Annotated in this window: 49 protein-coding genes, 1 tRNA gene, 1 pseudogene and 1 riboswitch (2 of these 52 cut by a window edge); of the genes and pseudogenes, 9 read left to right on the top strand and 42 right to left on the bottom strand. The window is 44.7% G+C overall.

Annotated elements, in window-relative coordinates:
* The 6 genes from bglX to DW769_RS07400 all read right to left on the bottom strand — a co-directional run.
* Window positions 1–788: the start of a beta-glucosidase BglX gene (bglX, locus tag DW769_RS07425; RefSeq protein WP_022461253.1), read on the bottom strand. The gene continues 1,429 nt to the left of window position 1, outside the view; the window shows 788 of its 2,217 coding nt (coding positions 1–788); the start codon lies at window positions 786–788; the stop codon falls past the left edge of the window.
* Window positions 789–790: 2 nt separating this feature from the next.
* Entirely contained in the window at window positions 791–2,356 is a 1,566-nt protein-coding gene (locus DW769_RS07420; protein ID WP_022461254.1) for a DUF5597 domain-containing protein, read from the bottom strand.
* 10 nt (window positions 2,357–2,366) lie between these two features.
* The gene (locus DW769_RS07415; protein WP_238061562.1) at window positions 2,367–3,245 is read right to left on the bottom strand and encodes a carbohydrate ABC transporter permease; all 879 of its coding nucleotides are present in this window, start codon (window positions 3,243–3,245) and stop codon (window positions 2,367–2,369) included.
* Entirely contained in the window at window positions 3,235–4,143 is a 909-nt protein-coding gene (locus DW769_RS07410; RefSeq protein WP_022461256.1) for a carbohydrate ABC transporter permease, read from the bottom strand. Before DW769_RS07410 ends, DW769_RS07415 begins: the two co-directional genes overlap by 11 nt.
* Before the next feature lie 92 nt (window positions 4,144–4,235).
* Window positions 4,236–5,537 carry an ABC transporter substrate-binding protein gene (locus tag DW769_RS07405; RefSeq protein ID WP_022461257.1) on the bottom strand — a complete coding sequence of 434 codons (1,302 nt, stop codon included), beginning with the start codon at window positions 5,535–5,537 and terminating at the stop codon, window positions 4,236–4,238.
* A 67-nt stretch (window positions 5,538–5,604) separates the two neighbouring features.
* Window positions 5,605–6,705 carry a LacI family DNA-binding transcriptional regulator gene (locus tag DW769_RS07400; protein ID WP_118601474.1) on the bottom strand — a complete coding sequence of 367 codons (1,101 nt, stop codon included), beginning with the start codon at window positions 6,703–6,705 and terminating at the stop codon, window positions 5,605–5,607.
* 613 nt (window positions 6,706–7,318) lie between these two features.
* On the opposite strand from DW769_RS07400, the gene tnpC reads away from it, so the two are divergent.
* Entirely contained in the window at window positions 7,319–8,776 is a 1,458-nt protein-coding gene (gene tnpC, locus DW769_RS16405) for an IS66 family transposase (RefSeq protein WP_238061561.1), read from the top strand.
* A gap of 31 nt (window positions 8,777–8,807) precedes the next feature.
* Here tnpC and DW769_RS07390 read toward each other — a convergent pair whose 3' ends face one another.
* Window positions 8,808–10,121: an ATP-binding protein gene (locus tag DW769_RS07390; RefSeq protein WP_022461260.1), complete on the bottom strand. Its 1,314-nt coding sequence runs from the start codon at window positions 10,119–10,121 to the stop codon at window positions 8,808–8,810.
* A 151-nt stretch (window positions 10,122–10,272) separates the two neighbouring features.
* Here DW769_RS07390 and DW769_RS07385 point away from each other — a divergent pair, with 151 nt between their 5' ends.
* The 3 genes from DW769_RS07385 (at window position 10,273) to DW769_RS07375 (ending at window position 12,944) form a co-directional block, all read left to right on the top strand.
* Entirely contained in the window at window positions 10,273–10,707 is a 435-nt protein-coding gene (locus DW769_RS07385) for a hypothetical protein (protein WP_022461261.1), read from the top strand.
* 261 nt (window positions 10,708–10,968) lie between these two features.
* A complete protein-coding gene (locus DW769_RS07380; protein ID WP_022461262.1) occupies window positions 10,969–11,685 on the top strand; it encodes a histidine phosphatase family protein in 717 nt (238 codons plus the stop codon).
* Between the two features lie 26 nt (window positions 11,686–11,711).
* Complete coding sequence (locus DW769_RS07375; RefSeq protein ID WP_022461263.1) at window positions 11,712–12,944, top strand: aminopeptidase; 1,233 nt, start codon at window positions 11,712–11,714, stop codon at window positions 12,942–12,944.
* On the opposite strand, the gene DW769_RS07370 is transcribed toward DW769_RS07375, so the two are convergent.
* From DW769_RS07370 to DW769_RS07360, 3 genes are all read right to left on the bottom strand, one after another.
* Window positions 12,945–13,553 carry a nucleoside recognition protein gene (locus DW769_RS07370; RefSeq protein WP_117762080.1) on the bottom strand — a complete coding sequence of 203 codons (609 nt, stop codon included), beginning with the start codon at window positions 13,551–13,553 and terminating at the stop codon, window positions 12,945–12,947.
* 148 nt (window positions 13,554–13,701) lie between these two features.
* Window positions 13,702–15,069 carry an MATE family efflux transporter gene (locus DW769_RS07365; RefSeq protein ID WP_022461265.1) on the bottom strand — a complete coding sequence of 456 codons (1,368 nt, stop codon included), beginning with the start codon at window positions 15,067–15,069 and terminating at the stop codon, window positions 13,702–13,704.
* Window positions 15,070–15,182: 113 nt separating this feature from the next.
* Window positions 15,183–15,806 carry a helix-turn-helix domain-containing protein gene (locus DW769_RS07360; RefSeq protein WP_118750182.1) on the bottom strand — a complete coding sequence of 208 codons (624 nt, stop codon included), beginning with the start codon at window positions 15,804–15,806 and terminating at the stop codon, window positions 15,183–15,185.
* Between the two features lie 147 nt (window positions 15,807–15,953).
* On the opposite strand from DW769_RS07360, the gene DW769_RS07355 reads away from it, so the two are divergent.
* Together DW769_RS07355 and DW769_RS17270 are read left to right on the top strand one after the other, a co-directional pair.
* Entirely contained in the window at window positions 15,954–16,196 is a 243-nt protein-coding gene (locus DW769_RS07355) for a type II toxin-antitoxin system Phd/YefM family antitoxin (RefSeq protein WP_118750181.1), read from the top strand.
* Window positions 16,193–16,336, top strand: a pseudogene (locus tag DW769_RS17270) (type II toxin-antitoxin system death-on-curing family toxin); the annotation flags it as partial. The gene DW769_RS07355 and the pseudogene DW769_RS17270, both read left to right, overlap by 4 nt.
* Before the next feature lie 46 nt (window positions 16,337–16,382).
* On the opposite strand, the gene rsmI reads toward DW769_RS17270, so the two are convergent.
* The 22 genes from rsmI to DW769_RS07240 form a co-directional block, all read right to left on the bottom strand.
* On the bottom strand, window positions 16,383–17,243 hold the full coding sequence (rsmI, locus tag DW769_RS07345; protein ID WP_022461267.1) for a 16S rRNA (cytidine(1402)-2'-O)-methyltransferase: 861 nt from the start codon (window positions 17,241–17,243) through the stop codon (window positions 16,383–16,385).
* Window positions 17,244–17,247: 4 nt separating this feature from the next.
* Complete coding sequence (locus tag DW769_RS07340) at window positions 17,248–17,931, bottom strand: tRNA1(Val) (adenine(37)-N6)-methyltransferase (RefSeq protein WP_055226320.1); 684 nt, start codon at window positions 17,929–17,931, stop codon at window positions 17,248–17,250.
* 169 nt (window positions 17,932–18,100) lie between these two features.
* The gene (locus DW769_RS07335) at window positions 18,101–19,003 is read right to left on the bottom strand and encodes a PSP1 domain-containing protein (protein ID WP_118750180.1); all 903 of its coding nucleotides are present in this window, start codon (window positions 19,001–19,003) and stop codon (window positions 18,101–18,103) included.
* 4 nt (window positions 19,004–19,007) lie between these two features.
* Window positions 19,008–19,997, bottom strand: coding sequence for a DNA polymerase III subunit delta' (gene holB / locus DW769_RS07330; protein WP_022461270.1), 990 nt, complete (start codon window positions 19,995–19,997; stop codon window positions 19,008–19,010).
* A gap of 54 nt (window positions 19,998–20,051) precedes the next feature.
* The gene (locus tag DW769_RS07325) at window positions 20,052–20,648 is read right to left on the bottom strand and encodes a guanylate kinase (RefSeq protein WP_055226007.1); all 597 of its coding nucleotides are present in this window, start codon (window positions 20,646–20,648) and stop codon (window positions 20,052–20,054) included.
* A gap of 27 nt (window positions 20,649–20,675) precedes the next feature.
* Window positions 20,676–21,365: a response regulator transcription factor gene (locus tag DW769_RS07320; RefSeq protein ID WP_022461272.1), complete on the bottom strand. Its 690-nt coding sequence runs from the start codon at window positions 21,363–21,365 to the stop codon at window positions 20,676–20,678.
* Window positions 21,362–22,855 (bottom strand): sensor histidine kinase, encoded by a 1,494-nt coding sequence (locus DW769_RS07315; protein ID WP_118750216.1) that lies wholly within the window; start codon window positions 22,853–22,855, stop codon window positions 21,362–21,364. Before DW769_RS07315 ends, DW769_RS07320 begins: the two co-directional genes overlap by 4 nt.
* 187 nt (window positions 22,856–23,042) lie before the next feature.
* Window positions 23,043–24,230 carry a methionine adenosyltransferase gene (gene metK, locus DW769_RS07310; protein ID WP_055267252.1) on the bottom strand — a complete coding sequence of 396 codons (1,188 nt, stop codon included), beginning with the start codon at window positions 24,228–24,230 and terminating at the stop codon, window positions 23,043–23,045.
* Window positions 24,231–24,357: 127 nt separating this feature from the next.
* Window positions 24,358–24,469, bottom strand: a riboswitch (SAM riboswitch).
* Window positions 24,470–24,691: 222 nt separating this feature from the next.
* Window positions 24,692–26,320: a phosphoenolpyruvate--protein phosphotransferase gene (ptsP, locus tag DW769_RS07305; RefSeq protein WP_117510698.1), complete on the bottom strand. Its 1,629-nt coding sequence runs from the start codon at window positions 26,318–26,320 to the stop codon at window positions 24,692–24,694.
* 23 nt (window positions 26,321–26,343) lie between these two features.
* On the bottom strand, window positions 26,344–26,601 hold the full coding sequence (locus DW769_RS07300) for an HPr family phosphocarrier protein (protein ID WP_055267256.1): 258 nt from the start codon (window positions 26,599–26,601) through the stop codon (window positions 26,344–26,346).
* Between the two features lie 4 nt (window positions 26,602–26,605).
* Window positions 26,606–27,442, bottom strand: a complete 837-nt coding sequence (locus tag DW769_RS07295; protein WP_055267258.1) for a PRD domain-containing protein — start codon at window positions 27,440–27,442, stop codon at window positions 26,606–26,608.
* Window positions 27,443–27,469: 27 nt separating this feature from the next.
* Complete coding sequence (locus DW769_RS07290; RefSeq protein ID WP_118750179.1) at window positions 27,470–29,632, bottom strand: PTS transporter subunit IIABC; 2,163 nt, start codon at window positions 29,630–29,632, stop codon at window positions 27,470–27,472.
* Window positions 29,633–29,924: 292 nt separating this feature from the next.
* The gene (locus DW769_RS07285; protein WP_055267262.1) at window positions 29,925–32,117 is read right to left on the bottom strand and encodes a glycoside hydrolase family 31 protein; all 2,193 of its coding nucleotides are present in this window, start codon (window positions 32,115–32,117) and stop codon (window positions 29,925–29,927) included.
* A gap of 240 nt (window positions 32,118–32,357) precedes the next feature.
* Window positions 32,358–33,647: a UDP-N-acetylglucosamine 1-carboxyvinyltransferase gene (locus DW769_RS07280; RefSeq protein WP_055226306.1), complete on the bottom strand. Its 1,290-nt coding sequence runs from the start codon at window positions 33,645–33,647 to the stop codon at window positions 32,358–32,360.
* 336 nt (window positions 33,648–33,983) lie between these two features.
* Window positions 33,984–34,457 carry a shikimate kinase gene (locus DW769_RS07275; protein WP_118750215.1) on the bottom strand — a complete coding sequence of 158 codons (474 nt, stop codon included), beginning with the start codon at window positions 34,455–34,457 and terminating at the stop codon, window positions 33,984–33,986.
* 69 nt (window positions 34,458–34,526) lie between these two features.
* Window positions 34,527–35,546, bottom strand: a complete 1,020-nt coding sequence (locus DW769_RS07270) for a sugar kinase (protein ID WP_117813155.1) — start codon at window positions 35,544–35,546, stop codon at window positions 34,527–34,529.
* A 176-nt stretch (window positions 35,547–35,722) separates the two neighbouring features.
* Window positions 35,723–36,415, bottom strand: a complete 693-nt coding sequence (locus DW769_RS07265) for a carbohydrate ABC transporter permease (RefSeq protein ID WP_118750178.1) — start codon at window positions 36,413–36,415, stop codon at window positions 35,723–35,725.
* Window positions 36,416–36,617: 202 nt separating this feature from the next.
* Window positions 36,618–38,063, bottom strand: coding sequence for a uracil-xanthine permease family protein (locus DW769_RS07260; RefSeq protein ID WP_117510677.1), 1,446 nt, complete (start codon window positions 38,061–38,063; stop codon window positions 36,618–36,620).
* 287 nt (window positions 38,064–38,350) lie between these two features.
* The gene (locus DW769_RS07255; RefSeq protein WP_055220310.1) at window positions 38,351–38,704 is read right to left on the bottom strand and encodes an Hpt domain-containing protein; all 354 of its coding nucleotides are present in this window, start codon (window positions 38,702–38,704) and stop codon (window positions 38,351–38,353) included.
* Between the two features lie 430 nt (window positions 38,705–39,134).
* The gene (gene gdhA, locus DW769_RS07250; RefSeq protein ID WP_118595204.1) at window positions 39,135–40,469 is read right to left on the bottom strand and encodes an NADP-specific glutamate dehydrogenase; all 1,335 of its coding nucleotides are present in this window, start codon (window positions 40,467–40,469) and stop codon (window positions 39,135–39,137) included.
* A 349-nt stretch (window positions 40,470–40,818) separates the two neighbouring features.
* A complete protein-coding gene (locus tag DW769_RS07245) occupies window positions 40,819–41,418 on the bottom strand; it encodes a flavin reductase family protein (RefSeq protein WP_118750177.1) in 600 nt (199 codons plus the stop codon).
* A gap of 104 nt (window positions 41,419–41,522) precedes the next feature.
* Complete coding sequence (locus tag DW769_RS07240; protein WP_117762172.1) at window positions 41,523–43,178, bottom strand: putative manganese-dependent inorganic diphosphatase; 1,656 nt, start codon at window positions 43,176–43,178, stop codon at window positions 41,523–41,525.
* 380 nt (window positions 43,179–43,558) lie between these two features.
* On the opposite strand from DW769_RS07240, the gene DW769_RS07235 reads away from it, so the two are divergent.
* Window positions 43,559–44,470, top strand: coding sequence for a 30S ribosomal protein S1 (locus DW769_RS07235; RefSeq protein ID WP_055220303.1), 912 nt, complete (start codon window positions 43,559–43,561; stop codon window positions 44,468–44,470).
* Between the two features lie 69 nt (window positions 44,471–44,539).
* Here the strand turns inward: DW769_RS07235 and DW769_RS07230 are convergent, their stop codons facing one another.
* From DW769_RS07230 to DW769_RS07220, 3 genes are read right to left on the bottom strand one after another with little or no spacing between them, the layout of a single operon-like run.
* Complete coding sequence (locus DW769_RS07230; protein WP_117801780.1) at window positions 44,540–45,424, bottom strand: carbohydrate ABC transporter permease; 885 nt, start codon at window positions 45,422–45,424, stop codon at window positions 44,540–44,542.
* Window positions 45,425–45,444: 20 nt separating this feature from the next.
* Entirely contained in the window at window positions 45,445–46,362 is a 918-nt protein-coding gene (locus DW769_RS07225; protein ID WP_117801895.1) for an ABC transporter permease, read from the bottom strand.
* A gap of 14 nt (window positions 46,363–46,376) precedes the next feature.
* Window positions 46,377–47,879, bottom strand: coding sequence for an ABC transporter substrate-binding protein (locus tag DW769_RS07220; RefSeq protein ID WP_118595203.1), 1,503 nt, complete (start codon window positions 47,877–47,879; stop codon window positions 46,377–46,379).
* A 254-nt stretch (window positions 47,880–48,133) separates the two neighbouring features.
* Between DW769_RS07220 and DW769_RS07215 the strand changes: the two genes are divergently transcribed.
* Together DW769_RS07215 and DW769_RS07210 are read left to right on the top strand one after the other, a co-directional pair.
* Window positions 48,134–49,906 carry a sensor histidine kinase gene (locus tag DW769_RS07215; RefSeq protein ID WP_199688477.1) on the top strand — a complete coding sequence of 591 codons (1,773 nt, stop codon included), beginning with the start codon at window positions 48,134–48,136 and terminating at the stop codon, window positions 49,904–49,906.
* An 18-nt stretch (window positions 49,907–49,924) separates the two neighbouring features.
* Complete coding sequence (locus DW769_RS07210) at window positions 49,925–51,502, top strand: response regulator (RefSeq protein ID WP_118750175.1); 1,578 nt, start codon at window positions 49,925–49,927, stop codon at window positions 51,500–51,502.
* A 120-nt stretch (window positions 51,503–51,622) separates the two neighbouring features.
* On the opposite strand, the gene trhA is transcribed toward DW769_RS07210, so the two are convergent.
* The 7 genes from trhA to DW769_RS16580 all read right to left on the bottom strand — a co-directional run.
* Window positions 51,623–52,297 carry a PAQR family membrane homeostasis protein TrhA gene (gene trhA, locus DW769_RS07205; protein ID WP_118750174.1) on the bottom strand — a complete coding sequence of 225 codons (675 nt, stop codon included), beginning with the start codon at window positions 52,295–52,297 and terminating at the stop codon, window positions 51,623–51,625.
* 226 nt (window positions 52,298–52,523) lie between these two features.
* Window positions 52,524–52,781, bottom strand: a complete 258-nt coding sequence (locus tag DW769_RS07200; RefSeq protein WP_055220299.1) for a GIY-YIG nuclease family protein — start codon at window positions 52,779–52,781, stop codon at window positions 52,524–52,526.
* Window positions 52,782–52,953: 172 nt separating this feature from the next.
* Window positions 52,954–53,829, bottom strand: a complete 876-nt coding sequence (locus DW769_RS07195; protein WP_022461220.1) for an ROK family protein — start codon at window positions 53,827–53,829, stop codon at window positions 52,954–52,956.
* A 17-nt stretch (window positions 53,830–53,846) separates the two neighbouring features.
* Entirely contained in the window at window positions 53,847–54,782 is a 936-nt protein-coding gene (manA, locus tag DW769_RS07190; RefSeq protein WP_118595199.1) for a mannose-6-phosphate isomerase, class I, read from the bottom strand.
* A 342-nt stretch (window positions 54,783–55,124) separates the two neighbouring features.
* The gene (locus DW769_RS07185) at window positions 55,125–56,078 is read right to left on the bottom strand and encodes a M23 family metallopeptidase (protein ID WP_118595198.1); all 954 of its coding nucleotides are present in this window, start codon (window positions 56,076–56,078) and stop codon (window positions 55,125–55,127) included.
* A 320-nt stretch (window positions 56,079–56,398) separates the two neighbouring features.
* Window positions 56,399–57,454 (bottom strand): D-alanyl-D-alanine carboxypeptidase family protein, encoded by a 1,056-nt coding sequence (locus DW769_RS07180; RefSeq protein ID WP_118595197.1) that lies wholly within the window; start codon window positions 57,452–57,454, stop codon window positions 56,399–56,401.
* A 167-nt stretch (window positions 57,455–57,621) separates the two neighbouring features.
* A tRNA-OTHER gene (locus DW769_RS16580) sits at window positions 57,622–57,671 on the bottom strand; it runs 71 nt beyond the window's last position.

Below are 57,671 nucleotides of genomic sequence, written 5' to 3'. Positions count from 1 at the left end.
TCAGAAATCAATACACCATCAAACCCCATCTCTTCTCTGAGGATATCCCTCATAAGCCACTTATTTACACTTGCAGGAATTCCATTAATCGTATTAAAAGACGTCATCACTAACGCACTTCCCGCCTCCACAGCCTCTTTATATGCTGGAAGATAAAAATCACGAAAAGTCCTTTCTGATACTTCCACTGTATTATAGTCTCTTCCTGCTTCTGCACCGCCATACCCAGCAAAATGCTTTACGCAAGCCCCCAGTTTCTCCCCGCCACTGATGTCTGCACCTTGATATCCTTCCACCATTGCCCTTGCATATAATCCGTTCAAATATACATCTTCTCCAGTGGATTCCATTACCCTGCCCCATCTAGCATCCCTTACCAAGTCTACCATAGGTGAAAATGTTATATGAAGTCCATCTGCAGCGCCCTCTTTTGCCGCCATAGCCGCACATTCTTTCACAAGATCCGGCTGAAAAGTTGCTCCCTGAGCTAATGGAATTGGATATACTGTTTTATACCCATTAATAATATCCAACATAAATACAAGTGGAATATGGTGTGGATGAGCTTCCATATATTTTTTTTGAATCCTCTTTATCTTTTCCGCCCCCATAGTACCTAACACAGTTCCAGCAAGCTGAATATCTTTCTCTGTAATTCCCATTTCCTGCATAGGACCTGATATTACGGCCTCATCATCATACATAGCACCAACCGTCTGAAACAATTGACCAGCTTTTTCTTCTATTGTCATATCGTCAAATAGTTTTTTTAATTCTCCGATTTCCACTACTAACCCTCCTTCTCATCTGTAGTTTCTTTACAATAAATATAATGGCGTACTTCTGCATATTGTCCAAATCCAGACATACTTCTTTCATCCCCGTTCAGCACACGTCCAGAACTCCATTTTCCATTATCAAAAAAACCTTCCTCGAGACATATAATGGTAATACAGTCATGACTACTTTTTTTCGGCAAAAGTCTAATGTCAGTATTATATCCTACAGCCCAAAATTCACTTTCATTTTCTTCTATAATCATCCCTGCACACCCTGGCCTTTCATTTCCTTTTGGTCTGTAAGTCAGTTCCAAATCGCAGCCAGACAAAGAAACAATCGTACCTCTTTCATGCTCATTTCTACACATAAATGCATGTATATTTTCTGTTCCTTTAAATCGAAAATATAATTTTTGCATATTTTTCAAAATTTTATATGTTTCTTTGAGGTATTTTCCTGTTTCTATGCTTGTGAAGGCCAGTACATCTATTTGAAGTTGTTCAAGAAGCTCTTTATCCTGTTTTTGGCGTGTATCTTCCATAAGTCCTTCTATCCCAAAAGGCGAAAAACCAATTGCCCCATATTTCCCAAAAGCATAAAAAGCATTGCTAGCTGTTACCGGATCTCGCCTTGCCTCAGGTATAAACAATGGATTCCCTTCCGTTGCATATTCTTTACATACCCCTTCAAAATCAGAAAGGTATATATCCGGAGCAAAAACATCTATGCTTTTTGCAATATTTCTCCATATTTTTTTATTTCTCGCTATAGGTCCTCCTGATGGGTAATTTCCAGGTCTATCCGGAAACTGATTCAGCCAGGCATTCACATACATCGGAAGTTCATATGCCCTTTTTCCTGCTGCTGCTATGTATTCTACTGCCTGTGCATAATTCCATGCCATAAACATCTCTGCTGCATCCGACTGAAACACTTCACTCCATGTCCCTGATATACCATATATTTTTTCCAGTTCTTCTGGGATATTACTCCTAAATTGCTTCTCTGCTTCTTTTGAATAATCTCTATCTGATTTCAAAAAACCAATTTCATTTTCCACTTGTACCATGAGAACTGTCTGTGATTCTGCATCAATATCTTTCAATTTTTTCATAAAAACCGTAAATGCTCTTGCATCCGCTTTTACTGCATTTTTACAAAGAGGTGATATCGTCTGAGACAATTCTCCCCCTTTATATCTTGCTCTGAAAAATCTCCCGCTATCTCTTTTTACCCAACCTGGAACATAAGTACTTTCTCCATTTTTCCAAAGGCCAAACCACAGTAGTATCAACTTCATTTTTTCTCGTCTCGCCTGGAAAATCAGTTCTTCTAACAAAGAAAAATCATAAACTCCCTCTTCTTTTTCTATATTTTCCCATGCTACAGGAAGAAGAACTGTGTTTAGATTTAGTTCTTTTAATCTGGGCCATACTTGCTTTTCCATATACTGTAGATTACTGGAACTCGAGTTATGAAGCTCACCTCCAAGAATTAAAAAAGGTTCATCATTTACATAAAGTGTTCCAAAACCCTTTTCATCTTTTTTAATCTCTATAGTCTTTTTCATTGGCATTTCTGTAACATCATCCTTTCAAGCCTGACATTTTAATACCCTGTATAAAGTATTTCTGACAGGTTGCAAATACAAACAGTACCGGTGTCAAAGATACCAGTGCCATTGCCATCATCTGTCCAATCTGTACATTTCCCTGTGATCCCTTAAAGAACTGCAGACCCACTGCTATCGTGAATTTCTCAGATGAATTCAGATAGATCAATGGATTAAAGAAATCATTCCAGTTATATACCAGTGCCATTACCAGTACAGCCAGCATGACCGGTTTTACCGCTGGCAGCAATATCTTCGTAAATACCTGCCAGGAATTCGCCCCATCAATCTTAGCCGCTTCATCCAATTCCTTCGGAAGCGTTCTAAAGAACTGAATAAAAAGGAAAATGTTAAAAGCTCCCCCTCCCAGCCAACTTGGAATAATCAACGGCCAGAATGTATCAACCATTCCCAGTTTATAATACAGCAGATACTGTGGAATCAGAGTCACCTGGGAAGGCAACATCATGGTTCCAAGAAGAATCATGAATAAGACCGGTGATAATCTGGATTTAAATCTCGCAAAACCATACGCTACTACTGAGGAAGAAAATACAGTCCCTATCGTAGCCAAAAATGTTACGACTGCTGAGTTCTGGAAGAACATACCAAAATCTGCACCCTTCCATCCCTCGATGAAATTCTCCAGCGTCGGATTCGCTGGCAGCAATGACGGCGGCATTTTATAGATATCGGATGTTTCTTTAAAAGAAGTGGATATCATCCATATAAAAGGAAACAAACAAACAATAGCTGCCGCAATCAGAATCGTGTATGTGATAATTCTTCCTATAAGTTTTGCTTGTTTTTGTGATCTTGTTCGCATATATTTCTTCCTTTCATCAATCATCATAGAACACCCAGTACTTGGATGTTGAAATCACTACCAGTGTAATCACCATAATTACAACAAATAAGCTCCATGCCATCATGGATGCATATCCCATTTTTCCATAAAGGAATCCGTTGTTATACATATGTATCGCTGCTGTATAAGTACTGTTAAGCGGTCCTCCATTAGTCAAAATCAATGGCTGCTGGAATACCTGGAAAGCTGCAATGATCGTTACGATCAGATTGAAATAGATCGTCGGGGTACATAACGGCAGGGTAATGGAAAAGATCTGGCGTATCGCACCTGCGCCGTCGATCTGTGCACTTTCATAATAAGACTGTGGAATATCCTGAATTCCCGCCAGCATGATGATGATATTATTTCCTATCGTCCACAGGGACAGGATCACGATTGATATCATTGCAATATTTTTATCTCCCAGCCAGTTCACACCTTTTATTCCAAACAGTGATAACACGTAGTTGATAATTCCATAATCCTTCTGATATATCCATCCCCACAAGATTGTTACTGCCACACCAGAGGTGATGTATGGAATGTAAAATGCTGTCCGGAAAAATCCCAGTCCTTTTACTTTCTTGCTAAGCAGCAGTGCCACAAAAAAAGCAAGTATAATACTACTTGGTACAAACATCACCACGTATTTCAGGGTATTTATAAATGCTTTTATAAACAGTGGATCATCCGTAAATGCATACTTCAGGTTCTCTAATCCAATAAACTTCCCTACCCCGGTTAAATTCATATCTGTAAACATCAGATAAAAAGAATATACAATCGGGTATAATGTCAGCACAAAAAATCCAATCAGCCATGGTGCTGTATATAAGTAAAAATTTCTGGCCTCCCGCCGTTTCATGGCTGAATATACTTTTTTTCCTTTTGGTTTTTTCACTCTTCTTCGCCTCCGTAAATAGAATCTGCCAGTAGCTGAATGAACAAGAAGGTGCTGCATATCGTTCGCAACACCTTCTTGTGATTTAACATTTAGTTTCCATTTGCTTCATTAAATGCTTTTTCCAGTGCCGGATAGTATTCATTGATCGCCTCATCAGCACTCTTACCATCAATGGTTACTGCCTGCCAGATCTGGGTCCATACATCTCCAGGTGCTGCATATGCACCGCCCCAGATATTCAGTTTTGCATCAGAAAGCCCTTCTAGGTATGCGCTGTTATCAATCGGACCATATGTCAGTTCTTTATAGTAACCCTCTGCAACGCTCTTACAAGCTGTCATTCCTGCACGGCATGTTTCCTTTGCCATGTCTTCATTTTCATAAGATGCCTCTTTCAAGAATGTCCATGCAGCATCTTTATTTTCAGAATCCTTCAGCATGGCATATCCTGTTGCGTATAAAAGATTGTTTTTTCCACCGTCCGGAACTTTCGGCATGGATACAACATCCCAGTTAAAGTTTTCACCGATCTCTTCTGCAATCAGCTTTGTCTCAAATCCGCCTAATGTATACATTGCCGCATGGCCGGATACAAAAAGCTGTTCTTTCGGAAGACTCTTGGCTGCTGTATCATCAGGCATTGCACCGCTCTGGATCATATCTCCGAATAAATCCAGACCATCTCTGACTTCCTGTGAATCGATCTCACATGTTGATAAATCATCTGAGTATGCATTTCCGCCTTTACAGATGATAGACAGCGGCGGATCTATCCAGTGGTTAACAATACCGAATGTAGCATCTGCGCCTTCGCCTCCGGCAAATTTCTTCGCTGCTTCCGCCACATCATCCCATGTCCATTCTGCTGTCGGATACTCTACGCCAAACTCATCGAACATGTCTTTGTTATATGCCAGTACAAAACAGTTCTGGAGCAGAGGCATACCTTCCAGTTTTCCATCCGGGCGGTAATAAGGATCCATCATGCCCTCTGTAACTACAGAATCTAAATCCACCCCTTCTTTTTCCACATATGGATTTAAATCTTCATAATAATCGGTGTATAATCCGTAATAATCCGGTGACATCTGGATGACATCCGGACCTGTTCCTGCTGACAGGGCTGCAGTCATCTTCTGATCCCATACATGATCGGCTGTAGGAATGACAGAATGTTCCACTTCGATCTCAGGATGTGCTTTCTGAAATGCTTCAACAGCTGCTTCCCTTGATTTCTTCTCCTCATCTGCTCCCCATGACCAGATAACAAGTTTCTGTTTTTCTTTTCCTGCTTCTGTTTTTTCACTAGATTCTTTGGTTCCTCCACATGCTGCCAGACCTACGGTCATGATCCCTGCAAGTGTCAATGCGAGTACTTTTTTTAACTTCATTTTCCTTCCTCCTAGTGTTTATTTTCTCTATATCAGCCGAAACTGCGCGCTTTTTCCGGCAAATATTCTACTTTAAGTCCTTTACTGTCTCCCCCTCTAAAATACCGTAGGGAGAATAATTCATATATTTATATTTTTTCCCTTCCAGCATATCGATTAATACTTCTACACATTTTGCTCCTTGTCTTTCAGGATAAATGGACATTGTGGTCAACTTAGGTTTAAAATGATTTCTTGTAAAAATACCATCAATTCCCATAACCGATATATCTTCGGGCACTCTCAAGCCTATTGCTTGTAAGCCAGCAATAAATCCCTGAGCTAAATCATCATTAAAACATATAAGTGCCGTTGCTTTATACTTTGAACTTTTATACAAATTTGCTGCTTCATATCCAACTTTGAAAAGATCATAATATACAAATCCTTCTGATTCCGATTGATAAGGACCTAAATATCTGTAATCTTTTTTCTTGTTTTCCTCTTCTGGTTTTCCACAGTTTATAATATAGTGTTCATAGTTAGTCTCTACCCCTCCCCCTAAAAAAATTGATTCCATCTTCATACGTTCCTTCCAGGCTTTATATCTGGAATTTGCATATCCGTAATCAAACGGAAGGAGCATTCCTATCTTTTTATGTCCTTTCTGTATAAGATAATCAATACTGGCATTAATTATTTTTTGATTCTCAATAACTACCGAAGGCATTGGTTTAGCAAATATCGCCGACGGGTCAAAAGATATTGTTACCGTAGGCAGACGATAATTTTTTCCTACTGTTTCAGCATAATCCTGTGCTACATTTTCTGTCGGAAATATAATTCCATCTGCCAAGATTTTTTTTACTGATTCAAAATCATAATCTTTTTGAAGTAAAAGATGATATCCCCTTTCTTTCGCTGTCTTCGCCATTCCATGATACATTTGATTATAATAGGCACCTGTCAGATCATTGCAAAAAAATATTATCTGATATGTTCTTCTTGTTTGAAGAGCCATAGCTATCGGATTTGGAATATATCCCAGTTGCTCTGCTATCTTAATAATTTTTTTCTTTTTTTCTTTGTCGACATATCCACTGTTATTAAGTACTCTTGAAACAACAGACACCGATACGCCTGCTTTTTCTGCCACATCTTTTCTAGTAATATTTTTTTCTGCAGACATATTCTATTCATCTTTCTTTCTCGTTATATTGTTCTTGTCTTGTTACAAGCATCATTTTATCTGTATATGTTATTTTGTTCAATAAGCAAAAATGTGGTCACGTATCCATATAGTATTTCGCTATTAATAATTATATTTTCGACAATTACCCTCTCCATTTTTACCATGCAAAACTACTTATTCTTTGTTTTTATACAATATTTTACATATACTCTTAAAAAACTTATAAAAGCGTTGATTCCAAAATGAACCAACGCTTTTATAAGTTTTTTGTAACTATTCAGAACCCCTGATAGAGTCCATGTGATTTTTTGTGAAAAACAGAGAAAATAAAAAATCTGTTTTCACTTCATTTGCTTCCTGTCGGTGGATAACTAACCGATGGTGAAGCAGCTATTTCCATCTTTGTGGATTACTGATTTTAATTCATCATTTTTGTATTTCAAAATCCTATTTTTATCGGATTTTGATTAAATTTAGCAACACTTGCACCTTAAAAAAATAGCTTTATCCACAGTCATTTTGCCCAATGAGCATTTCCACACAATTCGCTTTTTTTCTGATTTTACGCTAAAATAGAACTATCATATTTTAGTGAAAGAAGGTGGTCTCTTTGACAGTAGAGGAAATGAATACGCAGCTGCAAATGCAAGTCAATGCATTAAATGCATCTTTGAATTCCCTGCAACAATCATTTGATGCGCAGACTGCGCTTATCACCCAGCTCAATCAGACCATTCAGGAACTGAGAGAACAGCTTAACAAGAATTCTAAAAACAGTTCCAAGCCGCCTTCAAGTGATGGCTTTAAAAAACCTGCGCCAAAAAGTCTGCGTAAACCTTCTGGTAAAAAGGTTGGCGGACAGGAAGGTCATCAGGGAACATACCTGTCTGTCATTTCAGACCCTGATGAGATTGTGAAACATATGCCATCTGCCTGCGAAGGATGTCCTCATTACAAAATGTGTAAAGGAACTGCCTGTGTTGCAGAAAAACGACATGTCATTGATGCGGTCGTCACTGTTAATGTCGTGGAACATCAGCTTCTCGAGATTCCAATCTGTATGCTTCATGGAGATACCAGAAAAGGGAGCTTTCCTAATGATGTTAAAGCAACCGTGCAGTATGGTGAGAACTTGCAGGCACTATCTGTTGCTTTAAATACAGTCGGAGCAGTCAGTGTGAAAAGAACACATGAGATTCTCTCTGGCGTATTTAACATCCCACTTGCCACCGGAATCATAAGTAACATGGTAAAACGTTGTGCTGACGCAGTATCCGAGACAGTAAACCGGATAAAGCAAAAAGTTGCCGATTCAAGTCTTGGTCATTTCGATGAGACCGGAACCCGTGTTGATAAAAAACTATGGTGGGTTCATGATGCATCAAACTGTGAATTCACGTACCTTGATATCAGTCCAAAGCGTGGATATCTTGGCATGGAGCAGTGCGGTGTGCTGCCATTGTTTCACGGTATTTCCATGCATGACTGCTGGGCTTCTTACTGGAGTTACGAAGATTGCCAACATGCAGTCTGCTGTGCCCACTTATTACGGGAATTGACAGGCATTGCCGAGAACCATCCCGAGCAGAAATGGGCGTCTGCATTTATAGGCCTTCTGATAAAAATGAAGAAGGTCAAAGATAAAGCTGTAGAGGCCGGTAAAGAAACTCTCAGCTATTATCACTATCATAAGTTTGATAAGCGATACGATGAACTTATCAAACAAGCCAGGGAAAAAAATCCGCTTCCGGTTACCGCAGAGAAAAAACGTGGGAGAAAGAAAAAAGGAAAGATTCTTGCTCTGGTGGAGCGCTTTGATAATTACAAGGCATCAGTCTGCCTTTTTATCCATAACTTCATGGTTCCGTTTGATAACAATCAGGCGGAACGAGATTTAAGGATGATAAAAGTTAAGACGAAAGTATCAGGCTGCTTCCGAAGTGAAGAAGGAGCCAGGGATTATCTGAAAATCATGTCCTATGTTGGCACAGCCCATAAGCAAGGGCACAACGCATACGATGCAATCAGAAAGGCAATCTCAGGATGCCCAGATTTCATTTTCGAATAGGGGGTTCTGAATAGTTACATGAGAATAACATTTAACTTAGCTCATCTATTGTTTTATCAATCTTCTCAATTGCATAGAGCGGCAAATTTATAAGCCAATCTTCCTTTTTGAAATCTGCCATCGAAGTACGAACAGATATATCAGGTGAAAACTTCTCCTGATATGTTTTCAAGCTCTTTGCTCTAAGGTTAACTTCTGCCTTCACTTCAACCGGAATAATTTGCTCACCTGTATCAATAACAAAGTCAACCTCACAAGAACCCCTATCGTTGGTATAATAATAAATACCTAAATCTTCGATGGTTTTTAATTGCTGACAAACATACTGTTCAGTAAGTGCGCCTTTGAATTCGACAAAAAGATCGTTCCCATCAAGCAAAGTACGTTGACGAAGCCCCGTCATGCATCCGAGCAATCCCACATCTACCAAAAATAACTTAAATGCTTTTAAGTCCTCATACGCCCGTAGCGGGATGCCCGTTGCATTTACACGGCTGACCTTATGAACGAGACCGCAATCACTGAGCCACATAATTGCGGTTTCATAGTCTTTCGCACGGGCACCTTCACGGACGAGCCCGTAAATGAATTTTTTGTTTTCTTTGGCTAACTGAGAAGGAATACTGTTCCACAACATACGAAGTCTTGGTACAATCTCATTTGGAGCATGTTTAGAGAAGTCTTGTTCGTAGGCTGCAAGGATTCGCTTTTGAATTTCACGGACCTCATTAAAGTCTTTGTTCTCTGCGAAGCTTTGCACAGCTTCAGGCATACCACCGACAAAGTAGTATTGCTTTAAGGAATCGATATATGTTTGCTTAAAGCATGTAATCATCCCAAAGTCTTGCTTATCAAGAAGTTCGGCAAAACGTTCCTTATCGGTTGCCATCAAAAACTCTTTGAACGAAAGAGGATAAAGCTTTAAGAAATCTACCTTGCCAACGGGAAAAGATGTGCCTTGATGCAAAGCGATACCAAGCAAAGAACCGGCACATACAATGTGGTACTGCGGGGCGTTTTCATAAAAATACTTAAGAGATGCCAGCGCTCTCGGAACTTCCTGTACTTCATCAAAAATCAATAAAGAATTGTCTGGATCAATTTTGCGACCAGCATACAACTCTAATCCCATAATTAAGCGGTCAGTATCCAAGTCAGAAGCAAATAACTCTGCCATTCTGGAATTAGAGTCAAAATTGATATATATGGCATCTGTATACGCCTGCTTGCCGAATTCTTTCATTAGCCAAGTCTTGCCAACCTGACGTGCCCCTTCAATAATTAAGGGTTTGCGGCGTTTGCTTTGTTTCCATTTTAATAGTTTTTCAATAGCAATTCGGTACATAGACGCACCTCCATCATCATAATGTAAGTATAGTATATTACGCAATTACAAAAAATACAATGAGTTTTAGTCTGATAATTACATTTTTTACAGTGATGAAAGTCGATGAGTTTCATAATATTCTGGCAGCGAAAGCGGCGTATTTATTCCTGTGAAGCAGGCCTCCGATCTTGCTGAAGCAATGAAAACTGCTGCAACTTCCTATTCCACAAGAGATCTGCTTTCTGTCCGCTATATGAACCATTTTAATACGCTTTTTGGTTTTCTCAGAGTCATTTTCTTGAGTCTCATTGGTTTACTCATCGGCGGACTGCTTTCTCTCCCCTACATGGATCATGCCAGCATTCCACTCATTGTTTCCAGCAGTGCGGCCGATTCCCTTCTTGGCAGTGTTCTTCTGGAATCCGGTGTCCAGAGTGGTGTTTATCAGAGTATTTTATGGTTTCTCCTGTGGATTCTGTTTTCCGCTACGCTGGGATTTCTGCATCCCAAAAAACAAATTTGGGGTCCAGGAAACATAACCGTTCCATGGATGCTGAAAAATAAACAGATGAGTGAAATGAAAAACGGAAATATCCGCGTATAATTTTTATCCATTATGCCAAACTGGCTTAAACGATTGATTTATTGAGCAAACTTGTTTTTCTACCAGTCCCATCTTTCCAAAACACTCTTCCAATTTGTCGCATCTTTTTCCGTAGAAACTCACACAAATTTGACAATTTGTGATACACTAACCTATAGCAATTCCGAATATTTTATGCTTCATCACTAATTTTTCGGAACTGAAATTGACTTTTCGATGCATAAACCAAACGATTTGTGGTATACGAAGAAAGGAATTCTTATGAAACTTATTTTTATCCGCCACGGCGAACCGAATTATGAGATTGATTCTCTGACTGAAAAAGGCTGGCGTGAGGCTGAGCTACTTTCGAAGCGGACGGTGAAATGGAACGTCACCGATTTTTACTGCTCGCCGCTCGGACGTGCGAAGGATACGGCTTCTTTTACGTTGAAAAATGCGGGCCGCGAGGCCGAAATTCTTCCGTGGCTGCGGGAGTTTGATGCGCCTGTCCTTGATCCGGAGACCGGAAAGCGCCGGATTCCGTGGGATTTTCTTCCGGATGTGCTCGATGCAAACCGGGATCTCTATGACAATAATCTCTGGACGAAAAATCCGATCATGCAGACCGGAAACATGGACGAGAATTATCATTTTGTGACCGACGGACTCGATGCACTGCTTGCGCGCTACGGTTATGTACGCGACGGTTACCGCTATCACGCTTCGGATGAAACGAACCGCGAAGCTGTCATTGTCTGCTTCTGCCATCTCGGCGTTACGTGTGTGGCGCTGTCCCACCTGCTGAACATGACACCGGTGCAGCTCTGGCAGGGCATGTTCCTGGCGCCGACTTCCGTCACGATCGTCGGAACCGAGGAGCGCAAACCGGGCGAGGTGTACTTCCGCTGCCAGACCGTAGGCGATGTCCATCACCTGCTTTCGGCGGGCGAGCCGGTTTCCTATTATGGAGCGTTTAACGATCCATTTCAATTTTAAACTTTACAAAAAGGAAGATTTTTATCATGAATGAAGCAAAATTAAGAGAATACGCAGAGCTGATCGTAAAAATCGGCGCAAATGTACAGAAAGGACAGCGTGTCCGCCTGCAGACCGGCGTTGACCAGGTTCAGCTTGCTACCATGGTTACCGAAGAGTGCTACAAGGCCGGTGCCAGCTATGTTGAAGTGATCTGGGAGTGCGGTCCGATCAACAAACTGAATTATCAGTATGCATCCGCAGAAACTCTCGGCACCGTTCAGACCTGGGAAGAAGAGCGCCTCAAACAGATGACCGTGGATCTGCCGGTCCGCATTTTCATCGACTCCTCCGATCCGGACGAGCTTGCCGGCATCTCCGCTGACCTGCTCTCCACCGTTCGCCAGATGCGCGCAAAAGTAACGAAAAAATACCGCGACCAGATCGACGGAAAACATCAGTGGCTGATCGTTGCCGCTCCATCACCGGCATGGGCTGCAAAAGTATTCCCGGGCGAGCCGGAGGATGTTGCAGTTGAGAAACTGTGGAATGCCATTTTCGACTGCCTGTACTTAAAAGAAGGCGAAGATATCGAAAAGATCTGGCAGGCACACAGCAACCGTATGATCAGCAAGGCAAAATGGATGACCGAGCAGGCGTTCCATAAACTGCATTACACCAGCAAAAATGGAACTGATTTCACCGTTGAGCTGATCCCGGGCGCAAAATGGAGCGGCGCCGGCGATATCAATCATCTGAACAAGGTCTTCTTCGTTCCGAATATGCCGACCGAGGAAGTTTTCACCAGCCCGATGCGCGGCAAATGCGAAGGCCGCCTTGTTTCCACCAAACCGCTCAGCTGGTCCGGACAGGTTATCAACAACTTTACTGTTGATTTTAAAGACGGAAGAGTCGTTGACTGCCACGCAGAGCAGGGCGAGGAAGTTCTGAAAAAAATGTTCGCCATGGATGACGGCGCTTCGATGCTCGGCGAGGTTGCACTCGTTCCGAAGGAGTCCCCGATCAACCAGTCCGGTCTGATGTTCTTCAACACACTGTTCGATGAGAACGCATGCTGTCATGTTGCCGCCGGTGCCGGATTCTCTGAGGTTCTGGACGGATTTATGGATATGAGTGATGAAGAAATCCTCGCAAAAGGTGTCAATGATTCCCTGATCCACGTTGACTTTATGGTTGGATCGGATGACCTGCACATCGTGGGTATCCACGAAGACGGAAGCGAGACCGATGTCTTTGTAAACGGCACCTGGGCTGAATAATCATCGCCCCATCCTTTCCATCACTTTGCAGAACACCACCGCCGCAATCGTACTCGCCGCTGTCGCCGCAAGCGCCGGTCCGACAATTGCCGTCGGATGGACACTGCCGTACTGACTGCGGTACGCGATGATGTTGACGGGGATGAGCTGCAGGGATGAAATATTCAAAATCAAAAACGTACACATTTCCCGGTTCGCGGTTCCTTCTGGAACTGCGGCCGGGTTTTTCGTTTTCCGCCGCTCCTCCTCCAGCTCCTCAAACCGCTCCATCGCCGCAAGCCCCGGCGGCGTCGCAGCCGCGCCAAGCCCAAACACATTACAGATCATATTCATCCCCGCCGCCCGCATTGCAGGATGCTCTTCCGGCACTCTCGGAAACAAAAACCGCAGCACCGGCCCCATCCTTTTCACCAGCCCGTCAATCACTCCCGCCTTCTTCGCAATCTCCATCAGCCCCGCCCAGAACCCTGTCACCCCAACCAGCGAAACCGCCAGCACCACCGCCTCCCGCGAAGCCCGAATCACCCCATCCGTCACCTCCGGCATCCGCCCCTGTATCGCGCCGTATACGATGCCGAGAAGCAGCATGGAACTCCATAGAACGTTCATTGCATCACCTGACTAAAAAAGATCTTTATAAAAATATGCTGACTTTATATTTTCCATGATTCGAACAGGATCCTGTTATACCCTATCCAGTGAACAAAATAGACTATATATTTCTTCGTGTATTGCCCGGCACTTTTTCATTTAAAAATCAATTTCCCGCTTTCCCTTTTCTCATATAAGGATTTCGATACAGTGAAATCACAAGCTCCGCAGCCATGAAGCACCAGATAATCGGTTCGCACCAGATTACGGCGCTGTAATGGTAACGCGGGATGAATACCATTGCGAAGATAATCTTTCCAAAAAGCTCAATAAAGCTCGACAGCAGCGGCAGAATTTTTTCTCCCAATGCCTGAAGCGCCAAGCGGCTGCAGTTGACGAGGCCGAGTGCGAAGAAGAACGGGATGGCTACGCGGAGGTAGCGGGCGCCGTTTCCGAGGACGGTCGGGTCGGAGGAGCCGGAGATCAGGTGTACCAGGGTTGGCGCAAACGGTGTGACACAGATAATCAAAGCGATGGTAACGCTGAAGCAGAATAAGTAGGCATAGCGGATGCCTTTGTGTACGCGCTCCCGGTTATCCGCACCGCGATTCTGTGCAACGTAGGTGTTGACGGCCTGCGCCATCGAAGAAAGCGGCATCATGGAGAACGAAAACAGCTTTCTCGCAGCGGTATGTCCCGCAATTGTTTCATATCCAAGACTGTTGATGCCCGGCTGCAGAACGATCGAACCAACGTAAATGATGCTGCTCATGAATCCCATTGAAAATCCCTGTGCCAGCAGATCCGCGTACAGTCCGCGGTCCGGCTCAAAGTGGCGTTTTTCCGGCAACAGAATTTTCGCTTTCGTAACAATATAAATCAGGCAGAGCACCACGGAAATCCCCTGTGCAATGACGGTTGCAATCGCGGCACCGCGGACGCCCATGCCAAAGGTGCGGATAAACAGCAGATCGAGCACGATGTTTACCAGCGATGAAAAGATCAGGAACACGAGCGGCATGAAGCTGTTTCCGATCGCCCGCAGCAGACCGGAGCACAGGTTGTAGGCGAACATGACGAACAGGAAAATCGAGAGAATCGAAATGTAACTGTAGGATTCCTCAAGAATCTTCGCCGGTGTTTTCAGCAGGCGCAGCAGCGGATGCATGAAGATCGTTGCCAGAATCGTGACAACCAGCGTAACGGCAACGCCGATGACGATACAGGATGCAACCGATTTTTTCATCCGGTCTGTCTCCTGCCGTCCAAAGCAGCGCGCCGTGACGATTGCAAGACCGTTTCCGACGCCGAAGGTAAATCCGGTCATCATCTCATAAATCGACGAGCAGGCACCCATCGCCGCAATCGACGAGTCGCCGAGTGTATAGCCGACGATCAGCGTATCCATCGTGTTGTAAATCTGCTGAAACACGCGGGACGCCATAATCGGCAGGGCAAAAAGCAGCAGAGATTTCAGGATCGAGCCATGAAGCAGATCAACCTGAGAACTCCGCCGGGTTTGTGTCTGTGACATAAAGAAAATTCCTCCCTCTGATATAATGCATTGTTACCATTATATCAGAAGAGAGGAATTACCGGGCAGATAAAATACCCAAAACCATAAAAAAATACAATAATACAAAACTTTTACAGATTTTCGTCAATGATCGTGCATGTTCCGCCTTTTTCTTCGAAGTAATCCTGCATCTGCGCCGACAGCACATTCACATCCTCGTACTGCTCCGGCTGCACATGATTCGAAATCCAGGCATCGCCGCCCTCGTACAAGATCTGATACTGACTGTTATAGGAAGCTTCATATACATATGATTCCCCGTCGAGCGTGCATTCATAACGAACCGTGCAAAGCGACGCTTCATCCCGCAGCTGTGATTCCGTGTACACCCGAAGTCCGATCGCCGCTCCAATCAGAACAAAGATCGCCGCAAACACACCAACAAACGCATACCGGATCACTTTCCGTCTCCGCACTGCCTGCTGCACCAGCTGATCATTTAAGACCGCAAGCTGCTGTGCAATCTCATTCAGTTCCGAAGGCTGCTCCTCCTCTACTTCCAGCCCGCCGCCCAGCAGCACACTCACCGGCACCTCAAACAGCTCCGCCATCCGATCCAGCATCACCGCATCCGGAACCGAAATCCCTTTCTCCCATTTCGAAATCGTCTGCCGCACCACATGCAGCTGCTCCGCCAGCGTTTCCTGGGAATATCCTTTTTTCTTTCGCAGTATTTTGATGTTATCACTCAGCATAACTGTGTCCTCCTCGTATTTGATGGGCCTATCATACGATAAAAACTGGCGTTGCGGCAAGCAACAAAAAATAACACGGCAAATTAGGTTGTATTTATCCTAAGATTTATATATACTATAGAAAAAAGTCTTAAGGAGGTACCCAAAATGGCTATCGACACAAAAACCTTAATTTCCATTTCCGAAGCAAACCAGAATTTTTCCAAAGTCGCCCGCCTGGTAGACGAATACGGTTCTGCTGTGATTCTGAAAAATAACATTCCAAGATATCTTGTCATCGACTTCAGCAAAGCCGAGCAGGAAACCACTGCATCCGAAGAGGATGTGTTAAGCATCTCAAAACGCCTGATGGAACAAAACAAAGAAGCATACGAGGTACTTGCTAAATGAAAAGACTGAGTAAAAAGCAGATTCTCATGCTGCATACTCAGTTGATTCAGCAAACTGGCGGAAGCGACGGAGTCAGAGATTACAATCTGCTGGACTCCGCTCTCGAAACGCCTTTCCAGTCCTTCGGCGGAGAAGACTTGTACCCCACCCTGCAGGCAAAAGCCGCAAGACTGGGCTATGGCCTGATCAAAAATCATTGTATGATTCTTTTCCCAGCAGATACTGATAAATATCCCTCTTCGTCACCCCGCGATCCTTCGCCACGAGTTTCATCGCTTCTTTTCTTGCAATCCCCTGATCTTCATACCGTTTCATATGTTCTTCGATCGAAATCTCCTCAAACGCCGCCTTCGCCTCGTCCTCGATTTCTTTCTGGCTTCTGCCCTCGATGACAAGAACGCATTCGCCTTTCGGATCTTCCTGTTCGTAGCGAGTGATGGCATCTTCAATCGTGGTCTGCCATGCCGTCTCGTGTTTCTTGGTCAGTTCCCGGCAGAGTGTCAGCCGCCGGTTGCCAAGCGTCTCCAGCAGTTCCCGCAGTGTCTTCAGCAGATGATGCGGCGCCTCGTACACGATCATCGTCCGCGTCTCGTTTTTCAGCCGTTCCAGCGCCAGTTTATGTTCTTTTTTATCCGGCGGAAGAAATGCTTCGAAGACAAATCTTCTCGTTGAAAGTCCCGACAGTGTCAGTGCCGTCACACACGCGCATGCGCCCGGCAGGCTTGTCACTTCGATGCCTGCCTCGTACGCCATCTTCACCAGCTCCTCACCCGGATCAGAAATTCCCGGTGTTCCGGCATCCGTGATCAGCGCGATATTTGTTCCCGCCAGCAGCTTCTGCACCAGCTCGCGGCCCTTGTCGTATTTGTTGTATTCGTGATAACTCGTCATCGGCGTATGAATCTCAAAATGGTTCAGCAGCTTAATGCTGTTTCTCGTATCCTCCGCCGCGATCAAATCGACCTCCTGCAGAATGCGGATTGCACGGAAGGTCATGTCCTCCAGATTTCCAATTGGTGTTGCACACAAATATAATTTTCCTGCCATGTTCTTATCTCCCGTCTCCATATAATTCCCGGATGTCCTTTGTATACACGCCCGGCGTCTCATACACAATCAGCGGTTTCTCCACGGTAATTCTCGGATTCCCGCCTTTCATCGCCTCGATCAGCACCATGTTCGGCTCCTTGTCCACAAACGGATAAACGAGCTGCATCCTTTTTGGTTCCAGATGATATTTTTTCAGCGTCGAAAAAATCTCCGCCAGCCGGAACGGCCGGTGCACCAGATAGAACCGTCCTTTCGTCTTTAAAACCGCCGATGCCTCTTTCGCAATATCATCAAACGAGCACAGCACCTCATGCCGCGCAATCGTCTTCGCCTCAAGCGCATTCGTCAGCCCGTGCTGCCCCGTCATGTACGGCGGATTGCACGTTACCACATCAAACACTTCTTTTCCAAACTGCTGCGATGCCGTCTTCACATCTCCCTGGAAAATCTCAACATCATTTTCCAGATGATTGTACCGCACACTCCGCTGTGCCATCTCGGCACTGTACTCCTGAATTTCCAGCCCGGAAAAATGCTCTCCGTTTGTCTTCGCCTTCAGCAGAATCGGCACAATTCCCGATCCCGTGCAGAAATCCATCGCCCGCTCCCCGCGCTTCACCTTCGCGTAGGATGCCAGCAGCACCGCGTCAATGCCATAGCAGAAAAGGGATGGATTCTGTATCATCCAGTAACCGTTCTGCAGATCATCGAGCCGCTCACCCGGCTTCAAAAATTCTTCTTTTCTATCCAATGAAAATCCCTCCTCCTGCTGACCGCCCAGCGCCGCATCACACAAAAAGAAGCGTCAGTTTTACCCGGCGCTTACTTTTTTCAAAATGCATTCCAAATCAATCTTATTCCGGCTGTTTTGCCTCTTCCGAAGAAGCCTGCTCCCCGGAGCTGTTTCTGTCTTTTTTCTTCTCTTTGCCTTTTTCCTTCTTATGCTTCGGCTTGAACTTGAGCTCTTCCACCGGGTACTCCCGCATTTCCTTCTCATCGTTCACATCCACCAGCACTTTTACGAGCTGACGAAGTACATTCACACCGGAAACCTCACCTTTCATGCCGTCCGGCAGCGTTACGATATCGCCGACACCCGGCAGCTTGCGGTTCAGGTATTCATAGGTTTCCTGCTCGTTTTTCAGGCAACACATCAGTCGTCCGCAGACACCCGAAATCTTCGTCGGGTTCAGGGACAGGTTCTGCTCTTTTGCCATCTTGATCGAAACCGGTGCAAACTCGGACAGATACGTATGGCAGCAAAGCGGTCTGCCGCAGATGCCGATTCCGCCGAGGATCTTTGTCTCATCGCGGACACCGATCTGGCGAAGCTCGATTCTCGTCTTAAAGACAGCCGCCAGATCCTTTACCAGCTCACGGAAATCAATTCTTCCGTCGGCGGTAAAGTAAAACAGCATCTTGTTATTGTCAAACGTATACTCTGCATCGATCAGCTTCATCTCCAGGTTGTGCGCCCGGATCTTCTTCTGGCAGATTTCAAACGCTTCTTTTTCTTTCTTGCGGTTGCTCTCCTCCCGCGCATCATCCTTCGGCGTTGCAATGCGGATGACTTCTTTCAACGGCTGGATCACCTTGGAATCGTCAACTTCTTTTGGCCCCAGCACAACGAAACCATACTCTACGCCGCGCGCCGTCTCAACGATAACGTGGTCGCCCACGCAGATGTCCAGCTCTCTCGGCGAGAAATAATATACTTTTCCTACGTTTCGAAAACGTACTCCTATAATTGTTATCATGCTATCAGTTTTCCTTCATTGTCAGGAACATAAGCTCCATGGTTAAATCAAAATTAACATTCGCGTTCAGGCGGGCTCTCGCCTTCTGAATCGCCTCTATAATCTTCTCCAGGCCTTCGTATGAGCTCTTATTTGCTCTCTCACGGATTCCATTCAGCTCCTGCTTGAACACAAGGGAATCGACCTCTTTTGTCGCCTTAAAGAGCAGAACATCGCGGAACCATAAAGAAAAGATATCGAAGTAATCATCAATATTGTCTTTTTCGGCCGTCAGTTTTTTGATCGTCTCCACGATTTCATACAGCGGCATACTGTCGGCGTACTTTGCCATGCGGAGTGCACTTTCCAGCGTCTCCTCGTATTCCGGAGAACGGGCAATCCGCTCTGCTTTTCCGATATTTCCCTGCGCCAGGGACGCATCAACCTCTGCCTGGTAATCCGGCACATGCATTTCGTTCATCAGATAATCTTTCACAAGCTGGTCTCCCACTGGTTTTAAATTTAACTGCACGCAGCGTGACGAAATCGTCGGAAGCAGCGCATCCGGGTTGTCTGCCAGAAGCATGACAACTGCGTAGGCCGGCGGCTCCTCGATCGTCTTCAGCAGCGCGTTCTGCGCCTGAAGTGTCAGCTTCTGCGCCTCGTCGATGATATAAATCTTGTACGGACTGCTGTACGGCTTGATCATCACATCGTTAATGAGCTGCTCGCGGATTTCATCGATGCTGATGGTGTTCGGCTTTTCATGCTTCACATAAATGATATCCGGATGATTCTGGCTCTGTGCCTTTTTACAGGACGGGCATTCCATACAGGGCTCGACCCCGTGCTTCTCGCACTGAAGCGTCATCGCAAACAGTGAAGCCATCATTTTCTTTCCCGATCCACTCTCTCCGCCAAAAAGATAAGCATGAGATACTTTATTCATCGAAATGGCATTCTGTAAATGCGTTATGATTTCCTGATGTCCTACAACCTTCTGAAAACCCTGCATAAAATCACCCCCTGGAGTTCTTTTGTATTTCTTACTAATACTGCATTAAGTATATCACAACTTTTTCTGTTGTTCCACAAAATTCTGAATTTCGGAAAAACAGTCTTCCGGCGTAGAATTATTGGAAAATCTGCGGACAATTCCAGCTTCCGCAATTTTCTCCTCCGTAAAATCCTCACAGTCCGCCAGGAATCTCCGGCACATCTCCGCGTATTTCGGCTCTGTCTGTTTTCTTTCCCGTTCCAGTGCCCGCGAAAGCCGCAGCCCGTCGTCCACCTCGACATACAGCGGAACCATCGCCTGCTCCCCGAAGTATGCCTTTAATTTCAGATACGATTCCAGTGTCCCGATTCCGAGATAATCATGCTTCGCAAGATCAATCTGCCCGTCATCCGCCGTAAAATAATACCACGGCCCCTGCACCGTCGAATACATGCGCTCCTCGATAATCTTTCCGGCCTCCCGCAGTTCCGAAAGCCGTTTTTCATCCACAAAGAAATACTCTCTTCCGTCCTGCTCCCCGCTCCGGATCGGCCGTGTTGTATACAGGACAAACGGTTTTAAATCCAGCGCCGTCTCCTGGATCAGATGCTCATAAATATGATCTTTCCCTGACGCACTTTTTCCCATCAGATAGTAAATTTTTCCCATTTTATCTCTCCCCGAAACACAGATTCTTTATGCCTTAAACCGATATCCAACGCCCCAGATCGTCTCGATATACTGCGGCTTTGCCGTATTAAACTCTATTTTTTCACGGATCTTCTTGATATGCACTGTAACCGTCGCAATATCTCCGATGGACTCCATATCCCAGATCTCACGGAACAGCTCTTCTTTCGTGAAAACGCGGTTCGGATTCTCCGCAAGGAAGGTCAGCAGATCGAACTCTTTCGTTGTAAACTGCTTCTCCTCTCCGTTCACCCACACGCGGCGTGCCGTTTTGTCAATCTTGATGCCGCGGATCTCCACAACATCATTCTCTTTCTTGCCGTTTCCGACCAGACGGTCGTACCGTGCCAGATGCGCTTTCACACGCGCAACCAGCTCACTCGGAGAAAATGGCTTCGTCATATAATCATCCGCACCAAGGCCGAGTCCGCGGATTTTGTCGATATCATCCTTCTTTGCCGAAACCATGATAATCGGAATATCTTTCTTCTCACGCACCTCACGGCAGATCTCAAAGCCATCCACCTCCGGCAGCATCAGATCCAGAATCAGCAGATCAAAATCCTCTTTGACCGCCCGCACAAGACCGGTGTCTCCCTGGTTTTCAATCTCTACCTCAAAGCCCGAAAGTTCTAAATAATCCTTCTCCAGATCCGCAATGGATTCCTCATCCTCAACAATCAGTATCTTACTCATGAAACAGGTACCTCCTGATATTTTCTTAATACAAAGTACATCGTGGTGCCCACGCCTTCTTTGCTGGTGGCCCACACTTTTCCGCCGTGGTCTTCGAGAATCTTCTTCACGATGGAAAGACCGATGCCGCTGCCGCCTCTCGTGCTGTTGCGGGACGTGTCGGTGCGGTAGAAACGGTCGAAAATCTTCGTCAGATCCTTCGTCGCAATTCCCTTTCCGTTGTCCTCAATCTCCACCTGCACAAAATCTCCGACATCACGCAGACGGATGTTGATGACCTTATGGCTCTTGTCCATATATTTGATGGAATTGCTTACAATGTTATTGATGACACGCTTGATCTGCTCCGCATCCGCGATGACGATCGGGTCGTCCTCGAGATAATTAAAGTATGTCAGATCCACATGCTGCGCGTCAAGCTCCAGATTCAGTTCCTCCACGCAGTCATCAAAATAATCCGCAATGTGAATCTTCGAAAACGTATACGGAATGCGGTTCGTGTCAATCTTGGAATAAAACGTCAGCTCATTGATCAGACGGTCCATCTCATTCGCTTTGTTGTAAATGGTGCGGATGTAGCGGTCCATCTTCTCCGGCGTATTTGCCACACCGTCCATGATTCCCTCGACATAACCCTTGACCGCGGTAATCGGTGTTTTCAGATCATGCGAAATGTTACTGATCAGCTCTTTATTCTCTTTGTCAAACTCGACTTTTTCCTCCGCCGTCTCTTTCAGCCGGATACGCATCTCCTCAAAGTCCTCGCAGAGGTCATTAATCTCCGCCACGCCGCACGGTTCAACAGTGAAATCCAGATTTCCGTCTTTGATATTCTGTGTCGCCTTTTTCAGCTGCTCGAGCGGTCCGATCACACCGCGGTAAATCCAGAAGCTCAGGCCCAGACTGGTGAGCACCAGAATCAGCACAATCACGATGCCTAGCTCTTTTACCATGCCCGTAATCTGCGGCGCAATCTGGTCTGTCTTGGTGACGATAAACGCACTGCATTCTTTTCCGTCCGAGTTCTCATAGTCCGCCTGTTTGACCATCCACTGTTTTTCATTGCGGAAATAAACGCCGCCCTTCGAATTTGCCCCCGGGTCACCGTATTTCGGCAGCTCATTTTCCAGCTCCTCCGACGACAGCTCCTCCGAGCCATTGTAAATGATAACACCATCCTCGCGCACCGCGATAAACGACTGTTTTTTCTGCAGTCTTGCATTCAGAACAGAGAGATAATTCGTTTCTTCCAGCTTTGCCGTATCCGATTTCGCGGTATCCTCTACTTCGTCGTACTCTTCTGATGTCATCGCATTCAGCAGCAGGGTGTTGTTCGAAATCGTCCGGTATGTTGCGTTCGCAAGACCGTATTTTTCACCGATAATCTTTGCTTTATACCCTACAAAAAAGTAAAACGTCAAGGCACACATCACGATCGGAACCAGTATGATGATGAAAAAAGAAATGATTACTCTCGTCCTTAATTTCATGCTTTTCTTCTTTTTTTCCATATAAGATCCACCTGTTTTCCAACACATATTTCGTACTTTTGCGCACAAAAAATCCCCAGTACGCAGTCTAAATTTATTATAGCACAACGCCTGAGGATTTTTCATTAACTTAGATGAATCTTTCTAAACTTTCTATAAACACAAGGTTCGTACGAACAACCGTGTTTTAAAGGTATTTTTTCAGGTCTTCTACTTTGTCCAGTTTCTCCCACGGCAGATCCAGATCGTTTCTTCCGAAGTGGCCGTAAGCGGAAGTCTGTTTGTAGATCGGACGGCGCAGATCCAGCATTTTGATGATTCCAGCCGGACGAAGGTCGAAGTTCTCACGAACGATATCGGTCAGTTTGTTGTCGGAGAGTTTTCCTGTGCCGTAGCTGTCGATCATGATAGAGGTCGGATGAGCGACACCGATTGCGTAGGAAAGCTGGACCTCGCATTTGTCGGCAAGACCTGCTGCTACGATATTCTTTGCTACGTAACGTGCTGCATAAGCTGCAGAACGGTCTACCTTTGTACAGTCTTTTCCGGAGAAAGCTCCGCCGCCGTGACGAGCGTATCCGCCGTAGGTGTCTACGATGATCTTACGTCCGGTGAGGCCGGAATCTCCGTGAGGTCCGCCGATTACAAAACGGCCGGTCGGGTTGATGAAGAACTTGGTGTGCTCATCTACCATGTCTGCCGGAATGATTTCGTCGAATACGTATTTTTTGATATCCTCATGAATCTGCTCCTGGGATACTTCCGGATCATGCTGAGTGGAAAGAACAACCGCATCAAGACGGAACGGTTTGCCGTTCTCATCGTACTCTACGGTTACCTGTGTTTTTCCGTCCGGACGCAGGTATGTTAAAGTACCGTCTTTGCGGACTTTGGTCAGCTGGCGAGCCAGTTTGTGTGCCATGTAGATCGGGTATGGCATGTACTCTTCGGTCTCGTTGGTTGCGAATCCGAACATCATTCCCTGATCTCCTGCTCCAATGGCATCGATCTCCTCATCGCTCATATTGTTCTCTTTTGCTTCGAGCGCTTTGTCTACACCCATAGCGATATCGGTGGACTGTTTGTCAATTGCAGTTACAACAGCGCAGGTATCTGCGTCAAATCCGTATTTTGCACGGTCGTAGCCGATTTCGCGAACGGTATCACGTACAACCTGCTGGAAATCAATGTGTGCGTTGGATGTAATCTCACCCATTACCATAACGTATCCTGTTGTAGTACAGGTTTCGCAAGCTACACGGCTCATCGGATCCTGCTCAAGCAGCGCATCCAGAATCGCGTCAGAAATGGCATCACAGATTTTGTCCGGATGTCCTTCGGTTACAGACTCAGAAGTAAACAGTCTTTTTTCCATTCTTTTTCTCCTTTTTTTTCTTCTCTTCTCTTTTGCTTTTCGTTCGTGGGCTTTGGCTTTCCCTGAACATTTTTTCGTAAAAAAAGATCCGCAATTTTTAGCGGACCTGAATAGTAATGTTCAAATCCCCTTATTGTTCGAAAATTTCGCTCAGGCTGGCACCTTCCCATGCAGACCAATCTGCCGGGGGTTGCCGTGGTTTCACAGATCCTATGTATCTCCACCACTCTGAATAAGAGAAAAGCAACTCAATTTTTGATTTTGTTTTTTGTTACTCTGATACACTATCGCAAAATACGCCATTCGTCAAGAGGAAATAAAAGGATTTGAGACATTTTCTTACTGTTGTCCCAAACATCCTTTCTTTTTTTCTGATTTTTCGGCTGTATCTTCTGTTATTTGTGAACAGATAAGAAAACTCTCCAAAACAGAGAGTTTTCTTATCTGCTGTATCTTTTCTTCTACTCTTCTGCTTTCATCTCACGGACAATCTTCCGCAGCTTCAGAATCATGGACGGAGCAACAGAAAGCTCATCCACACCCATTCGTACAAACTGCTCCGTCAATGTCAGATCTGCACCGAGCTCCCCGCAGATTCCTGCCCATTTTCCGCATTTGTGTGCATTTTCCACCACCATGCGAATCATCCGAAGAACAGCTTCATGGTGTGGATTGTAGAAATCATCCAGCTGCTCATTCTGACGATCAATCGCCAGGGTATACTGCGTCAGGTCATTCGTTCCGATGCTGAAGAAATCCACCATTTCCGCCAGACGGTCGCTGATCATCACGGCTGCCGGTGTCTCGATCATAATGCCCTGCTCCGGAATTTTATACTGCACTTCCTGTGCTTTCAGCTCTTCCTCTACCTCTGCAACAATTGCGTAGATTTTTTCTACCTCTTCTGTTGATGTGATCATCGGATACATGACAGAAAGGTTTCCGTAAACGGCTGCGCGGAACAATGCGCGAAGCTGCGCTTTAAAAATTTCCGGCTGTTTCAGACAAATCCGGATTGCACGGTACCCAAGCGCCGGATTTTCTTCTTTTCCAAGATTAAAGTATTCTACCTGCTTATCTGCCCCGATATCCAGCGTACGGATAATCACTTTTTTGCCTGCCATGGTCTGCACGGCCTGTTTATATGCCTGAAACTGTTCTTCCTCCGTTGGGAAATCATTTCTTCCAAGATAGAGGAATTCGCTTCGGAAAAGTCCAATTCCACCGGCATCATTTTCCATCACATAGCCAAGGTCACCAACACTGCCGATATTTGCATAGATGTTGATCTTACGGCCATCCGGCGTAATATTTTCTTTTCCTTTTAACTCCTCAAGAAGCTTCTGTTTTTCTGCTTCTTCCTGCATTCTTTTTTCGGTTTCCTTCCGCACATCCTCCTCCGGCTCAAAGATAACCTGACCTGAAAAACCGTCTACAACGGCCGTCATGCCTGTTTTCAGACCGTTTAAATCCATCGGGACGCCGATTAATGCCGGAATATTCATCATTCGCGCAAGAATCGCAGTATGAGAATTGGTAGATCCATGCACAGTCACAAACGCAAGTATTTTTTCTTTGTCCATCTGTACAGTTTCACTCGGACTTAAATCGTCTGCCACTATAACAGATGGTTCCATAGAACTCAGGTCGTTATCTCCCTCGCCGCTTAAATTGCGGACCAGACGTTCGGAAATATCTTTTACATCTGCGGAACGAGCCTTCATATATTCATCATCCATAGCTGCAAACATCTCTGCAAAATTATCGCCGGTTGCTGCCGCTGCATATTCTGCATTTACCAGTTCTGTCCGGATCATATTCTCCATTGATTCCAGATAGTCCTCATCCTCCAGCATCATCTGATGGACTTCAAAGATCGCCGCACTTGCCTCTCCAACTTCCCGGACTGCCTTGTCATACAGTCTGCCAAGCTGTTTTTTCGAAACCTCCACGGCTTCTTTCACACGTTTTACTTCTGCTTCCGGATCTTCAATCCGGGCTCTTTTAACCTGGTAATCATTTTTCTTCAGAACCGCAACCGGTCCCATAACAATTCCTTTATATACGGATTTCCCCTGAAAATACTGCATTTTTTATCCTCCGAGCGTACTTTTTACAGATTTGCTTCGAAAAACGCTTTCAGCGTCTCAATCGCTGCATCTTCGTCCTCTCCGTTTGCTGCAACGGTTACGGTATCTCCCTGCTTTACACCAAGTGACATCAGCATCATCAGCTGAGTCAGTTTTTTCGTTTTTCCATCTTTTGTGATGGTGCATTCCGATGCAAAATTTTTTGCCTCCTTTACCAGCATTCCTGCCGGTCTTGCGTGGATTCCCAGTTCATCTTTAATGGTATATTCAAATGTTTTCATGCTTTTATTCTCCTTCTTCTCTGTCCATAATCCGTTCTATGTGCATAGCGAGATATCCAATTTCGATCTCCTCCATCGGAAGTTTCAGCCTCTTTTCCATCTCCTCACAGATTCGTTTCGCCGCCTGAAAGGCTTCCGGAAACTTTACGGACATGTAGTCATTCATATTTACTTTCAGTTTTTCCCCACTGACCGCTCTTGCAACCATATAGCGGATATGGTTCATCATACGGTTATACGACAACGACATCACATCGATGGTATGCCCGGTGATATGCTCCACCAAAGAAATGCTCTCCCGGACTGCTCTTGCTACTTCCATGGCCTGTGAAACATTTTCCTCCACAATTGCCGAATGAACATGAAGTGCAAGATAGCCGATTTCATGTTCATCAATTTCGATCTGAAGCCGTTCTTTTAAAAGCTCCCTGATACAGGAAGCAACTTTATACTCTTTGTAAAACATCACACGGATATCGTCGGTGAGCGGATTGCTGATCTGCTCACCGTTCTGAATCCGCCGGACAGCAAAATCCAGATGATCTGCCATTGGAAAGACGATGGAACGGTCAATTTTTCCAAATTCCTTTTCTGCCTCGTCAAGCACGGCACTCGCCAGCTCCAGGCTGAGCGGAGAAACGCCCTGTACAATGGTTCTGGCATTTCCTCGCTCCGTCATCTCTGTCAGGGAATAAATGCGGGCATCGTCTCCCGGCTGTACACGCTGTCCCGTTTTTTTCCCAAATGCAATTCCTTTCCCCATGACCAGATATTCCCGGTTATTTTCTTCTTCCACACCAATAAATGAATTGTGGTTCAGTGTTTTTGCTATCCTGTACATTCTTCTCACCCGTTTTTAAGGCACAGCTTACGCGAGAATCTCAATCGCAAATAAAGGATCTCCTGCTTTTACCGGTCCGTCTGCCAAAAGACGGATTCTCTGGTTCTCCTCCAGCTCTGTGCAAAGAACCGGTGATGTAACCGACGGCGCATGTGTTTTCAGATATTCCAGATCCAGCTTCAGCATCGGATCACCTTTTTTCACGGTCTGACCGCTTTTTACCAGTGCCTCAAATCCCTCTCCGTTCAGTTTTACTGTATCAATTCCGACATGAATCAGAAGGCTGACCCCGGAATCGGTTACAAATCCAATCGCATGTTTTGTGTCAAAAACAAACGCGACTTCTCCGTCCTCCGGAGCACGCACATAAGGATCTTCCGGTGTCACAACAGCGCCGTCTCCCATCATCTTTTCTGCAAACGCTTCATCCGGCGCAGTAGAAAGGTCGGCTGCCAGTCCGCTTATCGGGCTGCAGACAGTAATCGTATCCACAACCTTCTGTTCTTTTGTTTCCTGCGTCGGTTCCGCCTCTTTTGGGGTTGGTGTATTTTCTGCTTCCGCATACGTATTCGGAGCTTTTTCCAGATAATCCTCTAAATTTGATTTTATCACAGTTACATTCGGTCCGTAAATAACCTGTACACCATTTCCTTTATGCACAACGCCAGATGCCCCTGTCGCCTTTAAAATACCATCGCTGACTCTCGCTGCATCATGAACAGTACAGCGCAGTCTTGTCGCACAGCAGTCCACATCCGAAATATTTTTCTTTCCGCCAAGACCTTTTGTGATCGCTTCACTCATGGCATCTTCCGATGCCACCCCATCGCTCTGCGCCTCTTTTCTTGCATTTACATCTGCTTTCGTATAAAGCTTGGTTTCCACATCATCATCCTCGCGACCCGGTGTCTTAAAATCAAACTTTTTAATCATGAATTTGAAGATAAAATAATACAGGAAGAAATAAAGAATGCCGACCGGAATCACCCTCATCCAGCTTGTCTTTTCATTTCCCTGCAAAATACCGAACAGGAAGAAGTCCAGAAGTCCGCCGGAAAAGGTAAGACCTACTGCGATATTCAGGATGTGTGCGATCATATAAGCTGTTCCCGCAAGAATAACCTGCACGACAAACAACGCCGGTGCAACAAACAGGAAAGAGAATTCCAGCGGTTCTGTGATACCGGTTGCCATACACGCAAGTGCTGCGGAAAGAAGCAGACCGCCTGCTGCTTTTTTCTTCTCCGGTTTCGCACAATGGTACATGGCAAGTGCCGCTCCCGGAAGTCCGAAAATCATAAAAATAAATTCTCCAGAGAAATATCTCGTTGCATCTGCACTGAAATGTGCGATATTCGCAGAATCCGCAAGCTGTGCGAAGAAAATATTCTGTCCGCCCTGCACCATCTGTCCTGCCACTTCCATGGTACCTCCGACTGCCGTCTGCCAGAACGGCATATAGAATACGTGATGCAGACCAAATGGAATCAGTGCCCGTTTAATCAGACCGAAAATCAGCGTTCCGACATAACCGGAGCCGGTTACCAGGCTACCCAGCGCATAAATGCCGTTCTGTACAACCGGCCATACAAAATACATTAAAATTCCCACAAACATATAGACGATCGTAGAAATAATTGGTACAAAACGAGTACCTCCAAAGAAAGAAAGTGCGTTCGGAAGCTGGATCCGGTAAAATCGATTATGAAGTGCTGCGACTCCAAGACCGACAATAATACCGCCAAACACACCCATCTGCAGCGACTGAATACCGCAGACAGAAGTGATGGTTCCTTCCAGAACGGATTCTGCAATTTCTCCGTTTTCCAGAATCTGACCCGTAATAGTCAGCATTGCGTTGATTGCTGTATTCATAACGAAATATGCAATAACGGCTGACAGGGCAGAAACCTCTTTTTCCTTCTTTGCCATACCAATTGCAACACCTACCGCAAAAATCAGCGGCAGGTTATCAAACACTGCACTTCCTACCTTGTTCATGATCACCAGCAGTGCATGAAGAATTGTGCCGTTGCCGAGCAAGCTTGTCAGACCGTACGTTTCAATCGTGGTTGCATTGGTAAATGAGCTTCCGATTCCCAGTAAAAGTCCGGCTACCGGAAGGATTGCGATCGGGAGCATAAAGCTTCTTCCCACTCGCTGCAGAACACTAAAAATTTTGTCCTTCATTTTTTTACTCCTTGTGTAGTTTATACTTTTTACAAGAAGAGTTTCTGCGGTTTTGCATCTTTTTAGCCGGTCTGTACTCTTTTTCTGAAACAGAGTACAAAAAAGAGACACTAACCCACATAAACAATTCCTGTTATGTATAGTTAATGCCTCCAAAAATCGAGTTACACACTACAACTGTAGTTGAATATAGCACAGATAAATCTCTTTTGTCAAGTCAGTTCTTATGATTTCAGCTTTTTTCTTTTTATCCATTTTTCATATTTTTATGCATCTATTTTGTGCACAATAGCTAATCAACATCTTTTTTCTGAAATGTCATAAATTCAAGATCTTCCTGTTTCCATAGTTGTGCAGGCACATGCAATACTTCTTTTTGAGCAAACAACGGTATACTTGTTCCTTCCTTCTGGAAAACCCGAAGAGATGTACCACCATCAGCAAAAGCTTTGTTTTCTATATGAACAAATGTCATTCCCTCATATACTTCTTTACTTTCAATATCCTGCCACCGGCCTTCCGGAAGATACAGTTCATATTCATCTCTGTCAAATCCGGGTGAAATAAGCAATGCATCACCAAGCATATAAGACAGATTCTGTGTCTTTGCGATTGGATCTTTCGGATATTCCATCACAAGCGGACGAATCATTGGAATACCAGACTGATGACTCTGGCAGGCTGTGTGATAAAGATATGGCACAAGTCGATGTCTGAAGTTAATCCATTTTTTTACTTCTTTTAATGCCATATCTCCATACTGCCATGGTTCCCGCGGTGTTTTACCGTGCGCTCTGGATAATGGCATCCACAATCCCATCTGCACAGAGGAAAGGTAATCTTCTATATTCGGACGCTCCTCATTTCCGATATAACCTGTGTTATAAAATCCGCCAAGATCATAACCCCAGAAAGATACACCAGACATAGCCATCCCAAGTCCGGCCTGAAGGATTGCACTGTGACTTGCTTTATCACTGGAAGAATCTCCTGCCCATGCTGCCGGGATCGTATGAGAACCCACATACCCACTGCGTCCCCAAAGCATTGGCAATTCCCCACGTTCGTCGCAAATTTCTTTCATCCATGTGTAAATATTTTTTGCATACAGATACGTCAGAAGATTATGTCCTTCTCGCCCGCTCATGCCATTGTAAAATACAACATCTTCAGGTACTGCTTCAGAGAAATCTGTTTTTATCACTGATACACCCATTCTGACGATTTTTTTCACACGTTCCTCATACCATGCCAGAAATTCCGGATTTGTGAAATCAAAGCAAGCACACAAAAACTCTGAATCTGCAGTCGCTTTAAACATTGCAGGATGCCCTTCTTTATTTTTTATAAAAAATCCACGTTCTGCCAGTTCCTTAAATGCCGGCGAATCTTCCTGCAAGTACGGATAATTCCAAAGACTTAAATGTATGTTCTTTTTATTTAATTCTTTAATCATTTCTTCCGGTTCAGGGAAACGTTCTGTATCCCATTCCCATACACCAGACATATCCTGCCTCTGCCAGCCATCGATATGAATTACATCGATACCTATTCCAAATTTTTCAGCATCAGCAACAACATCCTCGACTTCTTTACGGCTCATATAAGAGCATTTTGACATCCAGAAACCAAAAGCCCACTGTGGAATCATAGGTATCTGCCCTGTAATCTGCAAATACTGCTGCAACAGCTTCTTATAGTCTTTGCTTTCTTCTGCCAGGAAAATATAATCCAGAATAGGATCGTCACTGCCCATCTGATAACTGATCCATGATGAAGCACCCATATCAAATGATGAACGCGTAAATGTATTTAACAATACGGAATATCCCCGGCTGCTTGTAAAATACGGATGACTTTTATATGAATCCTCCGTATTAGTAGACAATGCATCTTTTTGCCAACACTCTATTCTTTGTCCACGTTTATTAAAATGTGTAAACTTCTCTCCAAATCCCCAAAATTGCTCATCGGAGAATAATACAAACTGCTCAAATGAGGCTATACTTTTTCCAGATGCATCTACTCTAAATCCTGTTGGAAGCTGTTTCCACCGGTTATCGACATTAGTGTCAAAAGCCTGTTCTTTCGTCAATAATTTTCCATTCTGATATATGGACATTTCCCAGTAGTTTTTTGAAAAATGAAGACTTAACTGATTTGTTTCATATATATACAGATCTTCATTTTCTGTAAATTCTGCATTTTTTGTTTCAAACTCCGATTCAGGTACATCTTCGACTACCGTCTGTCTGTGGCTTTTTGCAGTCATCTCCGGCACCATCACAAATCTGAATACCGATGGTGTCAAAAATGTAATACGAACTGTGGCTATACGGTCTTTCCATGTACGTACCAAAAAATGTATTCCATCTTCTTTGGCACACACTGATTCAATTTTCGTAAGAAAATCATACTCATCTGAAAAAATTGTTCTTCGCTCCCCACATTGTGGATTATATTGTGTTTCTGCTTCATTAGACATATATTGTCCCCCTCTGGTTTTTATTATTTTTAGTCAAAATGTATAATCGGTAACGTTTTCGTATTCAACATATCATAAATTTGTATATTTTTAAATATCTTTTTTTACCAATACTGACCGCCTCAGCTTTGAAAATAATAGTAGTAAAATTTAAGCCAATTTCTTCGCAATAAGGTAAAATAAAAGAACGGTACCTTTTATTGCACCGTCCTTTTTGTCAACATTTGTTTTATACTGTTTTTACGCTCTTAACCGGAATTTCTGGATGTCCTTTGCATTATTCACACGCTCAATTTCAGCGCCGAGTCCACGGAGCTTTCCGTCGAAGTCCTCGTATCCGCGCAGAATGTATACAATATCATCCACCACGGTAACACCCTCTGCTGCAAGACCTGCAATAACAAGTGCTGCTCCGGCGCGAAGATCCGGTGCGGAAACCTCTGCTCCGGTAAATTTCTCTACGCCGTCGATGATCGCCGTGTTGCCTTCTACTTTAATACAGGCGCCCATACGTGCCAGCTCATCCGCATATTTAAAACGATTTTCAAAAATACTCTCTGTTACAATACTCGTACCGTTTGCCAGTGCCAGTGTAACCGCAATCTGCGGCTGCATATCGGTCGGGTAACCCGGATACGGCTGTGTCTTTACGTGTGTTCTGCCCAGACGTTTGCTTGCGCTCACACGGATGGAATCGTCAAACTCTTCTACGTCGCAGCCAATCTCCTCGAGCTTTGCGGTTGTTGCTTCCAGATGCTTTGGAATCACGTTTTTAATCAGCACATCGCCCTTTGTAGCTGCTGCTGCAAACATATACGTACCTGCCTCGATCATATCCGGTACGACCGCATAGCTGGTTCCGTGCAGGGTATCGACACCCTTGATCCGGATCACATCGGTTCCTGCTCCTTTGATGTTTGCTCCCATGCTGTTCAGGAAGTTCGCCACATCGACAACGTGCGGCTCTTTCGCTGCATTCTCAATCGTTGTATTTCCTCTTGCCATCGAAGCTGCCATCATGATGTTGATGGTGGCTCCAACGGAAACCATATCCAGGAAAATGTGGCTTCCATGCAGATCTGCCGCACTTGCCACGATTGCGCCATGACGGATGCTTACCTCAGCACCGAGTGCGCGGAATCCCTTTAAATGCTGGTCGATCGGACGGCTTCCAATGTTACATCCGCCCGGAAGCGGAACTTCCGCTCTTTTGTATTTTCCAAGCAGCGCGCCTAAAAGATAATAAGACGCACGAATTTTTTTGATATATTCATAGTCAACACTCAGATCACCGATAGTCGATGCATTGATCCGCACGGTATGACGGTCGATGCGGTCCACAGTAGCTCCGATCTCTGCAATTGCTTCCAGAAGTACATTAATATCGCTGACATCCGGCAGATTTTCGATCAGAACCGTCTCATCGGTCATCGTTGCTGCCGTAAGAATTGCAAGCGCCGCGTTTTTTGCTCCCCCAATTTCCACTTCGCCCACAAGAGGATTTCCACCTCTGATGACATACTGTTCCATATATTCACCTCAAATTTTCTTTTTCATAACTTAACGAGTGTGTTTTATCCGAAATAACGATTCAAAGTCTGTTCTGCTGTTTTTTTACACACTCCGGACTCACTGAAACGCACTGCTCCCCGCAGTAATTTTTCAGTCTCCCCTTATCTTAACTCAAATCTAATATTTTGTAAATCAATTTTAATATATTCCGTACTATTTCCGTTTTTTTCCACCGTTTCCGGTTAGGAATATTCAGAGAAACGTTATATGTAATTTCTAACTGTCAGAACATTTTCCTTATTATTACGTAATATTATGTTTTTGAAAATTCTCCGAATATTCCACCGTTCCTTCTTACATGCCAATCTGCTCGCGAAGTGCCAGAATCGTGCCCTGGATATCCTTTCCGCTCTCATCGACCGTAATCTCGGCATACTGTTCATACAGTTTACTTCTCTCATCGTAAAGATCTTTGAGCGTCTGGCCCTCTTTCAGCACGACGCCGCGTCCCTTCAGGTTTCCGAGACGTTTCGCCAGATCCTCATACGACAGCTTCAGGTAAACGATGATTCCAATTTCTTTAAAATGCTCCATCGCCTCTTTTCCGTAAATGGCACTGCCGCCCGGCGCGATGACGCTTTTGTCGGCTTCCAATGTCGCATTGACTTCATTCTCAATCGCAAGAAAGCCTTCATTTCCTTCATCCGCAATGATCTCGCGCAGAAGACGCTTCTCCCGATGCTGGATCACAAGATCCGTATCAATAAACTCATATCCCAACACCTTTGCAAGAATAACACCAACGCTGCTTTTGCCGGCTCCCGGCATTCCTATTAAGATAATATTCCGTTTATTCAAGATTTATTCCTCCTGCTGTCTCGTAAATTTTTCTCTATCCTATCTCTGCAGATTCGTTCCGCCCTGCTTCATGATCTGCTCGATCTCTGTTTCGCTCGCCACATTGGCATCGTGCTGGATCATCAGCTTTAAAACACTTGCGGAAATCGCAAAGTCGATGGCTTTCTGCGGCTCAAAATCATGAAGCATCGCATGGATCAGTCCCGCGCCAAATGCATCACCGGCTCCGACTGCCTCAAAGCTGTGTACTTTACGAACCGGGCTCTCGTAGAATTTTCCGTCTTTCAGGTAAATTCCCATCCAGTCGCCGTCCTCCACGGTGTAGAGATTGCGCAGCACACTCGCAACCGCTTTGCAGTTCGGGAACTGCTTCTGGATTTCCAGCATGCCCTCTTTGTAAGACTCGATCTGCTCAATGCCGCGCGACATATCTCCGTCGTACGCCGGAATGCCAAGTGATGATTCAAAATCCTCATCGTTTGCAATGCAGACATCCACATACGCCATCAGACGGCGCATAACGCGCTGTGCGTCCTTCGTGGACCACATTTTTCCGCGGTAGTTCAGATCACATACCACCTGGATTTTTTTCTCTCTGCAGAGTGCCAGAGCGTTCTCCAGCGCTTTTTCAATCTCTGTGCTGATGGCAGGCGTGATACCGGAAAAATAAAAGAGATCTACGCCATCAAGCAGTTTTTCCCAGTCAAATTCCTCTGCCTTTGCCATTGCAATTGCGCTGTAAGCGCGGTCATAAACCACGCTCGTCGGGCGGATATTCGTTCCCTTTTCAAAATAGTAAATACCAACGCGTCCGCCGCCCCGCAGCACACGGGATGTATCGACGCCGAACCGGCGGATCTCATTGACGGCTGCCTGTCCCACCTGGTGCTCCGGCACTTTTGTCACGTACGAAACATCGTCCCCGAGTGTCGCCAGGGAAACCGCAACATTCGCCTCCGCGCCGCCGTAATTGGCTTCAAATGTATCTGCCTGTAAAATTTTCAGATGCTCCGGTGTTTTCAGACGCAGCATCACTTCTCCAAAAGTAAGTACCTTCATACTAAAATCCCCTCCAAAAGCAATTTGCTTTTTTGTCTCAATACCTCTTTATCTTACGCTGTTTTCCCCACGGACGCAAGAAAAACCTGCGGAAACCACCCCCGTTTTCCATCGCAGAAAAGCACAAAAAAGAGGCTTTCTGTTTCTCTTCAGAAAGCCTCTTTTCGTGTATTTCATTATTCTTTTACTGCCCCCAGTGTAATACCGGTTACGAAGTATTTCTGCAGGAACGGATATACAATCAGCATAGGAACAAGGGCGATAAATACCTTTGCTGCCTCCAGTGATTTGTTGGAGTTCTGTGCTAACTGCTGATACTGCTCTGCAGTCAGGGTTACGCCTACCGGGATCTGAACGGAGATCTGACGGATGTAGGTCTGCAACGGATAGTTCGTCTCTTTGTTCATTAATACCAGGCCCTGGAAATACTCGTTCCAGTAACCAACGGATGTAAACAGGACGATGGTTGCGATAACCGGTTTGGAACACGGAACTACAATCTGCCACAGGATACGCCACGGGCCGGCGCCGTCTACACGGGCTGCCTCCTCGAGGTCTCCCGGGATGCCGCGGAAGAAGTTCATCATCAGGAGTACGTTGAATACCGGAACAGAACCAGCCAGAACCAGTGCTGCCATCGTATCGATCATACCATAATTTTTAACGGTGATGAACCACGGAATGGTACCACCATTGAACAGCATACAGAATACCAGGATCCACATCAGGACGTTTCTCGGTTTGTACTCTGTTTTGCTCTTTGCCAGCGGATAGGACATCATGATCAGGACAACCATGGTCCATACGGTTCCGATGACAACTCGTTTGATGGAAATCCAGAAAGAATTCCAGAATGCGGAATCACCCATGATCAGGCTGTAGGATTAGTCAATCTTGACTTTTTTGATATCGGTATTTCTTTTAATCTCAACTAATTTTTGATTCGTTTTTCCGTCATTTTGTATATTTTACACTTGTTCGAACGTTTTGTACAGAAAAAGAACCTCTTAATTTTTCTCCAGAAGGCTCCTTCCAGGAAAACTAAGAGGTTCTTTTTTAATTATCTCTTCTTTATTCTGCTTTTTTCTTCTCTTTTGGAATAATAATATTCAGTACAATCGCCGCAACCGCTGCCGGAACAATACCGGAGCCGCCGAAAATCAGCTGGATATAATAAGGAAGCTCAGAAGTTGCTCCCGCTGTGGAACCAAGGCCGTAGCCAAGACCCAGTGCAACAGAAACGATCGTGATCTCACGGCTCGTAATCGGCTCTTTTGTGATGAGCTGAATACCGGAAACCAGAATTGACGCAAACATCATAACGGCTGCACCGCCGAGTACGGACTGCGGCATAATGGATACAAATGCTGCAATCTTCGGGCAGAGTCCGCAGAGGATCAGGAAAATGGCTCCGCAGGAAAGTGCCATACGGTTTACGATTTTTGTCATCGAAATAATGCCGACGTTCTGTGCAAAAGAAGTATTCGGGAGAACGCCGAGTGCTGCTGCAAAGCTGGATCCGAGACCGTCGCAGATGATACCGCCGGAAAGCTCAGAATCGGTTGCCTCGCGGTCCATACCGCTCTCTACGCAGGCGCAGATATCGCCGACCGTCTCAACGGTTGTTACGATGAACATGATCGCTACCGGGAGAATTGCCTCCACACGAAAGACTGGTTTTACCTCAGCCAGTTTTCCAAAGCCTGCAATACCAGGGAGTGCGAACCAGGACGCATCTTTTACCTGCTGGAAATTGACAACCCAGGAATATGTATAGGAAACAGTGCTTCCATCCTCAAGAACCGCCGTTCCGGTATGCGGCAGAACCATGGTCATAATAATAGCTACCACGTAGCCGACTAAAATACCGATCAGAATTGAAGCCGTGCTTAAGATTCCCTTCGGATTTGTAAAGTGCTTCAGTGCCAGCGTTACAATCAGAACGACCATGCCAAGGAACAGGTTCTGTATGGAACCGTAATCGTTCGTTCCGGAACCGCCGCAGAGATAATTGATTCCAACCGGAATCAGCGAAAGACCGATCGCCATAACGACACAGCCGGTAACAACCGACGGGAAAAATTTACGAAGCGGCTTTAAACAGACGCCAAGCACGCCCTCAAACAGACCGCCGACAATTGTCGCACCAAGGATAGCGCCGTACGTCAGCGCGCCCTGTCCCAGCACGGCTGTCACGCTCTTGAATACGCCGAGGAATCCAGAAGATGTACCCATAACAATCGGTACTTTACCGCCGATCGGTCCAATCGAAAACATCTGTACCAGTGTTACAATACCGGCTACTGTCATTGCATTCTGCAAAAGAGCCGTACGAAGTGCACCGTAGCCCGCATCCGCCGTCAGACCGCACGCTCCCATGATGATCAGAAGCGGGGTAAGGTTTCCTATGAACATCGCCATTACGTGCTGCAATCCAAGCGGAATCGCCTGCTTCAGCGGAATCCGTCCTTCAAAGGTGTACGGGGTTCCCATAGCTGAACTTTTTTCTTTTTTCATTGCTTTTCTCCTGCTTTTGTAGATTTGGGCTGCCTTGCCTTTCGGTATGGAATATGCCCTGCACAGCCGGAATTTTTCCGGCAAAGCGTCCTTGTTTTTTCTTATAGATACTTATAAGTTTTTCTTTTTAAACAAGTCTTCTTCATAAGCTGTGCTTTTATGTAAAAAGATTATCATGTTTCTTTTTTCCCGTCAACCCGCATCTTGTACAGAATTCCATAAAAAGGAGACACCGGTCTGTGTTCCTCATCTCACAGATCAATGTCTCCTTGTTTTCTTCCTTCAATTTAAGCGTTCTGGAAATCCTCAATCGCTTTTACGGTGCGGTTATATTCTTCCGTCACCTTCTGCATCAGATCATCCGTCTCGGTCTCCTGCAGCGGTCTTAACCGCTCGGTCAGCTCGGCGCTTGGCTCGTACAGATTTTTAAAACCAAGATTCTGGCACACGCCTTTTAATGTATGAGCTGCACGGAATGCAACCTCAATATTTCCGTCCGCCAGTGCCTGGCAAAGCTCCTGATAGCTCGGATCCTGAGGAAATTTTAAAATGATCCGCTGAATCAGAGACTCACTGCGAAGCCGCTGAACGGTTTCCTCGTAATCTGCTCCCATCTGCATGTAGCAATCTTTTAATGTCATCTTCTCTTCCTCTTCCCTGTATGCAAATTCATTACATATTAATGCAAACAAGTTCTTTATCAATACATAAATAATTATATTTCTCACGCAAGCTCTTGTCAACTTCTGCTTTTCATTATTTTTGCATTATTTTTGTTTACTATACGCTCTATTTCTGAACATAAAACATCTTTTTTCTTACGTTTTTCTTACGTTTTTATCTTACCTGTATATTGCATTCATGCATAATAATACAACTTACTCGCATATTCTGTCGTTTTATTCACACGGTACCGCGTGAAAGTCTATTTCTTCTGTCTAGTCTCGTTGCAAAATGTAATGTTTTTTGTACACTGTAATTTTCGTTATTTTTCTGTGTTTCTTCTATCTTTTATGCAAAAAGGGACCCTCGGTCTTAACCGGAGATCCCTTTGGATTTCTCAAAATCAGATTAGCAGATTCCCTGAGCTATCATAGCGTCAGCTACTTTCTCAAAGCCTGCGATGTTAGCGCCCATAACATAGTCGCCCTCATGGCCGTAACGTTTTGCAGCATCAACCATGTTGTGTGTGATGTTGATCATGATATTTTTCAGTTTTGCATCAACTTCATCGAAGGTCCAGGACAGACGCTCGGAGTTCTGGGACATCTCGAGTGCGGATGTTGCAACACCACCTGCATTTGCAGCTTTTCCAGGTGCGAAAATTACGCCGTGCTCCTGCAGATATTTGGTTGCTTCCAGAGTAGTAGGCATGTTAGCGCCCTCGCATACTGCAGTGCATCCGTTCTCAACAAGTGCTTTTGCATCCTCAAGCAGCAGCTCGTTCTGAGTTGCGCAAGGAAGAGCAAGGTCTGCTTTTACAACCCATACGCCGCGTCCTTCGTGGTACTCAGAGTTTGGACGATATTTCTTGTACTCGGTCAGACGGGCACGATTTACTTCTTTGATCTCTTTTAATGCAGCTACATCGATTCCGTCTGGATCGTAAACCCATCCGTTGGAGTCAGAGCAGGTGAGAACTTTCACACCAAGCTGAGTAGCTTTCTCGATCGCATAGATTGCAACGTTTCCGGAACCGGATACACAAGCGGTCTTGCCTGCGATGTCGATGCCGTTCAGTTTCAGCAGCTCCTGGGTCAGGTACAGCAGTCCGTATCCGGTAGCCTCTGTTCTTGCTAAAGATCCGCCGTAGCTTAAACCTTTACCAGTCAGAACGCCTTCGTATACGCCGCGGATTCTCTTGTACTGTCCGAACATGAAGCCGATCTCTCTTGCGCCTGTTCCGATGTCACCAGCCGGTACGTCGGTGTCTGCGCCGATATATTTGCAAAGCTCTGTCATAAAGCTCTGGCAGAATGCCATGATCTCTCTGTCAGATTTTCCTTTCGGATCGAAGTCAGAACCACCTTTACCTCCGCCGATCGGAAGGCTGGTCAGTGAGTTTTTGAATACCTGCTCGAATCCCAGGAATTTGATAATACCAATATTTACAGAAGGATGCAGACGGATTCCTCCTTTGTAAGGTCCGATTGCACTGTTAAACTGTACACGATATCCGGTGTTTACATGAGCCTGTCCTTTATCGTCTACCCACGGCACACGGAATTTGATCTGACGCTCTGGCTCTACCATTCTCTCCAGAAGAGCGACTTTTCTGTATTTTTCCTCGTTTGCTTCAATAACAGGGCGAAGAGATTCCAGAACCTCTTTGACTGCCTGATGGAATTCCGGCTCAGCTGGGTTTTTTGCAACTACGGACTCAATAACCTCATCTACGTATGACATGTTAGTTTCCTCCTTGAAATTTCTCCCTTAATGTAGTGCAGAAAGATTTCTTTAAAAGATCCATCTGCGGTTCTCATCAGCCTTAAAGCGTGGAGAAAATCATTTCCGCACTCTCTCGCGTCTCCGGTGGATTCTCCCGTCCTCCGGATCACTTAATTTTATAAGGTCAACGATTGGTTGATATTATAGCATAAAATATCCGGTTTTTGCAATATTTCACGCAAAAAATTCCTAATAAACCATGATTTTGTAGCGTTTTCTAATATTTACCCAGTATTTTTGTCGATTTTGTATATTTTTACCGAAAGTACTATAAAATTTCGCGTGCTGATTCTTTAGAAAATAAAGATTAGCTGCGGTTTTTTGTTTTTATATTAGGTGTTTTCGATTTTTTCTTCACGCTCCAGCCAAAGGTTCCCTGCTTTTTCCCGATTCCAAAGTACTCTCCGTGGGAATACGCAATCGGTTTCGCGCGGTTCAGATCGAAGCGGCCGCGCTCATCCATGTATACCTCATCCGCATGGACAGCCACAACTTTTGCAAGAAACATGTGATGCGAGCCCAGTTCGAGCACCTGCTCCACTTTACACTCGATATTAACCGGCGACTCCCCGATCATCGGTGCGGAAATCTCCTCCGCCTCGACTTTCGTCAGTTTCATCTCTTTGAACTTATCCACATCTCTTCCCGAGCGCACGCCGCAGTAGTCGGTCGCATAGCAGAGTTCCTCCGTCGTCAGGTTGATGACGAACGCACCGCTCTCTTTGATCATCTGATAGCTGTAGCGTTCCGGCCGCACCGAGATCGATACCATCGGAGGATTCGTACACACCGTGCCGGCCCAGGCAACGGTGATGATGTTGTCCTCCCCGTTCTTTCCGCGCACCGACACCATGACCGCCGGCAGCGGATACAGCATATTTCCCGCTTTCCATGTCTGTTTTCCCATTCTTATTTCTTTCCTTTCCTCTTTTTCACCCTTTTATGACCGAAAAAAGCGTGCCCCGGATCTGTTTTCAGGCCCGGAACCACGCTTTTTTATTTTTTCTGTTTTTACTGATTCTGCAGCGCCATCATAAATGCCGGAATCAGCTGTTTCTTTCTCGATACAACACCTTTCAGCTCGCAGCTGACCTCGTTGACCGGAAGATCTTCAAAAGCTTTTTCGATGACTTCCTTTGCCCCGCTTCCATAATACAGAAGCTCTGTAGATTCTTCTATAATATTGGTCAGCATAAAGAATACCATCTCGATGCCGTGTTTTCCGCACTCGCTTTCCATCTGCGGCAGAAGCTGTTCCTTGATGGATTCCAGTTCGCCCGCATCGAGGGATGTAATCTGGCCGACACCAAACGTAACATCGCCCATGATGAATTTTTTGAAATCCTGGTAGAAAATTTCTTCCGGTGATTTATCTTTCAGGTTGCTTCCTGCACGGAACATTTCGGATGCAAACTCCGGAATGCTGATGCCTGCAATGTCCGCCAGTGCCTCTGCTGCCGCTTTGTCAAGAAACGTACACGTCGGCGACCGGAACATCAGCGTATCGGAAATGATGGCTGCGCAGAGCAGTCCTGCGATGTTCGGCGCGATCTCCAGCTCTTTTTCCTTATAAATTTCATACATAATCGTTCCCGTGCAGCCCACCGGCTCATTGCGGAACATAACCGGCGCCATCGTCTCAAGTGATCCCAGACGATGATGGTCGATGATCTCGAGAATCTCCGCCTCTTTGACGTTATCGACCGCCTGTGATTCCTCATTGTGATCGACGAGAATCAGTTTCTTTCCTGCATTTCCGATCAGGTTCCGGCGGGAAATCGTTCCCACATATTTTCCTTTCTTGTTCAGAATCGGGAAATCGCGGTGTCTCTGATTTTTCATAACTTCTTTGATATCATCGAGGAAATCTTCGGTGTTGAACGTGATCAGATTGCTTCTGCGCATCAGATATTTGACCGGAATACTCTGGTTAATCAGACGCGCAATCGTATACGTGTCATGCGGACTGCTGATGATCACACAGCATTTTTCCTCTGCAAATTTCTGAATCGTTTTCGTCACCTTTGCGCCAAGTCCGACGATAATGCAGCTTGCATCCATCTCGATTGCACAGAGCTGGTCCTCCGCACGGTTTCCGAGAATGACAAGGTCATCTTTTTCGATGTAGTTCTCCATCGTATCCGGATGGAATGCGCCGACAACGACTTTTCCGCGGATAAAATAACCATGTTCATTTCCGACAATAACCGAACCATCCAACGTATCCGCGATACTGCGGTATTGCGTCCTTGCCAGTGACATGACATGGCTGTCATAAGAATCCATATAGGATTCTGCGATATCACTGACCGTAATCACGCCCTGCAGATCATTGTCCGGCGAAGTAATCGGCAGTGTGACCACGTTGTTGTTTTTCATCATGGAATACGCTTTCTTCACGGAAATCGTGCCCGGTACGCTCGGCACCTCATGGATTTCAATTTCCTTTACCTGCGTTCCCGCATTCGGCAGATACCCCGGTGCGCGCACGCCAAAGCGCTTCAGTACATACTCGGTCTCCTCATTGATCTGACCGGCACGCCGCGCCATGTAGGTTTTGGTTTTATCTGTCCTGTTCTTGATATCCGCATAGGCAATCGCCGAACAAATGGAATCCGTATCCGGATTTTTATGTCCAATTACATAAACTCTTGAATTTGATTTCATAATAGTACTCCTCCCTTCTGTATGTTTGTGGTATACAGTAAGTTCGTCCCGGTAGTTTTACTTCTTTTTTTGTAACGACTACAGTTACTGCTCACTTCGTGACCAGTAACCGCCGCCCTGCACATGCAAATTCGCTCCGCGAAGTTCCGGGCGGCCACCTGAATCACTTTCTCCTGCAGCCGCGCAGCAAGTGCGCGTCTCAGTAATTTTGGTAACGACTACACACATATTACCATCCTTTTTTCATCTGGTCAAAGAAAATCTTTTATGTTAAGATAAACGCAGATAGAAAAACGTGCAAAATTGAACCCGATTTTTTCATAAATCCACAATTTTCCTCTCGTTTTCCTGTTATTCTTACGAAAAAGGGGTGTTTCATTATGTCAGAAGAAAAATTAACCATGGATGACTTCTCCGCAGAGCTGGAAGCTTCCTTCAAAAAAATTGAGGAAGGCGACATGCTCACCGGAACCGTCATCTCCGTAGATGAAAAAGAGGTGATTCTCGATCTGAAATACTACGCAGAGGGTGTCATCCGCGCCGAGGACTTCAGCAACGAGCCTGGCTTCTCCTTAAAAGACGCTGTTCAGGTCGGTGACGAAATCACCGCAACCGTGATCCGCAAAGACGACGGCCACGGCAACATTCTTCTCTCCCGCGCAGAGGCAAACGATATCCTCGCATGGGAAAAACTCGCACAGTACAAAGAAGAGAAAACCGTACTGGATGTAAAAGTCAAAGGAATCGTAAACGCCGGTGTTATCGCTTACGTCGAAGGAATCCGCGGCTTCATCCCGGCTTCCAAACTCTCCCTGAACTACGTGGAAGATCTGAATGAATACTTAAACAAAGACATTCAGGTACAGGTTTTTGACCTCGACAAAGAAAAAGACCGCCTGATCCTCTCCGCCCGCGAAATTCTCCGCGAGAAAGCAGACGAAGAGCGCAAAGAGAAAATCTCCAACGTAGAAGTCGGCCTCGTCACCGAAGGAACCGTTGAGAGCCTGCAGCCATACGGCGCCTTCATCAGCCTCGGAAACGGCCTCTCCGGCCTCGTCCACATCTCCCAGATCTGCGCCAAACGAATCAAACATCCATCCGCAGTCCTGGCAGTCGGCGATAAAGTCAAAGTAAAAGTCATCGCCATCAAAGACGGCAAACTCAGTCTTTCCATGAAAGCCCTCGACGATGTCGCAGCCGAAGAAATTCAGGAGGAAACAATCGAACTTCCAAAGACGGAAGAAGTAACGACGACATTGGGATCGCTGTTTAAAAATATTAAGCTGAACTAAAGTTGCATCAAAAAAACAGACTTTCCATTCTCACGCATTCCTGCGTGTATCTGGAAAGTCTGCTTTCTATTAGCCCTTTACAGCTCCAATCACAATACCTTTCACAAAGTATTTCTGGAAGAATGGATACACAACCAGAATTGGAAGTGCTCCCATAACTGCAACGGCCATTTTGATACCAGTTGCCGGAAGTGTAATGCTTTGTGTCAATGCTCCTCCTGAAGCACCGCTCATCAGATACTGCACATCCAGAAGCATCTTATTCAGCAGAACCTGAATACTGTACAGTTTATCGTTGTTGATATAGTACAGACCATTCAACCAGTCATTCCAGTATCCGAGGCCGACCAGAAGTGCCAGTGTAGCAATAATCGGCGTAGACATCGGAAGAACAATTTTTGCCAGAATTCTCCACTCACCTGCTCCGTCAATTCTTGCAGCCTCGATGACCGCATCAGGAATATTGGTGGTGAAATACGTTCTCATCATGATGACATAGAAAGCTCCCATCAGAAGATTTGGAACAATCAGTGCCCAGATGGTATTTTTAATATGAAAGATTCCAGTCCACATCATATAGGACGGTACCAAGCCACCGTTGAACAACATCGTAAAGAAAATCACAAAGGAGAAAAATGCTTTTCCCGGAAGCTCTTTTCTTGACAGTGGATAGGCAAACAATGTTGTCAGAGTCAGGTTTGCCACGGTTCCGACTACCGTTACCAGTGCGGAAATGATATAACCTCTTACAATACTGCCTGAATCTACCAGCAGTGTTTTGTATGCATCAAAACTGATTTCACGCGGCCAGAAAGAATATCCATATTTTAATAGAATGTTCTCTTTGGTGATTGATGACATAATCAGCAGAATAAACGGGACGATACACATAACGGACAGTAAGATCATAATCACATTAGCTGCAATCTGAAAGCTTTTATTTCTTTCAACCATTTTTCATACTCTCCCTTCGCTTAGAATAATGCACTGTTTTCGTCCAGTCTTCGAACAATCAGGTTTGCAATCAGTACCAGTGCAAATCCTACCAGTGATTGATAAAGACCTGCGGCAGATGCCATACCAATGTTATTCAGCTCCATCAATCCACGATATACGTAAGTATCGATGGTGTTAGTCACATCGATCAACGGTCCGCTGTTCATTGGTACCTGATAGAACAGTCCGAAATCTGAATAGAAAATACGTCCTACACTCATCAGCGTCAAGGTGATAATGGTTGTTTTCAATCCCGGTAGTGTGATATGTACAATTCTCTGCCAGCGGTTTGCACCGTCGATAGATGCAGACTCGTAAAGACTGGCATCCAATCCTACTACCGTTGCATAATAGATAATGCAGTTATATCCCAGGTTTTTCCATATATTGACAAAAATCAAAATGAATGGCCAATATTTCGCATTGGAATACCATCCAATTGCCTCTTTTCCCATCGGTTTCAGAATACTGTTGTTAATAAATCCCGCATCTGTACTCAGGAATCCATATACCAAATAGCTGACAACGACGATAGAAATCAGAAACGGTACCAGAATTAGGGTCTGGTATACTTTCTTTCCCATCGTGGAACGGATCTCATTCAGCAGAATTGCTACTGCAATTGCAAGGACTGTTCCAAGCACGATAAAAATAATGTTATATCCCAGTGTATTTCTTGTAATTGTCCAAGCATCTTTTGTCTTAAACAAAAACTCAAAGTTTTTAAGACCTGTAAACGGGCTTTTGAAGATTCCCAGACTGTAATTATATTTCTTGAATGCAATGATAATTCCAGCCATAGGCATATAGTTATTGATAAATAAGTATACAAGCCCCGGAAGCAGCATCAGATACATGGGAATAAATCTGCGAATTTTACCCCAATTTCTTTTCATCTTCCCAGCCTCCATTATTTGTTGGCTTCCAGCCAATCATCTAACTGTCTCTGCTTCTCAGCGATGATGGTATCTGCTCCTGCTGCTTTCAACTCATCCAGGAATTTCGGAATGGTAGTTTCTGGATCCAGGGAACCGCACTCCAGTGCAGGACCATATTTGGCAGTTACGTTTGCGCATGCAGTTACTTCGTTCTGTACATCTGTGTTGTCCCATGCAAAACCTTTGGCCGGAGAAACAACCGCATTGTTGTTGAACTCCTGGGTCTGATCCCAGATGTCCGGATCATTTCCTTCCCATACATAGGAAATTGCCTCATTCGGCCAAGCCCATGGAAGACTGGTATAACCTGTGTTACTTGCTGTTACACCGTCTGGGTAGTTGATGACACCGTTGTCTTTGTCTGTAAACTCATAATGAGTTCCTTCCAGACCATTGATAAGAATATTTGCCAAATCCGGGTTTGTGTAGATTTCGTTTAATACCTGTACAGCTCTTTCCGGTTTATCACTGTTATGCGGAACATACCATACAATGTCAACACGTGTTGTGGTAGTATATGGTTCTACCAGATCCAAAACAACGATTTCTTTTCCGGACTCTTTTTCGATCTCCTGCTCGATACCTGGTTTTGTATTTGTAAAACGTCCAAAACCTTTACCAGAACCAATCAGACTATTTGCCATTTCAGTAGAAGTGGAAGCATCCGGCATGATCAGACCTTTCTGCGCCCAGTCATAGCGAAGTTTCATTTCGTTCATATATTTATCTGTTGCGTAGTAATTAATAACTTCTGTGCTGTCAGAAGATACACTTTCTAAAGATCCGATGTCTCCACCAAGGTCATCTGAATTTGCCATAAGGCTCATGGAACCCACATGAGAAACAATGGGATATACATCTGGATACATTTCTTTTACTTTTTCAAGGAGCGGCTCCAACTCCTCTTCTGTTTTAATAGAACTATAGTCAATTCCGGTTGCATCTGCCATCTCTTTATTCATAGCAAATCCCCATCCCGTTGCTTTCTCTTTATTGGACGGAACACCATAAATATTGCCGTTAAAGGTTACACATTTCCAGTCGGATTCGCTGATCTCAGATTTCATATCGCTGCCATAGCTGTCCAGATAATCCGTAATTGGAAGGATCTGTCCGCTGCTGATTGCAGATGTTACATTTCCACAATACTCATACATCAGATCCAATTTTTCAGAAGATGCCAATGTCAGGTTTACCTGCTGATCATAGCTTCCAAAACCAACTCTTGTTACTTCAATTTTTGTATTGAATTTTTCCTCTGTGATTTTGCTTGCTGCTTCAGAAATTTTTGCGCAGTCATCTGTACTTGCATCACCAGGTGCCAGAATTTTTACTGTATAGCTGTCATTATTGCTACTTTCTGCGCTCTTAGAAGATGAACCCTGTGCAGAGCTTGCATCGCTTCCGCAACCTGCCAGCATACTTCCCGCCATAACAGAAACAAGTAAAAATGTCATTGCTTTTTTCTTATTCATTACATTTCTCTCCTTTGTTCTTTTCTTTGTTTTACGAATAGCTATATCCTATCAAAGAAGTATCTCTTTCTCTATAAAATCTGTGACTTTCTCTTTATATATTGTGACATACCACTGTAACTTTCGTTATTTTAACGAATCTGTATACTTATTTCTTGAAAACACACGACATCTATATTAGAATAAATGGCATGTTCCAACAATTGGAACGCTCACACGATTTTTCTTATATTGTTATATTCTTGGAGGCTCTTATGTTATCTCGTAAAAATTTTTACATCTCATCAAAAATTTTTTTCACCCTTATAAGCCTTATCATGCTTATTCCGCTTACATTTCTGACGATATTTTTTGATTTCTACTCGCTTCGCCTGCTGAACCGCGAAATCGCTTCTGCAAACCGAAATGCTCTGTTTCTCTATCAGGAACAGTTAGAAGCAGATCTTTCCCAGATAGAAACCTCAATGGCACAGGACTGGGCTCAGAACTGGAATTATCAGAAACTAAAATATAAACTTGATCCGCTCGATGTTCATTTAAATACACTCTCCATTGTGAATAAAGCACGGGAACAGCTTGCTCTGACAGAATGTCTCGGTGCTGTCTATATTTATTCTGCTCCCAATGATGTCTGCCGCTGTGCCTATCAGGACTGCTATTCCTATGAAGAATTAATAACAATGCAGAATTATGTAAAATCCCTTGATTTTGAATCAACTTCCAAATCCTGGTTTTACGATAAAGTCGGTGATAAATACTTTTTGGTTCGCCTTCTCGGTTTTTCCAATGCCTACAGTGTTTCTCTAGTAGATTTTGACCTGGTCATGGCTCCATCTCGCCTCGCCACACAAACGCATAAAACTAGTTCACTCGTCTATCTTTCCAATGACGGAACCGTATTAAATCCTTCTAAAACCATTACAGAAAATAAACTGACCTTTTCGCCTGAAGACAATAACCACGTCAAAAAAGGACAAAAAGAAAACTTTTTTGTTGTACAGGATCGCTTAAAATATGCTGATATTACCATGCTTTACCTTTCCTCTTACCAGGGAAGCCAGTTTTATTTAAATGCGACACAGATGTTTGCCATCATTGCCTCTGTGCTGGCACTGCTTTTGATTCCGTTCATGTGTTTTTTGGCCATCAAAATTTACTTTTCTCCATTAAGAGATGCAATCACTACCATGGAGAATATTCGAAACGGTAAATTGAACTCAAAACTGCAGGAAACACAGTTTATCCGTGAATTTTCCGTCTTTAATTCCACTTTTAACCGAATGATGGATGAAATTCACCATCTGAAAATCCGCACTTATGAAAATAAGCTGACCATTCAAAAATCTCAGCTGCAATATTTTCAAATTCAGTTGAAGCCTCATTTTTATCTGAACTGCCTGAAAACTCTTTACGGTATGATTCAACAGAATAAAGGAAACGATGCACAGCAAATGATTTTATATGTTTCCCAGTATATCCGCTATACCTTCCGCGACAACAGCAGTCTTGTGCCACTGCAGACGGAACTGAATCAGGTACAGAATTATTATAAACTTCAGAAGCTAAACACAAGAGATTCTTCTGAGCTGACCATTTCTGCCGATCCCGCTGTTTCAAAGTTTCCGGTTCCCATGCTCTGCATTCAGACATTCGTCGAAAATTCTTTTAAGCATGGGCGAATCTCCAGCCAGCCGCTCAATGTACACATTTCCGTACAGCTGACAGAGACTGAAGAAGGAAATTATTTAAATATCAGTATTCAGGATAACGGAACCGGATTTCCGGACGAATTTCTGCAGTCCTTTCTGCAACATACAGAAGATGCAGTAACCGGACAGCACATCGGTATACACAATCTCCGTCAACGACTTACCTTACTTTACGGTGACCAGGCCGGACTGATCTGTATGAACAATTTCTCCGGCGCCATGACAGAAATTATCCTGCCCATCCAGGAAGAACCAAATACCAGTTCAGAAACTAAAAGTAGCTTACTCTCAAACGAAAATTTGTTTTCATTATCCTAGAAAGAGGAGGAATCCCGAATGAATGTATTGATTATTGATGACCAACCCGATGTTGTCGCCGGTATTCATTCCGGCATCAACTGGGATGCGCTTTCCATCCGACAGGTTTTCTGTGCTAACGACATTATCCGTGCGCGTGAAATTCTTTCAAACAATTCCGTGGATATCATGCTCTGCGATATCGAAATGCCGCTCGGCAGCGGTCTTGAACTTTATGAATGGGTTGCGGAGCATTTTCCAGAAATCAAATGTATTTTTCTCACCTCACATGAAGATTTTTCCTATGCACAAAAAGCACTGCAACTCGGCGGATTCGATTATCTGATTCAGCCCGCTCCCTACAGTGCAATTGAGGTTTCCATTCAGAAAGCAGTCCTGCAAATTCAAAAGGAAAGAAAGGAAAAATTTTACAGTGAATATGGAAACTATTTCAGCAAACGCGAAATGGATCTTCTTGATGTGCTTTTAAATGAATTTTTGCAGAAACAGCCTGCAGAACCGCAGAATATCCTGAGTTTTCTGGACACGATCTCCATAAAACTCGATCCCGACTGTTCCTGTGTTCTGACTTTGATTGATATTCTCGAACAGGACACGCCACATCCAGTTCGTGACCTTTCTCTCCTCCGCTCTATCCTGCAGAATGTCGTTTTCGAGCTGTTTGAGCCGTTCACTAAAAAACTGCTTTTCTGCCATGTCCACGAACAGGTTTTTGCCCTTATTTTATACGAAACCGATAATTTCACAAAAGATCAGGTGCAAATTTATTTGCATACTTTTGTGGAAGCCGCTTCACAGTATCTCCACTTTAAAATAGCATGCTACTGTGCTCATTCTGCAAATTTTCTTCTGCTACCAGATAAAATACAGCAACTTTTGGAACAGCGCAGTGAAAATGCGGCAAACTATAGTGGTATTTTTTATCAGAAATCCAGCATTTCCCAGGTTCCCTACACCCCTCCGGATTTTGTCCACTGGAATTTCATGCTCTCCTCTGGTTATTACGATGCCGTCCGTGCAGACATGCATGATTATCTGCTCCGCCAAAAAGAATCCGGTCATGTAAACCAGAAAATGCTCAGTCTCTTTTTACAGGATTTTCTTCAGATCTTCTATCAGATTCTGAACCATCACCACATCGGTGCACACGGTGTTTTTGAAAAAGAATACGATATTCACGCTCTGAACAACTCCTGTCATTCCATAGAAGAGATGCATAAACTGCTTGATTTTTCCGTTGATTATCTAAAAAGCCTTCAAATTAGCGCAGAACCAGGTGTTTCACAGATCGACCAGGTGATAAATTTTATTCAGAAAAATATTCACCAGAATGTTACCCGCACCGAAATCGCACATCAGGTATACATGAACCCGGAATACCTCTCCCGGCTTTTCAAAAAGGTAAAAGGAATTTCACTTTCTGACTATATCGTGCAGGAAAAACTGAAAATTGCGATTTCCCTGCTTGAGGGAACCAATCTCCCGGTCAGTGTAATTGCAACGAATATCGGCTACACGAATTTTTCTTATTTTACACAGGTATTCAAAAAAGTCTACGGAATTTCTCCGAGTGAATACCGTCAAAAGAAAAAATAATGCAAAAATAGTACTGCGGAGCGTAAAGTTTTCCCAAATAAATGTTAATACCCGGGTATAACGAAAATACGTTCCGCAGTATTTTATTTTTGCATTACTGTTTTATCTTCAAACAAGTTTTTATACCGGCATCGCCGCCACAAAATAATACATCACAATAAAATGACAGAAGCTGCCACCCATCACAAACAGATGGAAAATTTCATGTGTTCCGAACTTTTTATGCTTCGCATTAAACATCGGCATTTTTAAGGAGTAAATCACCCCGCCGACCGTATAAATGATGCCGCCCGCCAGCAACCATCCAAATGCCGGCCGTGAAAGAGCCAGAAACAGCGGATGAAATGCCAGTACACACAGCCATCCCATTGCGATATACAACACTGAGGAAAACCACTTCGGACAATTGATCCAGAATGCCTTGACGAGAATCCCGCCAATCGCTGCCGCCCACACCAGTGCACAGAGTGCAATTCCCGTCCGTCCATGCAGTGCAATCAGGCAGATCGGTGTGTAGCTTCCCGCAATCAGCACTGAAATCATCATATGATCAAACTTTTTCAGTCGACGGTTCACCTTCCCGTTTACATCAAACGTGTGATACACGGTGCTCGCCAGATACAGCAAAATCATACTCAGCATAAACACTGTCATTGCAACCACATGCAGATGATCCGGCTCCCGCGCCGCCTTCAAAAGTAATGGCAGCGTTCCCACCACCGCCAGGATCAGCGCAATCCCATGTGTAATCGCACTGCCAGGATCCTTGATTCCATTTTTTCTGATATACTTCATCCTGCTCATTCCTTTCCTGTCAGAAACACTGTGTATTTCAATTACTACTTTATGTAGTTTTCATTACTACTTGTCATCGTTTCTTTTATTATAGCAGGATAAAATTATTTTTCAAGTCAAAATATCTATTTTCTTTTGAAAATGTTTGACCTGCTTTGACACAAAAAAACAGACTGCTCGCTTACGCATACCGTTGTGCCTGTTTGAGCCGTCTGTTTTTGTATTTTTATTGCTTCTTCGCTTGAATCAGCTTCCATTTTTCTACCCGCGAAAGCTGCTTAATTTCCCATTCTCTCCGCATAGCCTCCTGTTTTGTTAAAAAGGTTTCAAAATACACCAGTTTTACCGGTTTGCGGCTCTTTGTATATTTCGCTCCTTTTCCAGCATTGTGTGCCTTTACTCTGCGTTCCAAATTATTGGTCCAGCCTGTATAAAAAGATCCATCGCTGCATTCCAGAATATATGTAAAATTCCCCTGTTCCATTTCAAATTCCGTTCCTTCTGTTCATCTGTATTCTATGTAACTTTAACACTCGGTTCTTTTAGGCGCAATCAAAAAAATAAGAAAGAGTCCTGCTTCGCAGGAAAATTCAACGAAGTTTCCTGTAAGCAAAAAACCGTCCGGATTTCTCCGAACGGTTTTCTCATTTTTATTTTTACTGCATTGCCAGCTCATCTACCGCCAGTTTCAATGCGCCCATGATACCCTGATTGTCGTTCAGGCTTGGAAGTACAATGTAGCTGTCGAGATCCTCAAGTTCTTTTGTTACAAGATATCCGTTCAGCTGTTTCTTTACTTCTTCTCTTACGAGCGGCATCATATGCTCCTGATGCATAACGCCTCCGCCCAAAACGATTCTCTGCGGGGAGAGCAGCATGATGCAGTCTACAAGTGCCTGTCCGATATAGTAAGCCTCAAGCTCCCATACCTCTTTTTTGTCTGCCAGCTCAATACCTTTTTTGCCCCAGCGTGCTTCAATGGCAGGACCTGCAGCAAGGCCTTCCAGGCAGTTGCTGTGATACGGGCATTTTCCGCCGTAAGTATCTTTCGGATGTCTGGTCAGCAGAACGTGTCCGCCTTCCGGATGAAGCATGCCGTGCAACAGCTTGCCATTGGAAATAATTCCCATTCCAACGCCCGTTCCGATGGTGATGTAAATGCTGTTGTCCAGACCTTTTGTGATTCCCCAGGTAGCCTCACCCAGTGCAGAACCGTTTACATCGGTATCAAATCCAACCGGGATGTCCAGTGCATCTGCGAAAGCGCCTACGATGTTGTAGTTCTTCCATGCTAATTTGGGAGTTGTGGTAATGTAACCATATGTTTCGGATTTTCTGTTCAGGTCGATCGGTCCAAAGCAACCGATTCCCAGTGCCTGAATGTCCTTCTCTTTGAAATACTCAATCATTTTCGGAACGGTAATTTCCGGTGTCTCGGTCGGGATAGAAATTCTCTCATAAATTTCTCCATTTGCGTTTCCAATTGCGCAGACCATCTTTGTTCCGCCTGCTTCTAATGCTCCAAGTCTCATTGTGTTTTTCTCCTCTCTTATGCTTCTGGATTTGAGCAGATTACAGAAAGTTTTCCTTCAAATCTGCATCCATTAAAATTAGCCGGTATAATAAAGTGAGTACCTTTCTTAACCGGAATACCGTTTACAGTACCCTCTCCGGCGATTACACTTACATTAGTATAATATTTTTTCGCATCTAAGGTGAATACACCGTCGATGTCGTATTTATCTACAGAGTAGAACTTGCATGTTACAAAATGGGTATGTACCGCGCCCGGGATTTCCTCTGTAAAGGTATCGATATCTGCCGGTTTAAACGGAGCCTCGATAACATCGATACTCTGCTCTACATGAAGCTGTCTCGGTTTGCCGTTCTGCAATCTGTCATAATCGTATACACGATAGGTGATATCGCTGCTCTGCTGTGTCTCCAGAATCAGTGTGCCGCCTTTGATGGCATGTACGCATCCCGGATTGATCTGGAAGAAATCTCCCTTATGTACCGGCACTTTGCGGATGAAATCGCTCCACTCATGATTGCGGATCATTTTCTCCACTTCTGCCTTGTCTTTTGCATTGTGTCCGATAACAATTTCTGTACCCGGTTCGCAGTCCAGCACGTACCAGCACTCGGTCTTTCCAAGAGATCCATTCTCATGCTCTCCTGCATAAGCATCATCTGGATGAACCTGGATGCTCAGATCATTTTTTGCATCAATGATCTTGATCAGCAGCGGAACCTGGCTTCCCGGGTAATTTCCGAAAATTTCCGGCTCCTCTTTCCAGAGCTCACCTAATGTTTTTCCATCAAATCTTCCGCCTGCCACATGGCTCATTCCGTTGGCATGTCCGCTGATCGCCCAGCACTCGCCGGTTGTATCGCTCGGAATTTCGTAATCAAATACGTCTCTTAACTTTGTTCCACCCCAGATTGCTTCTTTGAACACCGGGTCCATAAATAAAAGCTCCATATTTTTCTAATCCTCCTTGTTTTCAGGATCTGTCCACTACATCTATTTTAACCGATAACATTCAAAAACGAAACCCCTAAAATGACAAACTTTCACATTTTCTGTAACCGGTTACTTTCCTTTTATTCCGCCTTTTTTCTATATCAAAACAATCCTGTTTGTTATATGTAAAGCTGACTGTTTTCAGCCAGCCTTTTTTATAAAAAGCAATCGAAAAACGGTATTTTACCATCCGCGGTCTGCGCCGCCTTTTTTGTATTCAAAACCTGTAAAAAAGATTCGATTGCGAATCCTACACTTTATAATACTTTCCCGCATCCCATTTCGTGCAGGTCCTCTTTTTTATTCCGAAATTGCCGGGAGATATACCATAGGATCAATGGCTTTTCCGTCTTTTTTCATCTCAAAGAAAAGATTGCTTCCCTCTTTTACATAATATTTCGTCGGTGCTGCAACTGCTCCGATCCGTGCTGCTTTCTGAACTTTCTGGCCTGCCTCGAGGGAAACGTCTGTGAGCTGTCCGTAGATGGCTTCGTATCCATTTCCAAGATTCATGGTGACGGTGAGGCCGGTTCTTGCATCATTTTCCACACTCACAACTTCTCCGTCCGCTGCCGCCAGAACCGGAGTTCCTTCTGCCGCCGAGAAAACAACGCCTGGATTGCACTGGTAAAGATCCAGTGTCGGGAAATAAACGGTATTTTCCATGTTATACGGAATCAGAACTGTTCCAGTAACCGGCAGTTCCATGATTGTCGCTTCGCTGAACATCAGATCCTGTGCAGCCCCTGCTGTCTCAACTGCCGTTTCCTGATTTTCTGCAGAATCCACAGTTCCGGATGCTGCACTCGTTTCTTCATTCGCCGCTGTTTCTCCTGATCCTGTTTCTCCGTTCTGATCCGCCGCTGTTCCGTTTACCGCCTGCGCGTCCTGTCTTTCTGTATTCCCATCTGATTCTTCCGGTGTATTCTGAGCCGTCTCTGCATCTGCTTCTGGATTTCCCACCGCCTCTTCTTCACACGCCGCTTCCATTTCCGGCGCCTGTTCCAGACTGTTTTCCACATCATCTGCCTGATCCTGTACGGCACGCGTTCCGTCTGCATCTCCCGTCGTCTCCTCCGTCTGCTGTTCTGTAGTTCCGGTGCTTTCGTCCTCTGTAAGCTGTGCCGTCTCTCCCTGTTTCGCCTGATCTGCCTTACCGTTTCTCGCATCCTGCTGCCAGGTCAGCACTCCGCCTGCAATCATCATTGCCAGTGCCGCTGTGATCACGCCGATTCTCAACTTGTCTCTTTTCATGTTCTTACCACCTCTGCTGATATCTTTTTAAGCATTTCAGAGGCGTTTTTCGATTTCTCGCTCTCCTCCTGCTTTTCTACAGTAAGCAGTATTTCCCATCCGGCGCGATCTATACACAAAAACCGGATTTTTCCTTTCCGTTATCCACAATTTTTCCCCTGCGCTTCTTTCTTTTGTGGAAAACATAATTCTTTTCTGCGCATTCCGTGCAAAACATCCCTAATGTTATCCACACCTTATTTTCTCGACTTGCTTCACGCAAAAAAAAGAGCCGGAACCGGGAATTTTCTCCCGTTTCCAGCTCTCACTTTCACCTGTATTTACTGTAATCTTCCATACACCGTACTCGCATCCGCGATGCTGTCCACCGCAGATCCCGAATCCGTCATGGCCTCTGCCGTAACAAGTATGTACTCTTCGCCTCCATATTCTGCAAAGCTGACCAGGCACTGACCCGCCTCATCGGTAAATCCGGTCTTTCCGCCTTCAATGACTGCCCCGTTCTCCAGTGTCGTACTCATCTCATAGCTGGTAAACCGGTGGAGCATCGTATCATACAGCGTAATTCCCTCCGGGTGTGATGCGGTAGCCTCCGTTGTGTAAACCTCCCTCGTCACGATCTCGCGAAACGTATCACTCTTCAGACACTCACTCATCAGCACCGCAATATCACGGCAGGTAGAATAATGGTTGTCGTTATGCAGTCCCGTGCAGTTCTCAAAATGCGTATTGGTAAGTCCCAGTTCTTCTGCTTTCTGGTTCATCATGGCCACAAAACCTTCTTCCGATCCGCCGACTGCTCTCGCCAATGTCTCACAGGCATCTGCGCCGGATGGCAGCAGCACACCATAGAGAAGATCACGAACCGTTGGCTGTTCGTACGGATTAAATCCCGCTACCGACGCATCCTGTGCCGTCAGTTCCTCGAAGATGTCCTCCGGAACCGTAATCGTCTCGTTCAGATCCGGAAGATTTTCAATGGTAAGCAGCGCTGTCATAATCTTTGTCATCGACGCCGGATAAATTCTCTCATCTCCGCCCAGATTCATCATCTCAGCCAGATCGCTTTCCCGCACCAGCAGGGCATGCTGACTGTTCAGACCATCTGACGAAATCTGCTGTACCGGCTCAGGCGTCGGTGTAATCTCCTCCTCCGGGCTGGAATCCGATATCGGCTCTGAACTGTCCCCAGCAAGAGAGGATGACGAAACCGAAGAGGATGCACTTGCGTTTCCATCCGTCTGTTTTTTCTCGTTCTTCTGCATCTGATATCCAAGCACGCCAATCAATCCGATAATGATAACAAGCAGAACACTTAAAATCACTTTCTGCTGAAACTGGCGTCTTCGTCTTTTGTTTTTCTTTTTTTGTGCCATAAACAGATTCCTCCGTTCTTTTTTATTCTTTCAAAGCATAGTACATTTCCTGCTCTTTTGCAAGATTTTCGCCGTAACCTTAAGATAAACATAATCAAAATTGGTCCGGTGGACCAATTTTGGATATGCAGAACAAAAAAAAGAACCCTCGAAAGGGTTCCACATAGTGAAGCATCGGGGATTCGAACCCCGGACAACTTGATTAAAAGTCAAGTGC

This window comes from Blautia sp. AM29-29, assembly GCF_003480555.1.
Classification (GTDB): Bacteria; Bacillota; Clostridia; order Lachnospirales; family Lachnospiraceae; genus Fusicatenibacter; species Fusicatenibacter saccharivorans.
Note: the sequence above shows the minus strand (reverse complement) of the source record. Positions and strands in the feature narration are given on the sequence as shown.

Bases quoted from the DNA above. Each gene is read 5' to 3' on its own strand.
- DW769_RS07420 (WP_022461254.1), bottom strand. From the start codon at position 2,356: ATGCCAATGAAAAAGACTATAGAGATTAAAAAAGATGAAAAGGGTTTT.
- DW769_RS07415 (WP_238061562.1), bottom strand. From the start codon at position 3,245: ATGATGATTGATGAAAGGAAGAAATATATGCGAACAAGATCACAAAAA.
- DW769_RS07405 (WP_022461257.1), bottom strand. From the start codon at position 5,537: ATGAAGTTAAAAAAAGTACTCGCATTGACACTTGCAGGGATCATGACC.
- DW769_RS07400 (WP_118601474.1), bottom strand. From the start codon at position 6,705: ATGTCTGCAGAAAAAAATATTACTAGAAAAGATGTGGCAGAAAAAGCA.
- DW769_RS07390 (WP_022461260.1), bottom strand. From the start codon at position 10,121: ATGTACCGAATTGCTATTGAAAAACTATTAAAATGGAAACAAAGCAAA.
- DW769_RS07380 (WP_022461262.1), top strand. From the start codon at position 10,969: ATGAAACTTATTTTTATCCGCCACGGCGAACCGAATTATGAGATTGAT.
- DW769_RS07375 (WP_022461263.1), top strand. From the start codon at position 11,712: ATGAATGAAGCAAAATTAAGAGAATACGCAGAGCTGATCGTAAAAATC.
- DW769_RS07370 (WP_117762080.1), bottom strand. From the start codon at position 13,553: ATGAACGTTCTATGGAGTTCCATGCTGCTTCTCGGCATCGTATACGGC.
- DW769_RS07365 (WP_022461265.1), bottom strand. From the start codon at position 15,069: ATGTCACAGACACAAACCCGGCGGAGTTCTCAGGTTGATCTGCTTCAT.
- DW769_RS07360 (WP_118750182.1), bottom strand. From the start codon at position 15,806: ATGCTGAGTGATAACATCAAAATACTGCGAAAGAAAAAAGGATATTCC.
- DW769_RS07355 (WP_118750181.1), top strand. From the start codon at position 15,954: ATGGCTATCGACACAAAAACCTTAATTTCCATTTCCGAAGCAAACCAG.
- rsmI (WP_022461267.1), bottom strand. From the start codon at position 17,243: ATGGCAGGAAAATTATATTTGTGTGCAACACCAATTGGAAATCTGGAG.
- DW769_RS07340 (WP_055226320.1), bottom strand. From the start codon at position 17,931: ATGATACAGAATCCATCCCTTTTCTGCTATGGCATTGACGCGGTGCTG.
- DW769_RS07335 (WP_118750180.1), bottom strand. From the start codon at position 19,003: ATGATAACAATTATAGGAGTACGTTTTCGAAACGTAGGAAAAGTATAT.
- holB (WP_022461270.1), bottom strand. From the start codon at position 19,997: ATGCAGGGTTTTCAGAAGGTTGTAGGACATCAGGAAATCATAACGCAT.
- DW769_RS07325 (WP_055226007.1), bottom strand. From the start codon at position 20,648: ATGGGAAAAATTTACTATCTGATGGGAAAAAGTGCGTCAGGGAAAGAT.
- DW769_RS07320 (WP_022461272.1), bottom strand. From the start codon at position 21,365: ATGAGTAAGATACTGATTGTTGAGGATGAGGAATCCATTGCGGATCTG.
- DW769_RS07315 (WP_118750216.1), bottom strand. From the start codon at position 22,855: ATGAAATTAAGGACGAGAGTAATCATTTCTTTTTTCATCATCATACTG.
- metK (WP_055267252.1), bottom strand. From the start codon at position 24,230: ATGGAAAAAAGACTGTTTACTTCTGAGTCTGTAACCGAAGGACATCCG.
- ptsP (WP_117510698.1), bottom strand. From the start codon at position 26,320: ATGCAGTATTTTCAGGGGAAATCCGTATATAAAGGAATTGTTATGGGA.
- DW769_RS07300 (WP_055267256.1), bottom strand. From the start codon at position 26,601: ATGAAAACATTTGAATATACCATTAAAGATGAACTGGGAATCCACGCA.
- DW769_RS07295 (WP_055267258.1), bottom strand. From the start codon at position 27,442: ATGTACAGGATAGCAAAAACACTGAACCACAATTCATTTATTGGTGTG.
- DW769_RS07290 (WP_118750179.1), bottom strand. From the start codon at position 29,632: ATGAAGGACAAAATTTTTAGTGTTCTGCAGCGAGTGGGAAGAAGCTTT.
- DW769_RS07285 (WP_055267262.1), bottom strand. From the start codon at position 32,117: ATGTCTAATGAAGCAGAAACACAATATAATCCACAATGTGGGGAGCGA.
- DW769_RS07280 (WP_055226306.1), bottom strand. From the start codon at position 33,647: ATGGAACAGTATGTCATCAGAGGTGGAAATCCTCTTGTGGGCGAAGTG.
- DW769_RS07275 (WP_118750215.1), bottom strand. From the start codon at position 34,457: ATGCCGGGAGCCGGCAAAAGCAGCGTTGGTGTTATTCTTGCAAAGGTG.
- DW769_RS07270 (WP_117813155.1), bottom strand. From the start codon at position 35,546: ATGAAGGTACTTACTTTTGGAGAAGTGATGCTGCGTCTGAAAACACCG.
- DW769_RS07265 (WP_118750178.1), bottom strand. From the start codon at position 36,415: ATGGGTGATTCCGCATTCTGGAATTCTTTCTGGATTTCCATCAAACGA.
- DW769_RS07260 (WP_117510677.1), bottom strand. From the start codon at position 38,063: ATGAAAAAAGAAAAAAGTTCAGCTATGGGAACCCCGTACACCTTTGAA.
- DW769_RS07255 (WP_055220310.1), bottom strand. From the start codon at position 38,704: ATGACATTAAAAGATTGCTACATGCAGATGGGAGCAGATTACGAGGAA.
- gdhA (WP_118595204.1), bottom strand. From the start codon at position 40,469: ATGTCATACGTAGATGAGGTTATTGAGTCCGTAGTTGCAAAAAACCCA.
- DW769_RS07245 (WP_118750177.1), bottom strand. From the start codon at position 41,418: ATGGGAAAACAGACATGGAAAGCGGGAAATATGCTGTATCCGCTGCCG.
- DW769_RS07240 (WP_117762172.1), bottom strand. From the start codon at position 43,178: ATGAAATCAAATTCAAGAGTTTATGTAATTGGACATAAAAATCCGGAT.
- DW769_RS07235 (WP_055220303.1), top strand. From the start codon at position 43,559: ATGTCAGAAGAAAAATTAACCATGGATGACTTCTCCGCAGAGCTGGAA.
- DW769_RS07230 (WP_117801780.1), bottom strand. From the start codon at position 45,424: ATGGTTGAAAGAAATAAAAGCTTTCAGATTGCAGCTAATGTGATTATG.
- DW769_RS07225 (WP_117801895.1), bottom strand. From the start codon at position 46,362: ATGAAAAGAAATTGGGGTAAAATTCGCAGATTTATTCCCATGTATCTG.
- DW769_RS07220 (WP_118595203.1), bottom strand. From the start codon at position 47,879: ATGAATAAGAAAAAAGCAATGACATTTTTACTTGTTTCTGTTATGGCG.
- DW769_RS07215 (WP_199688477.1), top strand. From the start codon at position 48,134: ATGTTATCTCGTAAAAATTTTTACATCTCATCAAAAATTTTTTTCACC.
- DW769_RS07210 (WP_118750175.1), top strand. From the start codon at position 49,925: ATGAATGTATTGATTATTGATGACCAACCCGATGTTGTCGCCGGTATT.
- trhA (WP_118750174.1), bottom strand. From the start codon at position 52,297: ATGAAGTATATCAGAAAAAATGGAATCAAGGATCCTGGCAGTGCGATT.
- DW769_RS07200 (WP_055220299.1), bottom strand. From the start codon at position 52,781: ATGGAACAGGGGAATTTTACATATATTCTGGAATGCAGCGATGGATCT.
- DW769_RS07195 (WP_022461220.1), bottom strand. From the start codon at position 53,829: ATGAGACTTGGAGCATTAGAAGCAGGCGGAACAAAGATGGTCTGCGCA.
- manA (WP_118595199.1), bottom strand. From the start codon at position 54,782: ATGGAGCTTTTATTTATGGACCCGGTGTTCAAAGAAGCAATCTGGGGT.
- DW769_RS07185 (WP_118595198.1), bottom strand. From the start codon at position 56,078: ATGAAAAGAGACAAGTTGAGAATCGGCGTGATCACAGCGGCACTGGCA.
- DW769_RS07180 (WP_118595197.1), bottom strand. From the start codon at position 57,454: ATGGCACAAAAAAAGAAAAACAAAAGACGAAGACGCCAGTTTCAGCAG.